Annotated in this window: 60 protein-coding genes; 39 read left to right on the top strand and 21 right to left on the bottom strand. The window is 62.7% G+C overall.

Annotated features, from left to right (window positions below; translation table 11 throughout):
• Positions 1–103: 103 nt before the first annotated feature.
• The 12 genes from GY725_12315 (at position 104) to GY725_12260 (ending at position 8810) form a co-directional block, all read left to right on the top strand.
• Positions 104–406 (top strand): hypothetical protein, encoded by a 303-nt coding sequence (locus tag GY725_12315; protein MCP4004970.1) that lies wholly within the window; start codon positions 104–106, stop codon positions 404–406.
• A gap of 46 nt (positions 407–452) precedes the next feature.
• On the top strand, positions 453–1235 hold the full coding sequence (locus GY725_12310) for a DUF4197 domain-containing protein (GenBank protein MCP4004969.1): 783 nt from the start codon (positions 453–455) through the stop codon (positions 1233–1235).
• 15 nt (positions 1236–1250) lie between these two features.
• On the top strand, positions 1251–1724 hold the full coding sequence (msrA, locus tag GY725_12305) for a peptide-methionine (S)-S-oxide reductase MsrA (GenBank protein MCP4004968.1): 474 nt from the start codon (positions 1251–1253) through the stop codon (positions 1722–1724).
• 7 nt (positions 1725–1731) lie between these two features.
• Entirely contained in the window at positions 1732–2244 is a 513-nt protein-coding gene (locus GY725_12300) for a hypothetical protein (protein MCP4004967.1), read from the top strand.
• Positions 2241–3101, top strand: a complete 861-nt coding sequence (locus GY725_12295; protein ID MCP4004966.1) for a CPBP family intramembrane metalloprotease — start codon at positions 2241–2243, stop codon at positions 3099–3101. The genes GY725_12300 and GY725_12295 overlap by 4 nt, the downstream gene beginning before the upstream one ends.
• Positions 3102–3167: 66 nt before the next feature.
• Positions 3168–3506: a hypothetical protein gene (locus GY725_12290; protein ID MCP4004965.1), complete on the top strand. Its 339-nt coding sequence runs from the start codon at positions 3168–3170 to the stop codon at positions 3504–3506.
• Complete coding sequence (locus tag GY725_12285; protein MCP4004964.1) at positions 3506–3988, top strand: GNAT family N-acetyltransferase; 483 nt, start codon at positions 3506–3508, stop codon at positions 3986–3988. The genes GY725_12290 and GY725_12285 overlap by 1 nt, the downstream gene beginning before the upstream one ends.
• Positions 3989–3996: 8 nt before the next feature.
• Positions 3997–4863 carry a methyltransferase domain-containing protein gene (locus tag GY725_12280; protein ID MCP4004963.1) on the top strand — a complete coding sequence of 289 codons (867 nt, stop codon included), beginning with the start codon at positions 3997–3999 and terminating at the stop codon, positions 4861–4863.
• Positions 4864–4976: 113 nt separating this feature from the next.
• A complete protein-coding gene (locus GY725_12275) occupies positions 4977–5597 on the top strand; it encodes a 2-hydroxychromene-2-carboxylate isomerase (protein ID MCP4004962.1) in 621 nt (206 codons plus the stop codon).
• Between the two features lie 78 nt (positions 5598–5675).
• Positions 5676–6869: an acyl-CoA dehydrogenase gene (locus GY725_12270; protein ID MCP4004961.1), complete on the top strand. Its 1194-nt coding sequence runs from the start codon at positions 5676–5678 to the stop codon at positions 6867–6869.
• A 4-nt stretch (positions 6870–6873) separates the two neighbouring features.
• Complete coding sequence (locus GY725_12265; protein ID MCP4004960.1) at positions 6874–7950, top strand: acyl-CoA/acyl-ACP dehydrogenase; 1077 nt, start codon at positions 6874–6876, stop codon at positions 7948–7950.
• Between the two features lie 50 nt (positions 7951–8000).
• On the top strand, positions 8001–8810 hold the full coding sequence (locus GY725_12260) for an enoyl-CoA hydratase (protein MCP4004959.1): 810 nt from the start codon (positions 8001–8003) through the stop codon (positions 8808–8810).
• Between the two features lie 27 nt (positions 8811–8837).
• On the opposite strand, the gene GY725_12255 is transcribed toward GY725_12260, so the two are convergent.
• Entirely contained in the window at positions 8838–9590 is a 753-nt protein-coding gene (locus GY725_12255) for a DUF1499 domain-containing protein (GenBank protein MCP4004958.1), read from the bottom strand.
• 87 nt (positions 9591–9677) lie between these two features.
• Here GY725_12255 and GY725_12250 point away from each other — a divergent pair, with 87 nt between their 5' ends.
• From GY725_12250 to GY725_12225, 6 genes are all read left to right on the top strand, one after another.
• Positions 9678–10472: a hypothetical protein gene (locus GY725_12250; protein ID MCP4004957.1), complete on the top strand. Its 795-nt coding sequence runs from the start codon at positions 9678–9680 to the stop codon at positions 10470–10472.
• Positions 10473–10554: 82 nt separating this feature from the next.
• Positions 10555–11502 (top strand): aldo/keto reductase, encoded by a 948-nt coding sequence (locus GY725_12245; GenBank protein MCP4004956.1) that lies wholly within the window; start codon positions 10555–10557, stop codon positions 11500–11502.
• Between the two features lie 285 nt (positions 11503–11787).
• A complete protein-coding gene (locus tag GY725_12240) occupies positions 11788–12216 on the top strand; it encodes an HIT family protein (GenBank protein ID MCP4004955.1) in 429 nt (142 codons plus the stop codon).
• The gene (locus GY725_12235) at positions 12216–12782 is read left to right on the top strand and encodes a GNAT family N-acetyltransferase (GenBank protein MCP4004954.1); all 567 of its coding nucleotides are present in this window, start codon (positions 12216–12218) and stop codon (positions 12780–12782) included. The genes GY725_12240 and GY725_12235 overlap by 1 nt, the downstream gene beginning before the upstream one ends.
• Positions 12783–12875: 93 nt before the next feature.
• Positions 12876–13460: a DJ-1/PfpI family protein gene (locus tag GY725_12230; GenBank protein ID MCP4004953.1), complete on the top strand. Its 585-nt coding sequence runs from the start codon at positions 12876–12878 to the stop codon at positions 13458–13460.
• A 109-nt stretch (positions 13461–13569) separates the two neighbouring features.
• Complete coding sequence (locus GY725_12225; protein ID MCP4004952.1) at positions 13570–14139, top strand: suppressor of fused domain protein; 570 nt, start codon at positions 13570–13572, stop codon at positions 14137–14139.
• 25 nt (positions 14140–14164) lie between these two features.
• Here GY725_12225 and GY725_12220 read toward each other — a convergent pair whose 3' ends face one another.
• Positions 14165–14890, bottom strand: coding sequence for a hypothetical protein (locus GY725_12220; protein ID MCP4004951.1), 726 nt, complete (start codon positions 14888–14890; stop codon positions 14165–14167).
• A gap of 226 nt (positions 14891–15116) precedes the next feature.
• Between GY725_12220 and GY725_12215 the strand changes: the two genes are divergently transcribed.
• The 5 genes from GY725_12215 to GY725_12195 are packed head-to-tail and all read left to right on the top strand — an operon-like array spanning position 15117 to position 20080.
• Complete coding sequence (locus GY725_12215) at positions 15117–16031, top strand: metallophosphoesterase (protein ID MCP4004950.1); 915 nt, start codon at positions 15117–15119, stop codon at positions 16029–16031.
• Between the two features lie 16 nt (positions 16032–16047).
• Positions 16048–16911 carry a class I SAM-dependent methyltransferase gene (locus GY725_12210; protein ID MCP4004949.1) on the top strand — a complete coding sequence of 288 codons (864 nt, stop codon included), beginning with the start codon at positions 16048–16050 and terminating at the stop codon, positions 16909–16911.
• Between the two features lie 50 nt (positions 16912–16961).
• The gene (locus GY725_12205) at positions 16962–19049 is read left to right on the top strand and encodes a S9 family peptidase (GenBank protein ID MCP4004948.1); all 2088 of its coding nucleotides are present in this window, start codon (positions 16962–16964) and stop codon (positions 19047–19049) included.
• Between the two features lie 28 nt (positions 19050–19077).
• Positions 19078–19782 (top strand): YceK/YidQ family lipoprotein, encoded by a 705-nt coding sequence (locus GY725_12200; protein MCP4004947.1) that lies wholly within the window; start codon positions 19078–19080, stop codon positions 19780–19782.
• Position 19783: 1 nt separating this feature from the next.
• Entirely contained in the window at positions 19784–20080 is a 297-nt protein-coding gene (locus GY725_12195; protein ID MCP4004946.1) for a hypothetical protein, read from the top strand.
• Here GY725_12195 and GY725_12190 read toward each other — a convergent pair whose 3' ends face one another.
• Positions 20081–21721: an acyl-CoA synthetase gene (locus GY725_12190; GenBank protein MCP4004945.1), complete on the bottom strand. Its 1641-nt coding sequence runs from the start codon at positions 21719–21721 to the stop codon at positions 20081–20083.
• A 96-nt stretch (positions 21722–21817) separates the two neighbouring features.
• Here GY725_12190 and GY725_12185 point away from each other — a divergent pair, with 96 nt between their 5' ends.
• Positions 21818–22969: an aldo/keto reductase gene (locus tag GY725_12185; GenBank protein MCP4004944.1), complete on the top strand. Its 1152-nt coding sequence runs from the start codon at positions 21818–21820 to the stop codon at positions 22967–22969.
• Here GY725_12185 and menE read toward each other — a convergent pair whose 3' ends face one another.
• Genes menE through GY725_12145 form a run of 8 tightly spaced genes read right to left on the bottom strand, consistent with a single transcriptional unit; the run spans position 22970 to position 31890 of the window.
• Positions 22970–24451: an o-succinylbenzoate--CoA ligase gene (gene menE / locus GY725_12180; protein ID MCP4004943.1), complete on the bottom strand. Its 1482-nt coding sequence runs from the start codon at positions 24449–24451 to the stop codon at positions 22970–22972.
• A complete protein-coding gene (locus GY725_12175) occupies positions 24448–25509 on the bottom strand; it encodes an o-succinylbenzoate synthase (protein ID MCP4004942.1) in 1062 nt (353 codons plus the stop codon). Before GY725_12175 ends, menE begins: the two co-directional genes overlap by 4 nt.
• Entirely contained in the window at positions 25506–26414 is a 909-nt protein-coding gene (locus GY725_12170) for a 1,4-dihydroxy-2-naphthoate polyprenyltransferase (GenBank protein ID MCP4004941.1), read from the bottom strand. The genes GY725_12175 and GY725_12170 overlap by 4 nt, the downstream gene beginning before the upstream one ends.
• A complete protein-coding gene (gene menH, locus GY725_12165) occupies positions 26411–27238 on the bottom strand; it encodes a 2-succinyl-6-hydroxy-2,4-cyclohexadiene-1-carboxylate synthase (GenBank protein ID MCP4004940.1) in 828 nt (275 codons plus the stop codon). Before menH ends, GY725_12170 begins: the two co-directional genes overlap by 4 nt.
• A gap of 11 nt (positions 27239–27249) precedes the next feature.
• On the bottom strand, positions 27250–29037 hold the full coding sequence (gene menD / locus GY725_12160; GenBank protein ID MCP4004939.1) for a 2-succinyl-5-enolpyruvyl-6-hydroxy-3-cyclohexene-1-carboxylic-acid synthase: 1788 nt from the start codon (positions 29035–29037) through the stop codon (positions 27250–27252).
• Complete coding sequence (locus GY725_12155; GenBank protein MCP4004938.1) at positions 29025–30425, bottom strand: isochorismate synthase; 1401 nt, start codon at positions 30423–30425, stop codon at positions 29025–29027. The genes menD and GY725_12155 overlap by 13 nt, the downstream gene beginning before the upstream one ends.
• Entirely contained in the window at positions 30425–31117 is a 693-nt protein-coding gene (locus tag GY725_12150; protein MCP4004937.1) for a ubiquinone/menaquinone biosynthesis methyltransferase, read from the bottom strand. Before GY725_12150 ends, GY725_12155 begins: the two co-directional genes overlap by 1 nt.
• A gap of 2 nt (positions 31118–31119) precedes the next feature.
• Positions 31120–31890: a MerR family transcriptional regulator gene (locus GY725_12145; GenBank protein ID MCP4004936.1), complete on the bottom strand. Its 771-nt coding sequence runs from the start codon at positions 31888–31890 to the stop codon at positions 31120–31122.
• 71 nt (positions 31891–31961) lie between these two features.
• Between GY725_12145 and GY725_12140 the strand changes: the two genes are divergently transcribed.
• A complete protein-coding gene (locus GY725_12140) occupies positions 31962–32999 on the top strand; it encodes an SIS domain-containing protein (protein MCP4004935.1) in 1038 nt (345 codons plus the stop codon).
• Positions 33000–33020: 21 nt separating this feature from the next.
• On the opposite strand, the gene GY725_12135 is transcribed toward GY725_12140, so the two are convergent.
• Positions 33021–33920 (bottom strand): SMP-30/gluconolactonase/LRE family protein, encoded by a 900-nt coding sequence (locus tag GY725_12135; protein ID MCP4004934.1) that lies wholly within the window; start codon positions 33918–33920, stop codon positions 33021–33023.
• A gap of 1 nt (position 33921) precedes the next feature.
• Complete coding sequence (locus tag GY725_12130) at positions 33922–35427, bottom strand: hypothetical protein (GenBank protein MCP4004933.1); 1506 nt, start codon at positions 35425–35427, stop codon at positions 33922–33924.
• A 779-nt stretch (positions 35428–36206) separates the two neighbouring features.
• Between GY725_12130 and GY725_12125 the strand changes: the two genes are divergently transcribed.
• The 6 genes from GY725_12125 to GY725_12100 all read left to right on the top strand — a co-directional run bounded on the left by GY725_12125 (position 36207) and on the right by GY725_12100 (position 41577).
• Positions 36207–36500 (top strand): hypothetical protein, encoded by a 294-nt coding sequence (locus GY725_12125; protein ID MCP4004932.1) that lies wholly within the window; start codon positions 36207–36209, stop codon positions 36498–36500.
• A gap of 217 nt (positions 36501–36717) precedes the next feature.
• On the top strand, positions 36718–37668 hold the full coding sequence (locus tag GY725_12120) for an alpha/beta hydrolase (protein MCP4004931.1): 951 nt from the start codon (positions 36718–36720) through the stop codon (positions 37666–37668).
• A 3-nt stretch (positions 37669–37671) separates the two neighbouring features.
• Positions 37672–38103 carry a hypothetical protein gene (locus GY725_12115; protein ID MCP4004930.1) on the top strand — a complete coding sequence of 144 codons (432 nt, stop codon included), beginning with the start codon at positions 37672–37674 and terminating at the stop codon, positions 38101–38103.
• Positions 38100–39812, top strand: a complete 1713-nt coding sequence (locus tag GY725_12110) for an ABC-ATPase domain-containing protein (protein MCP4004929.1) — start codon at positions 38100–38102, stop codon at positions 39810–39812. The genes GY725_12115 and GY725_12110 overlap by 4 nt, the downstream gene beginning before the upstream one ends.
• A gap of 10 nt (positions 39813–39822) precedes the next feature.
• Positions 39823–40683, top strand: coding sequence for a crotonase/enoyl-CoA hydratase family protein (locus tag GY725_12105; GenBank protein MCP4004928.1), 861 nt, complete (start codon positions 39823–39825; stop codon positions 40681–40683).
• Between the two features lie 51 nt (positions 40684–40734).
• Entirely contained in the window at positions 40735–41577 is an 843-nt protein-coding gene (locus tag GY725_12100) for a glycosyltransferase (GenBank protein ID MCP4004927.1), read from the top strand.
• Here the strand turns inward: GY725_12100 and fdhD are convergent.
• Together fdhD and GY725_12090 are read right to left on the bottom strand one after the other, a co-directional pair.
• Positions 41570–42394 carry a formate dehydrogenase accessory sulfurtransferase FdhD gene (gene fdhD / locus GY725_12095; protein ID MCP4004926.1) on the bottom strand — a complete coding sequence of 275 codons (825 nt, stop codon included), beginning with the start codon at positions 42392–42394 and terminating at the stop codon, positions 41570–41572. The two genes, GY725_12100 and fdhD, sit on opposite strands and share 8 nt — an antisense overlap.
• Complete coding sequence (locus GY725_12090) at positions 42391–42933, bottom strand: hypothetical protein (GenBank protein ID MCP4004925.1); 543 nt, start codon at positions 42931–42933, stop codon at positions 42391–42393. The genes fdhD and GY725_12090 overlap by 4 nt, the downstream gene beginning before the upstream one ends.
• 35 nt (positions 42934–42968) lie before the next feature.
• Between GY725_12090 and GY725_12085 the strand changes: the two genes are divergently transcribed.
• On the top strand, positions 42969–43400 hold the full coding sequence (locus tag GY725_12085; GenBank protein MCP4004924.1) for an SRPBCC family protein: 432 nt from the start codon (positions 42969–42971) through the stop codon (positions 43398–43400).
• Positions 43401–43622: 222 nt separating this feature from the next.
• Here GY725_12085 and GY725_12080 read toward each other — a convergent pair whose 3' ends face one another.
• The 3 genes from GY725_12080 to rfbA all read right to left on the bottom strand — a co-directional run bounded on the left by GY725_12080 (position 43623) and on the right by rfbA (position 47330).
• A complete protein-coding gene (locus tag GY725_12080) occupies positions 43623–45899 on the bottom strand; it encodes a hypothetical protein (protein MCP4004923.1) in 2277 nt (758 codons plus the stop codon).
• Between the two features lie 154 nt (positions 45900–46053).
• The gene (locus GY725_12075; GenBank protein ID MCP4004922.1) at positions 46054–46458 is read right to left on the bottom strand and encodes an acyl-CoA thioesterase; all 405 of its coding nucleotides are present in this window, start codon (positions 46456–46458) and stop codon (positions 46054–46056) included.
• Positions 46459–46463: 5 nt separating this feature from the next.
• Positions 46464–47330, bottom strand: coding sequence for a glucose-1-phosphate thymidylyltransferase RfbA (rfbA, locus tag GY725_12070; protein MCP4004921.1), 867 nt, complete (start codon positions 47328–47330; stop codon positions 46464–46466).
• Between the two features lie 46 nt (positions 47331–47376).
• On the opposite strand from rfbA, the gene GY725_12065 reads away from it, so the two are divergent.
• Positions 47377–48375 (top strand): methyltransferase domain-containing protein, encoded by a 999-nt coding sequence (locus GY725_12065; protein ID MCP4004920.1) that lies wholly within the window; start codon positions 47377–47379, stop codon positions 48373–48375.
• A gap of 24 nt (positions 48376–48399) precedes the next feature.
• Here GY725_12065 and GY725_12060 read toward each other — a convergent pair whose 3' ends face one another.
• Complete coding sequence (locus tag GY725_12060) at positions 48400–49596, bottom strand: CoA transferase (protein MCP4004919.1); 1197 nt, start codon at positions 49594–49596, stop codon at positions 48400–48402.
• A 120-nt stretch (positions 49597–49716) separates the two neighbouring features.
• Here GY725_12060 and rpmG point away from each other — a divergent pair, with 120 nt between their 5' ends.
• The 4 genes from rpmG to GY725_12040 all read left to right on the top strand — a co-directional run bounded on the left by rpmG (position 49717) and on the right by GY725_12040 (position 52620).
• On the top strand, positions 49717–49884 hold the full coding sequence (rpmG, locus tag GY725_12055; GenBank protein ID MCP4004918.1) for a 50S ribosomal protein L33: 168 nt from the start codon (positions 49717–49719) through the stop codon (positions 49882–49884).
• Between the two features lie 201 nt (positions 49885–50085).
• Positions 50086–50955 (top strand): protoheme IX farnesyltransferase, encoded by an 870-nt coding sequence (locus GY725_12050; GenBank protein MCP4004917.1) that lies wholly within the window; start codon positions 50086–50088, stop codon positions 50953–50955.
• A 37-nt stretch (positions 50956–50992) separates the two neighbouring features.
• On the top strand, positions 50993–51868 hold the full coding sequence (locus tag GY725_12045; protein MCP4004916.1) for an AEC family transporter: 876 nt from the start codon (positions 50993–50995) through the stop codon (positions 51866–51868).
• A 146-nt stretch (positions 51869–52014) separates the two neighbouring features.
• Positions 52015–52620, top strand: a complete 606-nt coding sequence (locus tag GY725_12040) for a hypothetical protein (protein ID MCP4004915.1) — start codon at positions 52015–52017, stop codon at positions 52618–52620.
• Positions 52621–52651: 31 nt separating this feature from the next.
• On the opposite strand, the gene argC is transcribed toward GY725_12040, so the two are convergent.
• Together argC and GY725_12030 are read right to left on the bottom strand one after the other, a co-directional pair.
• Complete coding sequence (gene argC, locus GY725_12035; protein MCP4004914.1) at positions 52652–53623, bottom strand: N-acetyl-gamma-glutamyl-phosphate reductase; 972 nt, start codon at positions 53621–53623, stop codon at positions 52652–52654.
• 99 nt (positions 53624–53722) lie between these two features.
• A complete protein-coding gene (locus tag GY725_12030) occupies positions 53723–55201 on the bottom strand; it encodes a VWA domain-containing protein (protein ID MCP4004913.1) in 1479 nt (492 codons plus the stop codon).
• 207 nt (positions 55202–55408) lie between these two features.
• Here GY725_12030 and GY725_12025 point away from each other — a divergent pair, with 207 nt between their 5' ends.
• Together GY725_12025 and GY725_12020 are read left to right on the top strand one after the other, a co-directional pair.
• Positions 55409–56149 (top strand): phosphoadenylyl-sulfate reductase, encoded by a 741-nt coding sequence (locus GY725_12025; protein ID MCP4004912.1) that lies wholly within the window; start codon positions 55409–55411, stop codon positions 56147–56149.
• Positions 56150–56437: 288 nt separating this feature from the next.
• Complete coding sequence (locus tag GY725_12020) at positions 56438–56803, top strand: hypothetical protein (GenBank protein MCP4004911.1); 366 nt, start codon at positions 56438–56440, stop codon at positions 56801–56803.
• Positions 56804–57043: the final 240 nt, after the last annotated feature.

Genomic DNA, 57043 nt, shown 5'->3' with positions numbered 1-57043 from the left:
TTCAGACCACAACTAAAAGGTAGTTAGAACCATGGAACCCGAAGATAACGTCCCGGCGGAAACGGCATCAGAAGAGGCGTCCAGCACAGGACTCGATCCGAACCTGGCGGGTCTCTTGACCTACCTGTTTGGATTTCTGACTGGCCTCCTGTTCCTGATTCTGGAGAAGAAGAATTCATACGTTCGCTTCCACGCCATGCAATCGACGCTGACCTTCCTGGGCCTCTTCGTGCTGAACATCGTGTCGGGTTTCATCCCGTTCCTGGGTGGGTTGATACGCCTGGTCGCGACCCTCGGCGGCGTGGTGATCTGGATCCTGCTCATGATCAAGGCGTTTCAAGGCGAGCGGTACGAACTGCCCATCGTCGGCGAGGTTGCAGCGGAGCGAACCCGGACCTCGGGCTGAGCCGGGCGGCGTTCTTTTTCGCCTCAGCGGAGGAGTCCGCGGGCGAGTGGTATGCTCCGGTTGGAAATGGCTTCTCGACGGGACGGTGATGGACGTCTATGGAAAGCTGCGGAGGAGCGTCACTCCGCTTTTTCTGGTCTTTGGCTTGGTCGCCTGTGCGGACCTCGATCCGAACCTGGTGGCGGACGTGCTGTCTGCCGCTATGGGAACAGATGCGGGCGGAGTGCTCGATGAGCGCACCGTCGTCGCCGGTCTCAAAGAAGCTCTGCAACTCGGAACCCGGCGGACGGTCGCATCGACCTCGGCTGAGGGAGGCTTCGCTCGCAACCGGGTGATCCATATCGAGACCCCGGAACAACTCCAACCCATGGCCCGGGCTCTGCGGGCTGTGGGATACGGACGAAAGGTCGACGAACTGGAAGGCGCCATGAACCGCGCCGCTGAACTCGCAGCCGGTGAGGCGACGGACGTGTTCTGGAACGCGATCGCGCAGATGTCGTTTGCCGACGCCTACGGCATCCTGAACGGCGAGCAGACGGCAGCCACCGACTACTTTCGCGATCGCACATCTGCGCAACTCACCGACCGTTTCCGCCCGATCGTCGACGCCAAGATGAAAGAGGTCGGGCTTTATAATGCCTACCAGAGTCTCTCGAATGCCTATGCGGCGTTGCCGATGAAATCCAGGCCCGTACTCGACCTGCAGCGCTACGTGACGGACAAGTCGATCAGCGGTCTGTTCTTCGTTCTGGCACAGGAAGAGGTGAGAATTCGCGAAGATCCCAGCGCACGGACGACGGAACTCTTGCGCAAGGTATTTGCTCGTTAGCTGAAGGAGGACAGAGTGTCCGAACACAATGAATCTGCAATCTTCGCAGCAGGATGCTTCTGGGGTGTCGAGGCGAGTTTCCGCAAGCTGGACAGCGTTTTCGCGACGGCTGTCGGCTACATCGGAGGAAATCTGTCCAGCCCGACCTACGAAGACGTGTGTAGTGGGCGCACGAACCACGCCGAAGCGGTCCGGGTCGAATTCGACTCGAGCAAGATCAGCTACGAAGAGTTGCTCGAGGTATTCTGGAACTGTCACGACCCGACGACCGAGAATCGCCAAGGCCCCGACGTCGGTACCCAGTATCGCTCGGGGATCTTCTTCCTGAATGCTGCCCAGAAATTGGCGGCAAAGCAGTCGAAGGCGAAACTCGAAGCCTCCGCTCGTTTCGCGCGTCCGATCGTTACCGAGATCACGCAAGCCGCGGAGTTCTGGCGCGCCGAGAACTACCACCAGCAGTACTTCGAGAAGAACGGCCTGGGCCACTAGAGTCTTGGTGATTACTCTCGCCCAGGCCCGCGACCGCGTGGAGGCCGAGATCCGCTCACGGCAATCCAATCTCTGGCCAGGGGATGATTTCCAGATCGCAGATGACGATACACTCGAGCGCGAGTGGGGCTGGGTGTTCTTTTATCAGTCGCGGCTTTGGATGGAGACAGGAGAGTCCCGCTACCGCTCGGCAGACAACGGCCCGATGATCGTCAACCGCTTCGATGGGACAATTCACTCGACCGGTACGGCCCACGAACCCGACTACTACATCACGCGCTATGAGACGGAATACGAGAGAGATCGTCTCGGCTGGTGCCTCGTGCTGATCGAACTATCGATCGGGGATCCCGAGCATCTTCAGGCATTGCGCGAGACCCTGGATCTCAATGCAGACGAAGTTCGAAGCCTGAACCGGCGTCTTCCCTCCGTCGTCATGACTGGACCCCGCGTCGAAATGGTCCACTTTGCCGAAGTGTTGACGACGGCTGGAATTCGAGTGGAGACCCGCAGAGCTTGACCACATCCGATACCCGCATCAAAGGCCTGGTCACACGAAATCCCATTCTCGTCTTTGTTGGCCTCACTTTCGGGATCAGCTGGCTCTCGGCATTTCTCTCCCATCCGCTCGCCGGTCTGCCCGATGTTCTTGCGAAGTTTTTCGGCTATCTCGCGAAGTTCGGTCCGAGCCTTGCCGCACTGATCGTCTTCGCGTTGCGCGGCGGGGCTGCGGCGGTAAAACGGTTCCTGGCTCAACTCCTGGACTGGCGAGTCAAGCCTTATTGGTTCCTTCTGGTGCTCTTTGGGCCGTTCGCGATCTGGGTGCTGGCAGCGTTTCTTCGTTTTTCGACGGGAGACCTGACTCCGGAGTTTGAACTTGCAGGTCTCGCATCATTCGCACCGCTTCTGCTCAAGCACGTTTTCCTGGGTGGCGGTCTCGGTGAGGAGTTGGGTTGGCGAGGACTCCTTCTGCCGGAATTGCAGGCAACCAGGAGTGCGCTCTCCGCCGCCCTGCTAGTCGGTCTGATCTGGGGTATCTGGCATTTCCCCGCTTTCCTCCTGCCTTCATCCGGGAAAGACGGTGCGAGTCTGAGTACGATCGGCCTGTTTACACTGCTGACCATCGCCCTCTCGGTCATCTTTACCTGGGTGTTCAACAGCACGCGAGGGAGTCTGCTGCTCGTTGTTCTACTGCACGGTGCGTTCAATGCCGGGGAGAACTCCCTGAAGATGGGGATTCCGATTCTCCAGGGCGACGCGATGGCGACCCTGCTCTACGGAGGAATGATCCTGACGCTCGCAGTTCTCTTGATCAGTATCGCCGGTTCGCGCAGGCTGACACGCGTTCTTGCGAACGCCCGTGAGCCGGCGGACTGAGGCAGGGAATCTGACTCTCGGCCGGACCTCTCGACTGCTCAATCACCCCGATATCGGAGTTTTGAAGTGAATCCGTTCATCATCAATACGTTCATAGCAGCGATCCTGATCGGTTCGGTCGCGTGGTTGTCGGGTCGTTCTCCGATCATCGCGGGATTCATGATCGCGATGCCTGTTTCAACCCTGATCGTGCTGCCGATGTCCTATTTGCAGCACGGCGACCAGGAGGCGACGGTCACGCTCGCCCGGAGCATCTTCATCGCGATTCCCGTGACGCTCATGTTCTTTGTTCCATTCCTGTTGACGACGCGTCTGGGCCTTTCGTTCTGGCAGGCGTATTTTCTGGGAGCAGCAATCCTTCCGGTCGGCTTTCTTGCGCACCGAATGCTGGCGCGGTTGATCTGATGTCGAAAGACGCGGTATCCGTGGTTCGCGCGGATCTGGCTCGGACCGATCACGAGCAGGCGATCGTCGAACTGATCGATGCGTACGCGAGCGAGTCGATTGGAGGCGGGCAACCGCTCTCAGAGTTCGCAAAGGCAGAACTGGTTCCGGGTCTGCGCGCGCATCCGACCACTCGGGTATTTCTGGCTTTCGAGGGCGAGCGGGCGATCGGTATCGCAGTCTGCTTCCTCGGTTTTTCGTCGTTCGCGGCGCGTCGTCTACTCAATATTCACGATCTGGCGGTGAAAGCGGATTGGCGCAAGCGAGGCGTCGGACGCGCGTTGATCGAGGCTGCGGCCGAGGCGGCCAGAGAACTGGATTGTTGTCGTCTCACGCTCGAAGTGCGAGGAGACAATGACCCCGCCCGACGGCTCTACGATGGCCTCGGATTCCGCAGCGATGCCGGGCAGACGGATACGTTCTTTCTCTCCAGACCGCTATGAGGTGAAATGTGTCCGATTTGCGGGAGGTGCGACGAGCCTACTCTCGAGAACTCAGCGATGCGGCGGGTCTGAAGTCGGCCGCGCTCGAGCGCGCATTCGCGACCGTTCCTCGCGAGGTATTCCTCGGGCCTCCGCCGTGGCTGATCTCCGACCCCATGTCCGACGACCGTGGTTATCGGGAGACCTCGGATCCTTCTGACCTCTACCGCCGCGTGCTGGTGGCGATCGATCCCGTGCGCGGGCTCAACAACGGTGAACCCGGAGCACTGGCGATGTGGCTCGATTCTCTCGATCTAACAGCTGGCGAGCGGGTTGTGCACGTGGGGGCCGGCGTCGGCTACTACACGGCCATCATCGCCGAGGTGGTCGGCGCCCAGGGCGAAGTCCTGGGTGTGGAAATCGATTCTGAACTCGCGGAACGGGCGCGACGGAACTTGAATTCCTACGCGACGGTCAAACTCGTGTGCGCGGATGGTTCGAGCTATGCCCCAGGGCCTTGCGACGCGGTCTTCCTGAGTGCCGGCGCGACTCACCCTTGTGAGATCTGGTTGAAGAGTCTTCGACTCGCCGGCCGCCTGTTGTTTCCCTTGACGGCTCGGATCAGCAGCCTGGGACACGGGGCGGGTTACTACCTGAAGATCACCCGTCGCAGAACCGGATTCACGGCTCGGTTTGTCTCTCCGGTGGGGATCTACCCGTGCACCGGGGCGCGAGACGATGCAGTCGAAGAGCGCCTTCGAATCGCGTACCAAAGAGGTGGGCAGGATTCGCTTCGCTCGCTGCGCCTCGAGCCACACGAGCCTTCGGCAAGTTGCTGGCTCCACGAGCAGGACTACTGCCTGTCGAGCGAAGAGCTTCCCTCGTCTGCCGATTGATTTCGGCGACGACCCCCCGTTTCGAATACACTTGCTCGGCTTGCCTCGCGGGTTCGTTGCCCGGTCTCGCAGGAATCCCCGACTTCCGACACTCCATGGGAACCGAAAGACAGATGGCCGTTCTTCCTCTCGAGTTCTGGTTCGAGTTTGCGAGCACCTATTCCTACCTGGCAGCTGCGCGAATTGAAGAACTCGCTCGCGCCGCCGCTGCGCCGACGGTCTGGCGGCCGTTTCTTCTGGGACCGATCTTTCGTGTCCAGGGCTGGGACGACTCGCCCTTCAATCTCTACCCGGTCAAGGGGCGCTATATGTGGCGGGACATGGAGCGCCTCTGTGAGCGCTATGACCTTGCGTTTCGCAAGCCCAGCCGCTTTCCGCGCAACGGTCTACTCGCCGCGCGCATCACGCGACTCGTTCAAGAAGAAGACTGGTGTGCGAGCTTCGTGCGCGCGGTCTACCGGGCGAACTTCGCGGAAGACAGGGAAATCGGAGAACCCGAGGTGATTGCCGAGATTCTCCGGCGTCTCGGAAGGGACGCGGACGATCTGATCGATCGCGCCATCGCCGATGAAAACAAGCGGGCGCTACGGGAACAGACGGAGAGGGCCGAAGCGCTGGGCATCTTTGGCGCACCGAGCTTCGTCGTTGGAGAAGAACTCTTCTGGGGTAGCGACCGCCTGGACGAAGCGCTCGCACTCTGTACGGTCGATTCGGAGAATTCGCCGGAGCGCTGATCCGGGGCCGCTTGAGATCGGGCCGCGACGCTGCCACGATGGCTGAGGGCGTACAGCCCGAGTCGGAGGATTTGCAGGATGGATCTGAGTTACAGCGAGGAATACGAGAAGTTTCGCAGCCAGGTGCGCACCTTCCTGGAGGCTCATTGGCCGCCGAAGGACAGTGAAACTTCGCGTGAGGATCAGACGGCTCGATTCCGCCAGCAGGCGATCGAGGCTGGCTATCTGGCTCGCTCGATTCCCAAGAAATACGGCGGCTCCGAGCAGGAAGCCGACGTACTCAAGGCTGCAGTCATCCGCGAAGAGTTTCGCAGGGTGCGCGCACCGGGCGAAGTCGCCGGAATCGGGCCGGGCATGCTGGTCCCCACGCTGCTCGATCGCGGTGAGGAATGGCAGAAGGAGAAATTCGTTGCGCCCACGATGCGCGGCGAGATCGTCTGGTGCCAGGGTTACAGCGAGCCGGGTTCTGGAAGCGACCTGGCGTCATTGCAGACGAAGGGTGAGCTGGTCGGTGACGAGTGGGTCATCAACGGACAGAAGATCTGGACCAGCGGTGCGCAGCACGCCGACTATATGTTCTGTCTCACCCGAACCGAACCCGAAGCGCAGAAGCACGCGGGGATCTCCTATCTGCTGATCGACATGCATCAGCCGGGAATCGACGTGCGGCCACTGAAACAGATGAACGGGTCAGCGGATTTCAACGAAGTCTTTTTGACCGACGTGCGCACACCCAAGGACTGGATCGTGGGCAAGCGCGGCGAAGGTTGGCTGGTATCGCGAACCACGCTCAAGCACGAGCGCAATATGATCGGCAACGCGGAGCAGTCCGCGCTGATGTTTGCGGGACTGGTCGATCTGGCGCGAAAGACACAGCGCAATGGGCGCAGTGCTCTGCAGGATCCGAGCGTTCGTCAGCATCTGGTAGAAATCGAAGGCCGGATCAAGGCACATCAGTACTCGGGACATCGCCAGCTCACCAAGGCGGCGAAGAACCAGGATCCGGGAATCATCCAGTTGATGAACAAGCTCAACAGCACGAACATCGGCCACGCCGTAGCGAAGCTGTCGATTGAATTGCTCGAAGACGACTCATTGCTCGAGCCGGGTAGTCGCCTGCCGGATAGTGAACTCGATCTCTCTGGATGGATGAATCAATACATGTGGTCCCTGGGTATCGCAGTTGCGGGCGGTACCGCGAACATCCAGAGAAATGTGATCGGCGAACGTGGACTCGGTCTGCCACGCGACGCCGCGGTGCAGAGGAGCTAGGCGCGTGGATTTTGACATCACAGAAGAACAGGAACTGCTTCAGGAAACGATCGCTCAGTTCGTCGCCAACGAGTGTCCCCCGACGCGTCTTCGCGAGATCTTCGACGGGGAGACAGGGTACGATCCAGCGCTTTGGACGGGATTGATCGAACTCGGTCTGGGTGGCATCACGGTGCCCGAGGAGTTCGGCGGAGCGGGGCTGGAACTGCTCGACCTCGCTCTTGCCTGCGAAACTCTCGGCGCAGGGGCCGTTCCCGGTCCTTTTCTGGGGCATTCCCTCGCGGGTCTAGCTCTCCAACTCGCCGGGAGCGATGAGCAGAAGAAGACCTGGTTGCCCCGTCTTGCAACGGGTGAGGTGATCGGAAGTGTCGCGTTTGCCGAAGGCGGTACCGCCTGGCAGCCGGAAGAGTGGCAGCTCGGAGGTGACGACAAACTCTCGGGGAGAAAACTCCACGTTCCCAACGCATCGCTGGCGGACGTGATCATCGTCGGTACGGTGGGCGGCGGGCTGGCGCTCATCGAGCGCGCGGCCGCCGGTGTGGAGATCAAGCAGATAGCTGGCGTAGATCGCACGCGGCGACTCGAAGAACTCAACCTTGACGGTGTAGAAGCGCAAATACTTCCCCAGGGGAGCGGCGTCGCGGGTCGTCTGCGCGACGCCGGATTGCTCCTCCTCTCGGCCGACGCGTTTGGCGGTGCCAATCGGCTGGTGGAGATGTCGGTCGAACACGCGAGGACGCGCGAGCAGTTCGGTGTGACGATCGGCCACTTCCAGGCACTCAAACACCAGCTCGCGAATATGGCCACCGAAGTGGAACCGTGTCGCGGTCTTTTCTGGTACGCAGCCCACGCCTTCGATCACGTCCAGGCTGAGTCGGAGCGCTCCGCAGCGCTGGCGAAGTCACACATCACCGATGTGTACATGCAGGTGGCTCGCGACAGCGTCGAAGCGCACGGCGGCATCGGTTTTACCTGGGAGTGTGACGTCCAGATCTATTTCAAGCGGGCCATGTTCGATCGCGCCTTTCTCGGAATGCCCGCAGTGCATCGAGAACGCGCCGCCGTACTGGCTGGCTGGTAGGGAACCCGCCGACTGCGAGCACAGCCGTAGCTCGGCCAAGAGGAGTCTAAATGTCCGATACAGTCCTGGTTTCTCGAGAGAACGGCCTGGCAACGCTCACGCTCAACCGCCCAGAGCGGATGAACTCACTGACGACCGAGCTGATGATCGCCCTGCGGGATCGGTTGCGCGAAGTCGCGACCGACCCCGAAATCCGTGCCGTACTGCTCACGGGTTCTGGAGACCGGGCATTTTCGGCCGGTGCAGACCTCGACCCGCCCAAAGATTCAACGAGTGGCGATGTGATGGGCGGTGCGGTGACGCTGGAGCAGTCGATCGACCAGTTGCAGAGCTTCCAGGAGTCCTCACACCTTCTGCACACCATGCCCAAACCCACGGTTGCCGCCATCAACGGAGCAGCTGCGGGCGCATCGCTTTCGATGACCATGGCCTGCGACTTTCGCCTGGCCGCCGAGCATGCGGTCTTTACGACGGCATTCGCACGCATCGGATTCTCGGGGGATTTCGGCGGTTCCTACTTCATGACCAAATTGCTCGGAACGGCCAAGGCGCGCGAGTTGTACATGCTAGGGGATCGTGTCGATGCCGAGGAAGCGCTGCGCATCGGACTCGTCACACGCGTGTTCAGCTCAGACACATTCCGCAAAGAGACGGCGGCTTTCGTGCAACGTCTGGTCGAGGGCCCACCGCTCTCGTACCGCTATATGAAGCGCAATCTCAATCTGGCACTCACCGCCAGCCTGCCCGACATCATGGATCTGGAAGCAGAGGCGATGATGCGCACCGCTCGAAGCGAGGACTTCGTCAAAGCCGTAGGTGCCTTCCTGAACAAGAAGAAGCCCAGTTTCGAGGGGCGTTGAGGGTAGGCAGTCCGGCAGAAGAACGCGCTACTGATTCGCCCTCTCGATCAACCCGTCGCGGAACCGACGGATACGTGCCGCGTTTGCACCCATATCGCCCAGGCCGACACGTGAGTTCGAGCGAATATCGACCAGCGATGACCTGTAGTCGATGTAGGTGATCCGGATCGCCATGTCGTCGACGAACTTGAAGACCTTCGAGACATCCTTTGCCTCCATCCGCCCCGCGCTCTTGCGCGCGTGCGTGATCTCCCAGCCGAGATCTTCGGCCACTTCCCGGGCGCGTTCGAATGCGATGATGCCTTCCCAGGGCACCTCGATCGGCTTCAGATCGGGATACGCTGCGCGCTGAAGCTCAGGTACGTCGGAGCCGCCGTCCGGGTACCGCAAGCCGTTGACTCGGCCTTCCCCGCCTCGGGCCCCAGCACCGAACTCCGGGGGTGTCTCGATGTCGGTCGTCACGTCGTGGATCGTCGGAGCTCCGGCACTGCCGCCGATCGAGCCGAGCAGCACGCCGAGCAACAAGACACCGAGCAGCGTGCTCGTCCACGCGAGGCCGCGACCCGTTCGTCCGGACGCGGCCCGTGTGTGCAAGAGTGCAGTGATGCCCAGCAGCAGAGCGAGCAGGCCGCCCGGCGCGACACCCACGGCGAAGAGCCAGAAGGCGGAGTAGGGCGAAAGCAGGCTGAGTTGGGCGCAAATCGGACCCGCCGCTGCTGCAAGAAGCGAAGTGCCGCCGATGAGAGCCGCGATTGTTGCGATGATGCTGCGCTTTTCCAAGCAGTTCTCCCCCAGTTCTGCCGGTGCGAAGACTACCACGCTGACGGAATTTCCCGCATCCCGGACGATTCGTGATAAATGTAGTCGATGCTTGGATCATTATTCGCCTGGATCGTGGCCGTCGCAGCCGGTACCGCGGCCGTGCTCTTTTTGCAGCGCTTTCGTTCCGAAGCCGAGCGTGTGGGTGCGCTCGAGGCGGAACTCGGAGTTGCGCGCGAAGAGATCGCGGCGGGGCGCAAGCGCGAACAGGAGCGCGGTGATGCGCAGAAGGGTCGCGCCCAGGAGATTGTCGAACTGCGCAAGCGGGTCGACAAGCTGAAGAAACGCGCCGGTCAGAGCCGAGCCGAGCAGGATGGTGCGGGTGAGCAGGTTGGGCGCATCCAGACCGAACTGCTCGAGGAGCGGGCTCGGCTGCGGACTCTGAACAAAGACCTCGAATCCGCCCGCGCTGAACTGGTTGCCGCGCGCGAGAAGTCTGCCGCGACCGACGCGGAATTGCAGGCCCTGAAGGCGGAACGAGCGTCGCGCCCTCTCGCAGACGACACTTCGATCGAGAAGCTCGATGCGCTGCGCGCCGAAGCCGAACGGGCGCAAGCCGCCGAGAAACGGGCAGAGAAGGCGGCCGCCAAGGCAAAGCGAGACGAGCTACGCCACAGGAAGCGCGCCGACAACCTCGACAAGGTGTACATGGTGCTTCGCGCCGAGCACGAACTCGTATGCGACGATTTGCGCACACAGACCGAAAAATTGGAGCGCTTGAGCGCGCTGAAGGTCGCCGTAATGGATCCGGTCCCGGAAGAGCCGACGCAGATTCCTACAGAAACCCCGATCGCGGGGATTCGACCGACCAGTAGCCCGGCGGACGCGCTAAAGACTTCCTGATCTCGATCAGAGGGGGTGGCTCGTGGAACAACGGCGACTGGGACGCACGGGACTTCGCGTTCCCGTGCTCTGTCTGGGAACCATGACGTTCGGTCTGCAGACCGAGGAGGCAGCATCCTTTGAGATGCTCGACCGCGCCTTCGAGGCGGGAGTCGACTTTCTCGATACCGCGGACGTCTATCCGCTCGGTGGCACCCTCGAAACTGTTGGCCGAACCGAAGAGATCATCGGCCGCTGGATGCGTGAACGCGGCAATCGTCAGCGCGTGCTGCTCGCGACCAAGTGCCGTGGCTCCATGGGGCCCGGTCCCAATGATCAGGGACTGTCCCGGCAGCACATCTTGGCGGCGGTCGAAGGGAGTCTGAAGCGGCTTCAGACCGATGTGATCGATCTGTACCAGACTCACTTCTTTGATCCCGATACGCCGATCGAAGAAACACTGCGCGCGCTCGACGATCTCGTGAGCCAGGGCAAGGTTCGTTATCTCGGATGCTCCAACTACCCCGCGTGGCGCCTGTCAGACGCGCTCGCCACGAGTGAACGCCTGGGATTGGCGCGCTACGACTCGATGCAATCGCGCTACAACCTTCTCTACCGCGAGATCGAGACTGAACTCATGCCCATGTGTCGCGATCAGGGGCTCGGCTTGCTGGCCTACAATCCTCTTGCCGGTGGCTTCCTGAGCGGCAAATACCGCAAGGGCGATGCGCCCGAGGACGGTACGCGTTTCACGCTCGGTACGGCCGCCAGGATGTACCAGTGGCGCTACTGGCAGGATGCGCAGTTCGATCTGGTGCACGAACTCGCCAAGACCGTCGAGCAACACGGGCTCGATCTGGTGACGACGGCCGTCGCCTGGGTGCTCGCTCAACCGGGGATCAGCTCGGCAATCATCGGTGCGAGCCGCGTCGAGCAACTCGATGCGTCGCTCGCCGCACCGGATCTCGAACTTCCCGATGAGGTACGCACAGCCTGCGACGCGCTGTTCTGGAAGCTTCCGCGTCGTCCCGTCGTGGAGGGGTACCGCTAGAATGGGCGGTAGACCGGTGAGCGGGACTGTGGGCTTCTCGGAGTTCTAACCCTACACAAAGTAGGTGGGTGACCACATAGCGACTCTGGGCTTCCTCGTTACTCGTCTCGGGATTCGAAAACCCCGGGATCGCGCATCGTGGCTTGCTCTCTCGTCGTCAGTGGCGGTCCCCGTAGCAATCATTGTAGGAAGAACTCCGAGCGTCCCACGGTCCGCTCACCTCGGCGGAGTCTACCACGATCTCCGCTAGAATCGATCGATTGTTTTGCTCTTCTGGAGAACTTTATGCACCGGCAAGACGGATGTATTTTCTGCCGTATCGTGAGCGGGGACGCACCTTCTCACCGTGTGTACGAAAACGACCTCGTGCTCGTATTCATGGACATCTTCCCGGTGACGGACGGACATACTCTTCTGATCACGAAAGAACATTTCGGCGATATCTTTGAAGCCAGCGAAGCTGCAATCGCAGCGGTCGCAAGCGTTTCCGTTCGCGTTGCGGCGGCGATCCGTCGGGAACTCGAACCCGATGGACTCGGTGTATTCCAACTCAACGGTGCGGCGGCCGGTCAGACGGTTTTCCACTATCACATGCATCTCATGCCGCGAAACGTGGGCGGAACACTGGCGTTGTCTACTCGCGTCGCCGGGGAGCCCGAGCGCCTGCAGGAGATCTCGCAGCGCCTCAGCGCGGTACTCGCGGGGGACGCATGATGCGCAGGGCGGCGGTTCCTCCGCGTACGGCCCTCGCAGTGGGAGAGCGGGTCTTTCTGCGCCATCCCATGGCGGGAGATCGCAGCGAGTTCACCGCAGCCGTGTGCCGCAGTCGCAAACAGCATCGTCCGTTCGTTTATGCGCCCAGTACCCGATCCGCGTTCGACGCCTATCTACAGCGACTGCGTCGAAGCTCACACGAAGGCTATCTGGTGTGCTCGCTGGAGACGCGTGCGATCGTCGGCATTATCAACATCAACGAGATCGTGCGAGGGGGTCTACAGAGCGGTTTTCTCGGCTATTACGCACTGGCGCCATTCGAAGGCAAGGGTCTGATGGCGGAAGGGCTCGAACTCGTGATCGAACGGGCATTTGAGAAACTCAAGCTTCATCGACTGGAAGCCAATATCCAGCCGGTGAACAAACGCTCGATCGCATTGGTTGAACGCAGCGGTTTTCAGCGCGAGGGCTTTTCATACCGCTATCTGAAGGTCGGGGGGCGCTGGCGAGACCATGAACGCTGGGCGATTCTGGCTGAAGGCAGGCGCCATTCCCGAGCGCGTTGAAGGTCTTGCGCGAGACCGGTCAACTGTGCCCGAAGTGCCAACGGGAACGGTCGAGCGCTGCGCGATCTGAACAGGAGAAAAGTCCGGATGGGCATTACGACGGGGATCATTCTCTACGAAGGAATGGAAGAACTGGATTTTGTAGGGCCGCTGGAAGTCTTCGGCATGGCGGGAAAGAACGAAGATGGAAACCGGGTGGTGAGTATCGCGGAGCACGATCCTGTCCGCGCCTGGAACGGCCTGACCGTCGTTCCCGACTACGATTTCGGCAACGCACCGCCTCTCGATGTAATGGTCGTACCCGGTGGTATGGGTAGTCGCGAACAGGCGAACAACGCCACACTGATCGACTACCTGCGCAAAGCAGCAGTGGACTGCCAGTGGGTGACCAGCGTCTGTACGGGTACGCTCTTATTGCACGAAGCGGGTGTGGCCAGAGGCAAGAACGTGACTACACACTGGAGCTTCATCGAAGCTCTGCGCGAGCGAGGGGATGTGACGGTCAAGGAAGACGTGCGCTACGTGCGCGATGGAAATCTCGTTACCGCCGCCGGCGTGTCGGCCGGTATCGATATGTCACTATGGGTCGTCGGCCAGATCTACGGTGCCGAGCACGCACGCCAGGTTCAACGCTTCATGGAGTACTACCCAGCTCCACCCTATCAGGCAGACGCCTAGCCGGCCGGGGAAGCACGACCGCGGATTGGGAGGCCCGGATCGGCCAACACATCGCACTTCGATCCATCCAGCGACGCATATCGGAGCGCGACTCTGGTAGGCTCCGCGCATGCCGAACCCGCTCTTGCAGACCGTGCTCGAACACGCCGAAACCTGCTGGCCAAAGCGCACAGTCGAGTCCCAGAAATGGGGTCAGGGTGGGATCGTGGAGAACATCGTCGACCTGGGTGTGGTGCGCGTCGCGCCACCCGAAGCGGAGATGCCATGGATCTACATCTCGGCGGGTGCGGCCACCGAGCCCATGGAAGATGGCTATGGAATTGAGTTCTTCATGCTGGCCGAGCACGAGGACTCGCTGGTGACGAAACTGGTTGCCATGGTCGCGCATCTGCACGCAGACCCGCGCTACCCGATTTCGCTGGGACAGGTGCTCGAGATCGGCCAACCCTGGCTCCCGGGAGCGAGCGCCGATCATCTACTGGTCTGTCTTGCCGATGCGCTGGGCCCGGAGTTCGAGTGGTGCTCCGATCCGGAGCGCACGATCCGTTTCGTCTGGTTGGTGCCGATTACCGCGAGTGAGGCGGTATTCGCCCGAGCGAACAACTACATCGCGCTACAGGAAAAGTTCGGTGCAAAGAAGATCGACCTGAGCAAGCGCGTGCGGGAATCGGTGGTCTAGGGTCCAGGCTTCTGGACCGGATATCTCACGAGCAGGCGACTCGGGATTCCGGTCGGTGCCGGATCTGGAAGGGCACGCTCTGGCCGTCGGGGCCGGTGCGATTGCGCAGTACGGTGGTCTCCGCTTCGAGACCTTCGAAGAGACCCTCGTCGAAGATCGCTCGCGCACGTCGGGTGTGCAGGCCGAGCGTCGAAGACGCGCCCGCCGCCAGAGTGGGCCCGAGCACGATGGCGGTTGTGCGTGACTCGCGCACTGCGCGCAGCAGACGCGACCAGATGGGGGTTCCGAGTCGATCGATCTCGGGCCGGGGGGCTCCCTCCAGATCGATCGTCACCAGGGCAAAGCCGGTCTTGAGCATGAGTTCAGCGGAACGCAGTGCGGCGCGAACCTGGGGCGGTCGCACCCAGAGCACGTTTTTCAAGTTCACACCGGAGCGCAGGAGAAAGCGCGGATCGAGGGAATTGGGCAAATCGATCCAGCCCACCAGTTCGCCGCGCGCAGTGGCGCCCGCGGCGACGCGATAGGCCAGGGAAGTTCGACCGGATGAAACCTCGCCCACGATCTCGATCAGTCGTCCCTGACCGAGTCGTTCAATGGGACGGAGGAGGTCGTCCGGGGGGAACGACTCCTCCGTCCCTGGGTTGGTTGTTTTCGAACGTTCCAAGATCGACGGTGCGGTTCCCCCTGCCAGGGGGAGGGGGGCACCGACGCGAACTCGACCCGCCAGTCCGGCTTCTCGAAGAACCTCCATGATCTGTTCGGTTCTTTCGGGGGGGCCGGGTGGCTGTTCTTCCCGCGCATGCGGGTTCGCGGGAAAAAGAGTGGGTGTATCAGGCCCGCTCTGTTGGATTTGCGCTTCCGCCCTCGATCTCATGGAAAGAGTTTCGCTTTTTATTCGTATTCTCGTCAAGAGTGGGCAAGGCCCCTCGGCAACGAAAACCGCGAATCGACCGGCTACCCGGTATCGTCTGCACATCGTGCGCCGCCACTGGATGCTCATCGCCACTCTCCTGCTCCTGGGGTCCCTCGTCTCGCTGGGAATCTGGGGCTTCTACCTCGAGCCGCGTTCCCTGCGCGTCCGCGAGTACGCCCTGGAGATCCCCGACTGGCCCCCTGCACTCGACGGTCTGCGCGTTGCACTGCTGGCGGATCTGCACGTCGGTTCACCGCATAACGGGATCGACCAGTTGAAACGGATCGTCGAGTGGACGAACGCAGCAGCGCCGGACCTGGTCCTGATCACGGGCGATATGGTCGTGGGCAGGATTCCCTTTTCGACCCCCGTGCCGATCGAGGACTGGACGGCCATTCTCGCGCAACTCTCGGCACCGCTGGGCACCTACATCGTTCTGGGGAATGAGGACTGGGCCTCCGGCGGTGGTCTGATTCGACGCGAACTCTTGAAGCACCCTTTGAACGTCTTGAACGACGAGTCGGCGCGCATCGAAGTGGATGGATTGGGCCTCTGGATCGTCGGTATCAGCGATCTGTGGCGCGCGCCGCACAATATCGAGCGCGCCTTTTCGCGCGTGAATGACGGTGCGCCCGTTCTGGCCATGACCCACAACCCCGATCTCTTTCCCGAGATTCCAGCGAGAGCCAGTCTCACGGTTGCGGGACACACCCACGGCGGTCAGGTGCGCTTTCCGCTGTTCGGGGCAGTGACGGTCACTTCGAGGTACGGGCAGCGCTACGTGAGGGGCCATATCGTCGAAGACGGCCGGCACCTCTTCGTGGCGACGGGAATCGGCCTGAGCGTGATGCCCGTGCGCATCGATGTGCCGCCCGAAATCCCGATCCTGAAGCTTCGCGGCCGTCGCTCGGGTTCCTGGGGGGATTACGATTCTCGAGATCTCGCCGAATCCGCCGACGGTGGGATAGACTCGCGCTGATGAGGAGGAAGTGATTATGAAAGCAGATGGTCCCAACGCCGAGCAGATCGAGTACTGGAACAAGCAAGCGGGTCTCAAGTGGGTCGAGCAACAGAAGGATCTCGACGCGTTGATCCTGCCTCTGGGGATGGAAGCCCTCGACCGCGCACGGGTCATCTCGGGTGAGTGCGTACTCGATGTCGGCTGCGGTACCGGACAGATGTCAGCACTGCTGGGTGAGCGCGTCGGAGATGCGGGTGAAGTCCTCGGTCTGGATATCTCCTCGCCCATGCTCGCACGTGCACGCGAGCGCTGCAGCGCTGCTGGGCTGACCAACGCGGACTTCCTGCAAGCGGACGGGCAGACGCATCGCTTCGACAATCCGCGCTTCGATCTTCTGTTCTCGCGTTTCGGTGTGATGTTCTTTGCCGAACCCGACGCGGCTTTTTCCAATCTTCGCAACGCGCTCGTACCTGGCGGGCGCGTCGCGTTTGTTTGCTGGCAGGGAATCGCGCGCAATGCCTGGATGCGTGAACCCATGATGGCCGGTTTCAAGCACCTTCCACCTCCAACGCCCCCGAAGCCGGGTGCACCCGGACCTTTTGCCTTTGCGGATCCGGATCGCGTTCGCAGCATCCTCGAGACTGCGGGATTTCGCGCGATCGAAATCGAATCCGTCGAGCGCGAGTTGACCGTCGGGACCGATCTCGATCAGGCGACGGATTTCCTGCTGAATATCGGCCCGCTCAGCGCAGCCATGCGCGAGTCCACACCCGAGGTGCGCGAGGCGGTTCGAAACGAGGTGAGTCGTGCTCTCGAGGGCTCCGCCAGAGCTGATGGCGTGCATCTCGATTCGGCCGCCTGGATCGTCAGCGCGCAGACAGAAGGGGCGGATTCCTGATCCGGTCGGCACTCTTTGCCTGTATCGCCGCGTTGGTTCTCGCGTGTGCGCTGCTTCCGAGCGCGGGCCCGCATTTCGACTACCCACTCACGCGCCGGTCTGAAACGGTCGACGACTATCATGGTACGCGGGTAGCCGATCCCTATCGCTGGCTCGAAGAACTCGATAGCGACGAGACCCGAGACTGGATCCGCGCTCAGAATGAACTGAGCTTTGCTCACCTGCGCAGTCTTCCGCAGCGCGATCCGATCGAAAAGCGCCTGACGCAGTTGTGGAACTTCGAACGTTTCGGCCTGCCGTTTCGCGAAGGTGAGCGCTACTTCTACTCGCACAACGACGGTTTGCAGAACCAGAGCGTGCTCTACGTCGCCGAAACACTCGGGGGTCGTGCGCGCGTGCTACTCAATCCGAACGAACTTTCGGACGACGGTACTATCGCGTTGGCCGGCTATGCGGTCAGTCCCGACGGTCGCCACCTGGCCTACGGTTTATCGGAATCAGGTTCGGACTGGAGTACCTGGCACGTGCGCGATGTCGAGACGGGCCGTGATCTTCCGGATCGTCTGGACTGGCTCAAGTTCACAGGTGCGAGTTTCGCCCGCGATTCTTCCGGCTTCTACTACTCGCGTTACGAGGCGCCGCCTGAGGGCGAGGCTCTCGCGGCGGAGAATCCCTCCCACGAGGTCTTCTTTCATCGCCTCGGTCAAGCGCAGTCCAGTGATGAGCGGGTCTATCGGCGCGACGATGCCCGTCGCTGGCTCCTCAGTCCCAGGGTGAGCGAAGACGATCGCTACCTGTTGATCTGGGCGCGCCCCGAAGGCGAGCGCGACAATGGACTGTTCTACCGGGATCGCACGTTACCCGATGGCGAGATGATCGAGCTTCTGAACGGATTTGATGCCCGTTACTCGTTCATCGACAACGACGGGCCTGTCTTCTGGGTGATGACGAATTTGAATGCGCCTCGGGGTCGGGTCGTGGCGATCGACACGCGCGCACCCGAACCAGAGAACTGGCGCGTCCTGATTCCAGAGAACGATCACACCCTGCGTGCGGTCAGACGTGTGGGAGATCGCCTGATCGCCAGTTACCTGGCCGATGCCCGCAGTCGCGTGTTCGTATACGACACGAAGGGAAACCTCGAACGTGAGCTGGAACTGCCCGGTCTCGGCACGGCTGGCGGGTTTCGAGGTGAATCCGGCGACTCCGAGACCTTCTTCGCGTTCACGAGTCAGACGCGCCCGCGGACGCTGTACAGGCACGATGTATCGACTGGAGAGACGACGCTCTTCAAAGCACCACAGGTCGACTTTGATCCCGAAGCCTTCGAGGCCAATCAGGTGTTCTTTCGCAGCAAGGACGGCACTCGCGTGCCGATGTTTCTCGTCCACAAGAAAGGCCTGGTACGAGACGGCCGCAACCCGACGCTGATGAACGGTTACGGCGGATTCAATATCTCCGTCACCCCCTATTTCTCGCTGACCCATATCGTCTGGATGGAGATGGGAGGTGTAGTGGCCCTGCCGAACTTGCGCGGTGGGGGAGAGTACGGCGAGCAATGGCATCGCGCCGGGATGAAGGCGAACAAGCAGAATGTTTTCGATGACTTCATCGCAGCTGCGGAGTATCTGATCGCGAACGGATACACGGATCCGTCGCGGCTCGCGATCTCGGGTCGCAGCAACGGCGGGCTTCTCGTGGGGGCCGTGATGCTGCAGCGACCGGACCTCTTCGCCGCAGCCCTGCCGGGAGTCGGGGTGATGGACATGCTGCGCTTTCACAAGTTCACGATCGGCTGGGCCTGGACTGCCGAATACGGGTCCTCCGATGACCCCGAAGAGTTCCCGTTTCTATACGCGTATTCGCCACTGCATCGGCTCAGGCCGGGCACGCGCTATCCGGCGACCTTGATCCACACGTCCGATCACGACGATCGAGTGGTCCCGGCACACAGCTACAAGTTCGCCGCCGCGCTCCAGGCCGCCCAGGTTCCGGGTACACCCGCGCTGATTCGCATCGCAGTCGAAGCGGGACACGGGGCCGGGAAACCCACGGCCAAGCGCATAGAAGAGGCCGCGGATCTCCAGGCGTTTCTGGCACACCGGCTCGGGATGGATGCATCCTTGCTCGGGCGCTGAAGGTCCGCCGATGGTAGGTTTCGCTGTCATGTTTCAACGCAAGGCAATCTTCTGGATTCTCGCTAGTCTGCTCGTGCTCAGCGGCTGCCAGACCTTCGAGACTTTCGGCGATCCGGCTTATGACGGACCGAGTATCTACAGCGGTACGCGTCGCAATCTGACCTTCGTCGGGAGCGGTGTCTTGAACCTGTCGATGTTCATGGTCAGCCTGGGAGTGATCGATTTCCCGTTCAGCTTTGTCGCCGATACGCTCCTGCTTCCGGTGACGATCCCCCGCTGGAATCAGGCCGGACAGAGCAAGTTCGCAAGGGAACGTGTCGACCAGGAGGTCGCGAGTCCGGTCCAGGTCGAACCGGGTGAAGCGCCTCAGGAGATCGCCGAGCGACTCTTCGCGATCTGTCAGAAGCGCGGCGAACAGTTGGATCCATCGCTCACGGACTGCTATTCGATCGCGGCACGCATCGAATTGAAACGCCAGGACGAAGAAGTACGGGCTTTCAGCGGTGCCGAGTACAAGCCTGAGATCCGCCACAGCATCAAGCGGGCGAGCTACCAGGGCGATTTCATGACGTATCGCGATGTGAGCTATGAAGTCAGCGGCGAAACGGTGCGCATTCGCGCGATGCGGGCCACCGCGTTTTCTCGGGAGCGCTTGCCTGTCTACTTCGTCGTGGGGCCGAGTGCGGATGGCCAGTGGCGCATCCTAGAAGAATCGAGCCCGGGCTGGCCCTGAGATGCTTCCGCTCGAGACGATTGCGGAACTGCTGAGCAGATCCGGCCACCCGATCCACGCGACGCAGATGCGTTCGCTGGCGGCGCGTGAAGAGATGCGAATCGACGGCTTCTGGGAGGACCTGGGCGCCTCCAGCGTCTGGGGTGCGAGCGATTCGATCGCCAGTCTTCAGCTTCCCGATTCCGAACAGGAGCAGCACTTTCGTCGCGCGCTCTTCCAGGTGGCCGAAGAGATGGAATTGCGCGGCGTCGGCAGCGCGGAATCCAAGGCCTATTTCGAACGCATGCGCGCCAGTTAGTCAGGAACTCTCTTCGAGCGCCACAGTTTTGGCCCAGCGGTAGTCCGCCTTGCCGCTCGGGCTGCGCTGGATTTCGTCCCGGAAGATGAAGCACTTGGGGAACTTGTAGCGAGCGATGTGTCGCGAGCATTCTTCGAGCAACTCTTCTTCACTCGCGCCCACACCGTCGCGAAGTCTCACGATCGCCACGACTTCATTGCCCCAACGCTCACTGGGTCGGCCGCAGACTACGGCGTCGTAGACCGCGCTGTGTGCCTTCAGCGCGTGCTCGACCTCTTCGGCGAATATCTTCTCACCGCCGGAGTTGATCGTCACTGAATCGCGGCCGTGCAGTTCCAGGATTCCGTCGGCGCGAATTCCGGCTCGGTCCCCCGGGACCGAGTAACGCACACCGTCGACGCTGGGAAAGGTGCGCTCAGTCTTCGCCTGGTCACCCAGGTATCCCAGTGGAACGCGTCCGGTCTGGGCGAACCAGCCGAGTTCGGAGTCGCCCGGCTTCAAGAGGCGGGTCAGGCCCTCGTCGAGAACGCACGCATCGGGGGCCAGTTTGAAAGAGCCGGTCGAGGCTCCGGATTGCCTCGTGCTGATGTTCGTGCCCTGCGAACCGGTTTCCGAAGAACCCACGCTGTCGACGATCATCAGATGGGGAATCAGCTCGAGCAATTCCTGTTTCAAGGAAGCGTTCAGTGCGGCCCCGCCCGTGACGATGGCCCGCAGGCTCGAGAGGTCGTAGCTCTTCTTGCGCAACTGGTCGATCAGGGGCCGACCGAATGCATCGCCCACGATCAGCATCGAAGTCACCTTTTCGCGCTCGATCGTAGAGAGCAGGTCGTCGGGATCGAGGCGAACCGTGTCTTCCTGGATCACGACGGTACCGCCGTTGTGGAAGGCGAAAAAGGACGACCAGTGCGCGGCACCGTGCATCATCGGCGGGGCGGGCAGGGAGCGTTGCGCCTTCTTTTGGGCGCGTTCGGTAAAGGTCTCGAGGTCGGTGATCACGGCGCCATCTGAGGTCCGGCCGCCGAGTGCGGCGACCAGGATCTCGCCCTGGCGCCACAACACGCCCTTGGGCATGCCGGTCGTTCCTCCCGTGTACAGGATGTACAGATCGTCGGGGGAGGTCTCGTTCTCGGGCTTCTCCGGCGAGGACGAAGCCAGGGCGGTGTCGTAGTCGATCGCACCTGGCAAGAGAGCTTCACCGGACTCGTCGGCCACCTGGATCAGCACCTGCAGATCCGGAAGATCGGAGCGGATCTTCGAGAGAGTCGGGGCGAAGCTGGCGTGGTACACGATGGCGCGCGATCCCGCGTCGCGCAGCAGGTAGATCAGTTCCTCCTCGACATAGCGGTAATTCACATTGAAGGGCACGGTGCGCGACTTGTAACTCGCGATCATGCTCTCGAGGTACTCATTGCAGTTGTACATGTAGAGGGCGACGTGATCCTGGCCCGATTGCCAGTTGGCCAGTTCACCGCGTCCCTTGCGCAGGCCGAGTCCCGTGCTGTTCAAATAGTTCGCCAGCCGGTTCGTGCGCTGATTCACGTCGGCGTAACTCAGGCGACGATCCTGCCAGACGATGCACTCGCGCTCGGGTACCGCATCTGCGATGACCTCGAAAACCTGTCCCAGACTGAACTCCATGCTCCCTCCTCGACCTGCGTCTCCACTTATCCTGCACGAACTTGCCCGGCGAGTCATCTCGTGCAGTCGCGGCGATCGCGGGTTAGTCTGGCTCCGATGCCGACCCAGCCATGGACACCCGGGAGAGCGACTCCCGCGGGTACACGTCGATTCGCGGAGCGCTTTCCGCATCTGCCCGGTCACTTCCGCACTCCGGATCGACTGAGCTTGTCTTCACTGGGTCTGGGGACGAAACCCGGGGAGCCAGGCGGGGTCGACGACATGCTGTACCGGACGGCTGTGCCGATGTTGCTCGACGGTGGCATCAATGTCTTCGATAGCGCGCCCGCCTATCGCATGCAGTCGAGTGAACGAACACTGGGCAGTGCGCTCGAACGCGTCTTCGCCCGGGGAGAGATACAGCGCGACGAGATCTTCGTGATCAGCAAGGGCGGCTACCTGACCGTCGACCCGGACAGCCCCGCCGCGGCCCGCGGTGGGCATCGCTATCTGATCGAAACCTACGTGGACACCGGGCTCATCGATCCCCGTGAGACCGTCAACGGGATTCACGCCATGAATCCCCGCTTCCTGTTGGACCAGGTCGAGCGCAGTCGCGCGAATCTGCGCCTCGAGACGATCGACCTGTACTGCATCGAGGAGCCGGAACTACACCTGCACGCCCGCGGTCCCAGCGAGTTTTCCCTGCTCCTGCGCGAGTGCTTCGAGGCACTCGAGGGTGCGGTGAGTTCGGGTGCGATTGCCAGCTACGGATTGGCTACATGGAACGGTCTGCTGCTCCCGCACGACGAGCGCGGACATCTCTCGATCGTCGATGTCTTCGACGCGGCCCTCGAGGTGGGTGGTCCCGACCACCACCTGCGGGGCATCATGGTGCCTTACAGCGTGGCCCTCGGAGAAGCCAAGGGAGGCGATACGCAATTCGTGCCTTTCGGAAACTCCACCGGTGTCTTCGATACGCTGAACGAGACGGGGACCGCCGTATTTGCGATCGCGCCGCTCGCGCGCGGGCGTGCGGTGCGGGGGCTGCCCGAGTTTTTGACCCAGAGCTTCCCCGAGTGCACGACCGATGCGCAGTGCTGTCTGCAGTTCGCTCGCAGCACGCCGACGGTCACGACCACATTGGTGGGGATGCGCGAACCCGGGCATATCGAAAGCAATCTGGAGCTATTGAAGCACCCGCCGGCCGAACCCGAGCTGATCGAACGTCTCTTTCGTCAGGCGCGCGACGATCGCCCGGCTACCTGATCAGATGCTCTGATCCTGGCGTCGTCGCAACTCCCTACGCCTCAGCTTGCCCGATGCAGTTCGCGGAAGTTCAGTCGCGACTTCGAAGCTACGCGGTACTTTGAACGCCGCAAGCCGTGCTCGCGCCCAGCGTTCCAGCTCGCTCGAGTCGAAACTCGCCCGGTCGCGTAGCACGACGACGGCGTGCACGCGCTGGCCCCAGTGCGGATCTGCACGCGCAATCACTCCCACCTCTCGCACCTGCGGGTGTTTGAGCAGAACGGATTCGACTTCCGCTGGATACACGTTTTCGCCGCCAGAAACGATCAGGTCGGTGCGGCGCTCGAGCACGCTCAGAAATCTGCTCCGATCGAGCATCCCCACGTCGCCGGTGTAGAGCCAGCCCTCGCGTAGAACCCTCGCGTTCGCATCGGGTCGATCGAGGTAGCCCGACATGACCTGCGGTCCGCGTACCCGGATTTCCCCCGCAGTGTCCGGCGGAAGTTCTTTGCCTTCGTCGTCGACGATCTGGATTTCGACGCCGGGCAAAGCTCGGCCTGCACTTTCGGAGGGGTCGCCCTCCGAGGGTGCGAGCGTTGCTACCTGTGAAGCGGCCTCCGTCAACCCGTAGGTAGGAGCGACCGGAATACCTCGTTCGCGACAAGTGGCGAGCAGAGGCGCCGGGATCGGTCCGCCGCCCAGTAAAACGACCCGAAGAGCTGGGGGCGTCTCGAACCCGGAATCGATCTCGAGCACGCGTTGCAGCATCGTGGGTACGAGAGAGACGATTCGGACTCGATCTTCAGCCAGAGCGCGCGCAACGGCTTCCGCTTCGAAGCGCTCGTGTAGCAGCATCGTCGTTCCGTAGATTGCACTGCGAAGTGCAATTGCCAGACCACCGACGTGATACAGCGGCATCGCGCAGAGCCAGCGATCGTCCTCACACACTCCGAGTCGTTCTGCCGAAGCCTTCGCACTTGCCAATTGATTGGCCAGGCTGAGTCGCACGCCTTTGCTTCGGCCCGTCGTTCCGGACGTGAACAGGATCGCCTGATCCATGGACGGGTCCGGCGCGTCGCAGAACGGACCCGGAGTCTCGATCGTCGAGTGCAGGCTCTGCGCGTCGATTGCGATCAGGCCGTCGACTTCCCGAGCCGCCAGGGAAGCGCTCTGTGCGTATTCGGCAGAAGAGATCAGCAGCGTTGATCCGGAGTCTTCGAGCAGCTCGCGCAACTCGCCGGCGAGGAGCCGCGTGTTGAGTGGAATGAGCGTCGCCTCCAGGCCCGGAAGGGCGTGCAGGAGTTCGACGAGCAACGGATCGTTTCCGAGCAACACGGCGACCCGATCACCACTGCGCACACCCAGCGTGCGCAGCTTGCAAGCCAGAGAGCGCGCGCGCTGGTCAAGTCGCGCGTACGTCCAGGTGAACTCGGGTGTGATCAGGGCCAGGTGTTCAGCACGGCCGGCCGGGCGCGCACCCGTCCAGCGAGTGAAGTCTGTCAATTCCCTGTCTCTAATCCCAGGCCCGGGAGCGAAGGGATGCGAAGCTCGCCGTTCCTCGTCGTGAGGAAGTCCGGGAACTGGATATTCAGGGTCGTACTGGAGTCGAGACCGCTCGCGAGCGTCGCGTCGCCGACGGCTGCGGCCAGGTGCAAGGCGGCTGCGGTGCCGACCGGTCCGTCGAGTGTCGTGGTGACGAAGCTGCGGACCTGCACGCGCATCGCGGCTCTGGCCAGACGCGCACTCGCGCGCAGACCGCCGAGAACCATCGGCTTCAATACCGCGATGTGTGCGCTCTGGCCGCCGAGCAGATCCGCGCGTCCCTCTTCACGCGCCAGGGACTCATCGGCTGCCAGGGGTACGGAGCTCGCAGCGTACAGACGTTTCGCATCCGTCCGTTCTGTGGCGGCCAGCGGTTGTTCGATCAGTTCGACCAGAGGGGCCAGGACTTCGAGTGCCTTGCGGGCTCGAGCGAAGCTCCAGCTACCATTGGCATCGACGCGCAAGCGCATCTTCGGGCCCAGGGTTTCACGGACGGCTCGGAGTCGCTTGACGTCGGCTTCCAGATTCGTTCCCAGCTTCAGCTTCAGGGTTCGATAGCCGCGTCGAGCCGCCTCACTGCAGGAGCGAACGGTGGCGGCGAGGTCCTGCGCGGAGACCAATGCGTTGACTGCGACCCGCTCGCGCGGAGTTCTTGCGAGTAGGGCCGCCAGCGGAAGGGATTTCTTGCGCGCCTCCAGATCGTGAAGCGCTACGTCGAGTGCGCATCGCGCAGCCGGTGCATGCGGCCAACGCTTCTCCAGTTCATCCAGTATCTCGTCGAAAGACGCGCGCTGTCCGCGAAGCGCGGTGCGCGCCTCCTCGAGCGAGCGCACGCACTTCTCGAGCGATTCCGTGCCCGCACTCGGCAGCGGAAGGGCCTCACCACATCCACTCGCCGCGTCAGCGTCGCGGATCCGCACCAGGAACCCGCAGCGTTCCTCGATGTTCTCCTTCGCAGTCCTCAGCGGAAGCCGGAGCGAATACCGAACGGGCTCAAACTCGATCTGTTCCAGCTTCAAAATGCGATTCCCAGTGCCCAGAGCAGGCCGAAGACGCTGTGCAGGCGCGCAGTGTGGGCAAGGAGCAGATTGAACTCGGGACCGGTCCGAGCGTCGCGTACGTGTCGGATCAGCTGAATCCCCAGCGGCAGACTCAGCCAGGCCGCGGCCGGTGGGATCGAACCCTGAACGGGAAGCACCAGCACGAGCGGCGCAGAAAACGCCATCCCGATCAAGAGTGCGTAGAGCACTCGTGTCCGGGCGGCCCCGAGTCGTACGGCCAGTGTGCGCTTGCCGACTGGCGAGTCGCTTTCGATATCGCGCAGATTGTTGACCAGCATGATGCAGGTAACCAGAAGACCGACCGGAACCGAGGCGCGCAGAGCCAGACCCGAGAGCGAACCGGTGTGCAGAAAACTCGTCCCTGTTACTGCGATCACACCGAAGAACACAAAGGCCGCGACTTCCCCGAGTCCGTGTGTCGACAGCGGAAAAGGTCCTCCCGAGTAGGCGACGGCTGCGACGACGGAAGCGAGGCCGATCCAGAAGATCGGCCAGCCACCGATCGAGACCAGATACGTCCCGCATGCGACGGCGAGTGCGAAGGAGATCGCGGCACCGACCGTCACCTGGCGATGACTCAGAAGGCCCGCCTGGGTTACACGCGTGGGGCCGATCCGTGCCTCGGTGTCGACACCCCGGGAAAAGTCGATCGCATCGTTGGCCAGGTTCGTGCCGATCTGAAGCAAGAGCGCTGCGAGCCCGCAGACGAAGGCGACGGCGCTGGAGAAGCCAGCTTCCGCCCACGCGACCGCACAACCGACGAGTACCGGAACGAGTGAAGCACCCAGCGTCCGCGGCCGGATGGCCAACCCCCAGACTTCGAGAGCAGACGGAGGTCCGCTGTCCGAGGTGCTCGCGCTCACAGGGACCTACGCGAAGCGTCGCTCGCGACGAACTCGCACACTTCGCTCAACCAGGCTTCGGGATGCTCCAGATGCGTCGTATGACCGCTTCGCGGCACGATCTTCTGGCGCGCGTCCGGAAGCGCGCTGCACATCTGCGCGCCGATCTCGCGGAACTTCGGATCTTCTTCGCCCGCCAGCAAGAGCACGGGCAGGTCGACCTGGTCGAGTTGGTCCCAGAAGGACGGCTGCTGGCCCGTGCCGAGCCCGCGAAGGCACGCCGCGAGCGCTCGGGGCGAGTTGTGCAGACGCTGTTCGCGCGCTTCGAGCAGGCGCCGGGCACCGATTCTCTTCTGCGAGGCGAATAGCGGCAGACCCATCCAGAAGTCGACGAAGTTGGACAGGGGCTCAGTCTCGATTCGGCGCGCGAGTTCTTCATCGGAGTGCACCCGTGCGGCGCGTTCTTCCGGATCGGCCAGTCCTGGGGATGCGCCTTCCAGGATCAACCCGGACATGCGTTCGGAAAAACGCGTCGCAGCACCCAGAGCGACGCGTCCGCCCATCGAGTAGCCGATCCATGTGGCCTGTTGCACGCCACAGGTATCGAGCAGTTCGACCAGGTCGTTCGCGTTTTCGCTGAGTTCGTAGCGTTTCGCTTCCTCGCAGGGCGAAGAGTCCCCGTGGCCGATCAGGTCGGGAACCAGGACGCGATGCGCACGCGCGAGAGTGTCGAGCAGTTCCGATCCCCACGTGCGGCCACAACCGGTGAATCCGTGCGCGAGCAGAAGGACTGGGCCCGCGCCGAGATCCGCGTAGCGCAGGGTATGTCCGTCTCGCAGTTTCAGCTCTGCCACGATCAAGTCCCCTGTATCAGCGCTTGCCGCACGCTCTCGGAGAGTTCACGGTGTAACGCGGCGTTGCGCTTCCGATCCGTCCGCACGATCAGGAAGTCCAATCCCGGATGCGCCAGCGCCGTCCCGAGAGCGGATTCGAGATCCTTGGCATCTCCAACCTCGGAGCAAGTGACACCGAAACCGGAAACGACTTCGGAGAGTCGCAGCCCGTGCGGTGTGCCGAAGTGGCGTTCGTAGGCTTGCGGCTTCGCGGCATCTGCAACCGGGAGCATTTCGAAGATTCCGCCGCCGTCGTTGTCGATCACCACGACCGTGAGGTTCGCATCGACTCGCCTGGCCAGCGCGAGAGCGCCCACGTCGTGAAGCAGTGCCAGATCACCGATCAGCAAGACACTTGGTGCGCGCGAACCGCAGGCGTGTCCCAGAGCGCACGATAGCGTGCCGTCGATGCCGTTTGCGCCGCGATTCGCCACAAAGCGCACCGCACTCCCGCTCGACGGCCAGAAAGCATCGACGTCGCGTACAGGCATGCTGCTGGCGCAGATCAATTGAGTCCCGGTGGGAAGTGTCCGTGCGAGGGCTCGAACGGTCTCCGGTTCGCTCAACTCATCGGTCTGTTTCAGAACGCGATCCAGGGTGGCCCGTGCTCGCTGTCCAGCATCGAACCAGATGCGCGTGAACTCTCCCTGTTTGCAGGTGCGCGGCTCGCAGCGCCGCAGGAGTTCGCGCGAAACGCGCAGCGGATCTCCCCTTACGAGCTGGGTTGCAAGTGCGGTCGGCTCCGGCCAGTCGTGCGGACAGATCGCGATCTGCAGGATTTCCGGGTGACGTTCGAGAAACAACCTCACGGCTTTGGATGTCGGCATATCTCCGAACCGGAGAACGACTCTCGGAGCGTTTTCATCGACAAAGCTCTCGCAGCGCAGTACGGCGTCGTGGGCATCGACCAGTCTTTCTCGGTCGTGCATTCCGCAGCGCAGCTGGGAAAGTGGTTCGGCGAGGAGCGGCCAGTCGAGAGCGCGCGATAGTTCTGCGATGGCCTCTCGGAGTTCGGAATTCTCGGGAAGTGGACCGGCCACCAGCCAGCCCGCTTGCTCCGAACGCAGCGTTTCCGCCAGCTCATCTAGATCGGCCGGTGTCGGAATGGGAGGCGCCGAAGCCGAAACCCGCACCAGTGGTGATTCCTCGCGGCCCCGCAGCGCCAATTCACTCAACCGCGCCAACGCCGCCGATTGCTCGGGGTTTTCGAGCGGCGCAAGTGGCTCGCGAAAAACGGCGTTGAGCTGTACCGGTCCGCGCGGCGAGCCGTTCGCCGCCGCGCAGGCGCGATCACATAGTGCGCGAACCGCGCGCAGGACGTGATCGTCGGCGATCGGTACCGGCAGTTCGGCGTAGAATCGCAGGTAGCCCGAGTACAGCCCCGTTTGATCGATGGTCTGGCCTGCACCGCACTCGCGCAGTTCGGGCGGTCGATCTGCAGTGAGCGCGATCAGCCCAATTCCGCTGTAGTGCGCCTCCACGATGGCCGGTAGATAGTTGGCGGCGGCCGTTCCAGAAGTGCAGACGAGTGCAACCGGCTCGTCGCTCGCGCGCGCCAGGCCCAGAGCAAAAAAGCCAGCTGAGCGCTCGTCGAGCACCGAGCAGTCTTCGATTTCAGCGTTTTCCGCGAAGGCAAGAGCCAGAGGTGCGGAGCGCGATCCCGGGGAGACCACACACCGGCGTACACCGGAGCGCGCCAACTCATCGACGATGGCGCAGGCGAAAGCCAGGCTGAAGTTCAGCTCTCGCACGCGCGTTCCAGCGCATCGCTGAGCGCTGAGAGCTTCAGCCGTGTTTCTGCCGCTTCGGTAGTCGGTTGCGAGTCTTCGACGATGCCCGCCCCCGCGTAGAGTCGCGCGGAGTTCTCCTGGAGTAGACCGCAGCGCAGAGCCACCCACATCTCGCCGCGGCCCTGCGCATCGAACCAGCCGATCGGGCCCGCATACCAACCGCGGTCAAAGTCCTCGATCTCTCGGATCACATCGAGTGCAGCCTCTCGCGGAGTGCCACCGACGGCCGGGGTCGGGTGAAGCTGAGCCGTTGCATCCAGGATGTGCACCTCTTCGTGAATCCGGCCGCGAAGCTCTGTGAGTAGATGCTGCGCGCGTCCGGCACCGATCAGTTCCGGTTCCTCCGGAACCTGCACGCGATCACAGAACTGCGCCAGCACAGTCTTGATCGCACGCACGACGTAGGCGTGTTCGTCGCGGTCCTTGGCTGAGGCCCGCAGATTGCCACCCGGGGCACAGGTGCCCGCAACCGCAGCTGCACTCATCTCCTCGCCGTGCAGGCACACGAGCTGCTCCGGCGTGGAGCCGACGAAGGTGCTGTCTCCGACACCCTGAGCGTAGGTCATGCAACCCGGGTGGGCGGCGCGTAGTTCGCGCAGGATCGAAGCGATGGGGCGCGGCCCGTGCAACGCGATCCGTTCGCGATCCGCAAGTACGACCTTGCGGGCGCGCCCGTCTTTGATCGCCTGCAGAACGCGAACGGTGTTTGCGGCGTAGCGCGAGTCAAGCCCGTCAGCGGCGGGCGCCGAGAGCGTGGGGAGCGTCGCGTCGGCGGTTTCCGTCTTCTCGAGCAACTGTGCCCAGCGTTTGACGAAGCGATGTGCGAGTACATCCGGGTCGTCGTCCGGTGATACGCGCACCGCCCAGCACAGACTCACGAGGCCGTCGCGTCTGGAGATCATCAGTTCGGGCAAGGTGAATCGGGCCAGGCCGAATGGACGCCAGGCGGAGTCGAGAGTTCGCACGGTCTTCGTGTCGAATGCGATCCCGCCGACCAGTTGCGGTTGAAGCACCGCATCCGGCTCGAACTCGATCTCCCCGAAAAGACGACGACACGCGTCGTCGAGGTTTTCTGCTTGCGACACGGTCTGCGCTTCGACTTCGGCGCAGCATCCGATCGCGAGCAGATCGAAGTCCCGCGCAGGGCAGCTTGCCAGGAAGCGCCGCTCGGTTCGACGTTCGGCCGCAGCGAAGATCTCGGTCAGGTTCGGTAGCTCGGGGAGCAGTTCACTTTGCACGAAGATCGCGGAGCGACCGAGCTCGCGTGCGCGGCGAATACCCCGGTTCAACGCCTCCATGTACCCGGACGACGAAGAGGTCGAGGAGTTCGTTAGCTCGAAGGTGGACATCAAGCTCTCTTCGCAAACAGGATCTGCGCTGAACCGAAGAGCTTGACGCGTTTCTCGACGCTCGGAAAACCCACATGTGCCAGAAGTGCGCGGATTTCCGGCTCAGACGGCAGATAGCTGGTGGAGGCCGGCAAATAGCGATACGCCTCTGCATCCGAGATCAGTGCGCCGATCATCGGGACCAGGCGTTTGAAATGCAGATTGTGTCCCCACCTCATGAGTGCCGAGCGCGGTTCGTCCACTTCGAGCACGACCAGGCGTCCACCCGGCACCAGCACACGCGCACATTCCGCGAGTGTTTCTTCCAGACGGTCGAAGTTCCGCAGGGCAAATCCGCAGGTCACAACATCGATGCACGCATCAGAAACGGGCAGGGCCGCGCCATCCGCTTGTACGTACAGACCGCTCTGGCAGCGCTCGCGAGCGGCCCGCAACATTCCCTGCGATAGATCCATCGCGAGCACGGAGGCGCCTCTGGAACGACATAGTTCGGCCAGATCGCCGGTGCCGCTGGCCAGGTCGAGCACGCGCGTTCCCGAGCGGACTCCCGCGCTCGAGACGGCTTCGCGTCGCCAGCGCTGATCCTGTCCCAGCGTCATCAAGCGGTTCACCAGGTCGTAGCGCGGGGCAATGCGGTCGAACATGCGGCGCACGAACTCGCGCTTTTCACCCGGTGCAGGTAGAGCGTTCACGTTCAACTGCCCCAGGAGACGCGAAGGCGACGGCCTTCGGTGGCTTCGAGTGCGGCCTTCAGGGCTTCGCTGTCTCCGCTTCCGTCGAGTCGCGCGCGGGCACGTTGGATCAGCGTTCGCTGGAAGTGCAGCGCGACCAGGGTCGTCACGGAGGGAAGCAATTGACGAAAGGCCTCGGTCACCTGCTCGCGAGGCCCGGTTTCGTCTTCGTCACCGGGGTGTCGGATGTAGCGGTCAAAGAGGTCGATTGCCCGGTCGGTTATCTCGGCAACGTGATCGGCGTGTTCGAGCGCGAGCGGCATGAGCTCGTGCAGGGGAAAGCCGTGATCGAGTAGCAGTCTGGCGGACTCGACGGTGCGCAGATCCGAGTCGGTGTACAGAGACTCGTCTTCACTGGGGGCGGGTTCCAGCAGCCCGGCGCGATCCAGGACTTCGAGCAACATCTCGGGCACTCCGGAACTCGCCGCGAGCTGGCTGCGCGTGTAGCTGCGATCGCCTTCCGCTTCCGCCAGCGCACCCTGGAGAGCTTCGCGCAGTCCCGCGTCGGCCGTTTCGGCTTCGGGGCGATCGATCACCCGACGCACGGCTTCCAGGGTGAACCCCTGTTTGTTGAGCTGGCGGATCCGACGCAGGCGCTCCAGGTGATCCTCGCCGTAGATGGCGATTCGCCCGCGTCGCTCGGGCGCGGGCAGCAAGCCGCGCGCCTGGTAGAAGCGCACTGTGTCCACGCTGACACCGGCCGCGCGCGCGATTTCGTCGACTCGATACTCCATCTTATGATTGTCAGAGTATCTACTCTCAAGGTTAGCCGCCAGCGGGATCGGCATTTCCTACCCTGAAGGCCATGGGTGAGCACAGAGCTGAGTCAGAGAGCGTTCTGGCGGACGAGATCCGGGCGCAGTCCGCGGTCCTGAAGCGCTTTCGCGCCGTTTCGGGAGCGCAGGTTCAACGCCTGGGTCGGGAACTGGCGGACCTCCGGCCAGTGGGGGTCCTGATCGCGGCCCGCGGCAGCTCAGACCACGCCGCCGTCTACGCCAAATACCTGTTTGGTGCCCGGCTCGGTCTGCCGGTGGTTCTGGCCACGCCTTCGCTGTTCACGCTGTACGAACGGCCGCCTCGAGTGACCGGCTGGTTGGCGATTGCAATCTCACAATCGGGGGCGTCGCCCGACGTGATCTCGGTGCTCGCCGAGGCCGCACGCCAGGGTTGTTCCACGGTCGCGATCACGGATTGCCCGGAATCGGGTCTGGGCCGGGTTGCCCAACACGTGGTGCCGCTTCAGCTGGAGGGTGAACGCAGTGTGGCCGCAACCGGCAGTTTTACCACCACGCTCTTTGCCCTCGCGCATCTGATCGCGGGTTTCGCCGGCGACGCCGAGGATGACGTTCTTGCCCGAGTTCCCGAGGCTGTGGATCAAGTCCTCGAGCAATCGCCCCAGGTGCGCGAGCAGGCGGAACTGCTTGGCGCCTCGGACGTGTGCGCTGTGATCGGGCGCGGCTATGGCTTTCCGGTGGCGCTCGAGTGGTCTTTGAAGCTGAAGGAGGTCGCGGGTGTGTTCGCCGAGCCGTTCTCTTCGGCGGACTACCGACACGGTCCGATCGCGCTGGCGGGAAGCGGTCTGCCGGTCTTCGTCATCGACGCTCGGGGACCGACCCGCAGCGACCTCGCCGAATTGCGCGCTGAGGTCAAGCGCCGTGGCGCGCGCCTGTGCCGCGTTTCCGACGCCCCCGAAGCGGAACTCCGCTTCCCGGAGGGACCTGAGTACCTGGCGCCGATTCCCGCGACCGTGATCGGGCAGCTACTCGCCTGGCACGCCGCGCGTCTGCGAGGGCTCGATCCCGACGCCCCCGAGGGACTTAAAAAAATCACTCGCACGCTCTGAAGGCGAAGGCGCAGTGAGGTTTCAGAATTCGAGCTTCAGCCCCGGTGTTTCCCAACGCGTTGACACCAGCTTTCCCGTGCCCGAAAGCGTGATGTACGCCGTGCGCATATCCTCTCCGCCGAAGCAGATGTTCGTCGTCAGTGGATCGGGCATCGCCACGTGTCGCACCGACGTGCCGTCGGGCGAGATGATCGAGATGCCGCCGTTGACGAGCGTCGCTACGCAAACGTTTCCCTGTGCATCGACGGCCAGCGAGTCGAACATCTGCATGCCGCCCAGGCCCGCCAGTAGATAGCCCTGGTTGGGAGATAGTTGTGGCTTGATCTCTCCTGGGCCTGCGACTTCCCAGTAATAGACTCGGGCTGTCGGCGTCTCTGCCACATAGACCCGATCCCCCTCGGGAGACAGGCCGATGCCATTGGGCGCTTCGAGCGGGAAGACGACTTCGCGAATCGACTTTCCGTCGGGTGTGGCGTAGAAAAAGCCGGTCCGATCGCGTTCTCTGTCGCGGATCTTGCCGTGATCGGTGAACCAGAAACCCCCGTGTCGGTCGAAAACGATGTCGTTGGGACCGCGCAGCGGAATACCATCGCACTCGCTGTACAGTGTTTCGACCGCGCCCGTGTCGATGTTGACGCGCTGAATGCTGCCGCCGGAGTAATCATCGGGTTGCTGTCCCGGAAGTGTCAGACCCGCGACGTCGTGCCAGACGAAACCGCCGTTATTGCACACATAGACGTGACCGTCAGGTCCGATCGCGGCGCCGTTGGGGCCGCCTCCGGTCTCTGCGATGATCTCCTGTGTACCGTCGGGTCGCACCCGGGTCAGGGTTCCCCGCCGGATTTCGACCAGGATCACGCTCCCGTCGGGCATGGCGATCGGGCCTTCGGGGAAACCGAGTCCGCTCGTGATCTCCTTCAACTCAGCCATTGAGCGTCAGCATGCGGTGCGCGCCTATCATGCGCTCCTGGATTGGGACGCCGTGCGGGCAGGAACCGGCGCAGTTTGCGCTGCAGCCGATGCACCGGTCGGCCTGCTTGTCGAGTCTGGCGTAGTGCTCGATCGCATCCTTTTCGGTGCCGTAGTTCTCGAAGTACATGCGGTGTCGCAGTACGTTGTTGATCGCCAGGTTTTCGGGACAGGAGTCGAGACACTCGCCGCATTGCGCATAGCAGTGTTTGCCTGCGATCTGATCATCGTATCGTTCCAGAAGTGCGGTGTCGGCTTTCGTCAGCGCCTTGCCCGATGCGTACAGGTACTCGTCCAGGTGCTGGTGCTCGAAGAAGGAAATTACCAGGCAGGCGACGGAGGGATTCGAGAGCACCCACTTGAAGGCCGCCTGCGAGAATGCGTCCGCATCTTCCTGGAAGCCCGCCAGCCCGTGGTGTAGCGCGCCTTTGAGCGTCTTCATGGCCACGATGCCGATGTCCTTGGCCTTCGCGCGATCGATGATTCCTGCCTGCTCAGGCCATGCGCCGTGATGATAGGCGAACATCATCACGTCGAAGCGATTCGACTCGAGTGCAGCATTGGCGACTTCTTCCAGATTGGGCGTGTGCGACGTGACGCCCATGAAGCGCGCCTTGCCCTGCTGTTTGAGCCGCGAGAATGCCTCGTGCGCGTTCTCGTCGAGCAGGCGCTCGACCGTATCGCAGGAGTGGATGTGCACCAGATCGACGTAGTCGGTCTGCAGACGCACGAGACTGGCTTCGACTGCTTCCATGTATTCGCGGACCGAAGAGCCCTGTCTGATATGACCCGTCGGTCTGCAGAACTTGGTGGCGAGGAACATCTTGTCGCGACGTCCCTTGATGGCGTGTCCGAGCGCCTTCTCTGAGCTGGAACCCGAATAGTCTGGCGCCGTGTCGAAGTAGTTCACGCCGCGCTCGATGGCTTCGCGCGCGATCGCCTCGCCATCGTTTTCCTCGGTGATCTTTCCAGAGCCAAGAGCGATGTCCGATACCTCGAAGCCCGTTCGTCCGAGACGCCGGTACGATTGCACGCGCGAACCCTTCCACTCAGCGCGCGGATTCGGATCGGTCTTGATGGTTTCGGGACCGAGAGCGGGACCCGTAACCAGGGCCCAACCGCTCACGCGGCCGATCGTTGCCGCGCCCACTCCTGCGATTCCTCCGACCGTGGCCGCTGCTCCCGTGATGAAACGGCGGCGGCCCAGGCCTGTGGGAGCGGGTGCACCTTCTGCAACTTCGGGAGTTCGGCCGCGCGCCCAGACGATCGTGACGGTGATCGAAACCAACAGTCCCAATCCCGTCAGTAGGGGCAGAAAAATCGGCAGGGAGCTGGGGTCGATCCCTTCGACTCCTTCGGCCAACCAGCCTCCCAGGCCCGCGTAGGCGAGGGCGATCGTCAGAGCCCAGAGCCCCAGAACCCATATTCCCCCAAAACCGGACCTGTTCGAGTCGGACAATGCTGGTCTCCTGTGTCGGTTCCTGTCGATCTCAAACTCTCATAGCACCGCGGGGGCCGCAAGGTTACCCATCCGCCCGGAGAGCCTGGAAACCGGATCCTGAAAATTCGACAAGACATGCGCGTGCAGATGAGGCATGCTCTCGATACGGGGTTTGGTGGGAGACTGCTGACCCGCTTCTCGAGAAGGTAGACGCGGATCGCCGGGTCACCGTCGTCGGGAAGCCCGACGACGCGCATGGTTTCCGGAGCTTCAATTCGGATTCGTGCGGGGGCCAGTTTCGACTGGAATTCGACCCATGAGTTCGATCGGGAATTGGAATCGGGAAACGCGTGCAGGGGCGCGATCAGAGTCTGAGCGGAGGAGTCCCTGGGCTTTCGTCATAGGAAGAGCCTCAGGGTTCGGTTCGTCGGAAAAGTCTACGACTCGAGTCTCCGGAAGAGTCTACGACTCCAGTGCAAGGAGCAAAGCGGGTGAGCGATCGAGAGAAGGTCTCGTTCGGGGAAGGCGACAAGAGTCGCCCGGAAAACCGAAACGGAAATTCCGCCAGCTCGAATGGCGGGAGCAAGAGCGGCGGTCGCAGACGTTCCCGCCGCTCCAGATCCCGAAATAACGGAAGCCGGGCCGACGGGGCCAGAGACGGCTCTACTACCGACGCGAAACCGTCGGGTTCAAGTCGGGGATCGCAGAACTCGCAACGTCGAGCCCGTCAACAGACGGCACGTTATCGCCGCCAGGTCGAGGATCGCCTCTTCGGGAAGAAGGCGGATCGCGGTCGCTTGCGTCTCGAAGAACGCCTCCGCGAATCCCGCGGAACGCCGAATTTCTTCCGCACGTTCCGCGAGTACCTGAAGAGCTACGGCATGCCCGAGGATCTGGGGCTCTTGCTCATGCTGCTGGACCTGGAAACTGAGCGCGACGTGCTCAAGGTAACCGAGGCCATCGACGGCAAACTCGATTCCGTATCGGTGGAGCAGAAATCGCTACTGCGCAGTCGGCTGCGGAACCTGGAGATGGCGACTTCCTTCGACGCCGTTGCGGACGCCGCGACCAGCATGCTCGAGCGGCTCTGAAACGTGTCGTTTCTGGAAGGGCTGAGTTTCGACGAAACCCGTCGTTCGACTCGATCCGTGCTCGCAATTGAAAATCCGGCTCTCATCTTTGCCCTCCATTTATCCACTCATCTGGACCTGTACTGAGATCTGGATCCGTACCGAAACTCGTGTCTGTTGGACCCGCGTCCGTCTGGCTCGTGTCTGAAAAGTGAAGCCGAAAAAAATGCGAAAGTCAATGAATGGGGTGAAGCGGCTACGGCTTCGCAGCCATCAGATCGAGATCGCTGCGCTGGACTACGGAAACGAGACAGCTCCTCCCATGCTCCTGGTGCACGGAATGCGCGATCTCTCCTGGAGCCTGGATTCGATTGCGCGCGCGTTCGCCGATCGTTTCCGCGTCGTGACCATCGATCTTCGTGGCCACGGCGACAGCGATCACGTGGGTTACTACGCGCTCCCGCACTTCGTGCTCGATCTGCGTCAGGCGATCGTGCAACTGGAACTCGAGAAGCCGGTCCTTGTCGGACACAGTTTCGGCGGTGAACTCGTCGTGCAGTTCGCCGGTCTATTTCCGGAAGTTCCGCGCGCCTGTGTGTTGATCGAAGGATTGGGCCCACCGCCCTGGGAAGGCGAGGGAAGTCGCGAGGCAGGTCTGTTCTGGGCCCGCCGCATGATCGAGATGCTCGATCGGATCAGCCCGAGTGGCCGTCGGGTCGCGGATCTCGACGAAGCCGTCCAGCGCATCCTGAAGAATCATCCGGGTCTGGCCCAGGACCCGGAACGCGCCCGTTTTCTGGCTGAGCAGGGGACGCGTGCGCACGAATCGGGCGGCCTGCGCTGGAAATGGGATCCCTTCCTGATGACCTCCTGGGGAAGTTTCAATTTCCAGCAGATCGAGCAGATGTGGGCCCGTATGGACTGCCCGGTGCTCGCCATCAACGGAGGCCGTTCCGGCGAGTTCTGGCGCCGCGATACCGGCACCGCCCGACGCGGTGGCGACAACGAAGCCTATCTTCTGCCCGATGAACTGGAGCGTCGACTCGGGTTTTTTCCCGATGTAGAATTCGTCGAAACGCCAGATGCGGGGCACATGATCCACTTCGACCAACCCGAAGCTCTGAACGAAGCGATCGATCGTTTCGTGCGAGCGCGGAACCTGACCACTCCGCTCGACGAACAGGACTGACGCGTGCCCGACGGGCTGCGCGATTTCTTCGAAGGTCGTCCCTGGTGGATGAACGTCATGCTCGTGTTCTGTGCGTGGATGAGCTTCGTCTACCTGCCGTGGGACATCTTCATCAAGCCCGTTGCGGAAGACCAGGAGGTCTGGTTCGGGTTCCTGCTGACGGGCTGGGCGGCGAAGCTGACGGCACCGCTGCACTGGGCGATCTACGCGGCCGGCTTTGTCGGCTTCCACAAGATGCGTTCCTGGATGCATCCCTGGGCGGCGCTCTACGTAATACAGATCGCTCTCGGCATGCTCATCTGGTGTGTTCTCGATGAGCGCGGACCGGGTTTGATCGGCGGTGTTGTGTCGGCGCTTCCTTTTGCCGGAATCGCCTACGCGCTGTGGCAGGCGAAGCATCGCTTCGGCGAGACGGGAGCCGGGACGGTGACATGAGTTCGGCGGCGGATCTGCAAGCCGCGCTCGGGCGCATCGACCGAAAACCCTACGGCTTCTACAAGGACCTGCGCGGGCGTTCCTATTCCCTGGACGGATTCGACCTCTGCATCGATCACGTTCAGGGAGATCCGTTCGCCGCGCCCAGTCGTGTGCGTGTCGACGTCTCTCCCGCGCGCGCCGACCTGCCGGAGTTCGCCCTGGAAAACTCCGACGCGCGTCGAGCCTGTGCCGACTTTCTGTTGAGAGCTTTTCGAGAGTCGCTTCGCGCGCAATCCGTGTCGGCCGGCAGCGGCAAGAGCGGACGGCTCGAGATTTCAGCACCCGCTCAGGAAGTGCTCGAGCGCACGGCCGTGTGCGTTTCGCGGGAAGGTGCCGTTCGCGTGCGCTTGACGGCCGGGCTTCCGGCGTCGGGGCGCAGGATCCTGGCTCGCGAAGCGCAGGCGATGCTGGTGCGCAAATTGCCGGATGCGGTCGCCGCGGTCTTCGAGCATCTCGACGATCGCGGCCTGCGCGCACACGTCGAGGTGGTGGAAGACCAGGTGGCCCTTCGCGCCCAACTCGCTCCAAACGGGTTGCTCGCGTTCGTGGCGCAGGATTCCGTTCTGCCCCGATGCAGCGGTGCAGATCCGCGCCCCCTGAGCGACGGCCTGGTTTTTCAGGTGCCCGATGCACTCGCGCGCGAACTCGAAGCGCCGCATGCGGGGCGAGTGCGCGGACTCGGGATCCCCAGAGGTGTCACGTTGATCGTCGGCGGCGGTTATCACGGAAAGTCGACGCTACTGCAGGCGCTGGCGCTCGGCGTCTACGATCAGATTCTCGGCGACGGTCGCGAAGCTTGCGTGACCGATGCCGCAGCGCAGACGATTCGTGCCGAAGACGGCAGGTCGACGCGTGGCGTCGATCTGCGCGCTTTTATCTGCGACCTGCCGCTCGGACGGCGCACCGATCGCTTCGACACCGACGACGCGTCGGGCAGTACATCGCAAGCGGCGGCCATCGTCGAAGCGCTCGAAGCCGGCGCGAGTGCGCTGCTGATCGACGAGGACACGGCTGCAACCAATTTCATGATCCGCGACGCGCGCATGCGGGCGCTGGTACCGGCGGCGCAGGAGCCGATCACGCCCTACCTGGATCGCGTGCGCCAGCTCTGGGAAGAGCGGGGTGTTTCGTCGCTCATGGTCGTCGGCGGTGCCGGGGATTATCTGGACGTCGCCGATTGCGTGATCCAGATGGACGCATACCAGCCGCGCGAGGTCACGTCGCAGGCGCGAAAAGTGGTGCAGTTCCTGCCCCTGGGTGACGCGGCGCCCCGTCCTCCCGGCCCATGGCCGACGGCGTCCGCCCGCATTCCAGATCCCAAGAGTTTTGACGCCAGTCGCGGTCGCCGCTCCGAGCGCGTGCGCAGCGTGAAGACTCGGGCGATCGAATTCGGTCGAGAAGAGATTGATGTCGCGCTCTTGTACCAGCTGGTCGATCCCGCCCAGGCGCGCATGGTCGGGGATGTGCTGCTGGCTCTTTCGCGCGGATTGTGCGATGGAAAGGGCAGTCTGGCCCAGCTGCTCGACGAGATTGACCGCACCATCGAGTACGAGGGGCTGGAAGGAATCACCGAGCAGAGCTTCGGCGATCGCGCACGCGCACGCCGCTTCGAAATCGCGAGTGCGCTGAACCGGCTGCGAAGTCTTCAGCTCGTCGCAGCACAATGAGGAGATCGAGATGGACTATCAACAGATTCGCTACGAAGTCGCGGACCATGTACTGACCCTGACGCTGGACCGCCCCGAAAAACTCAACGCGTTCACGGGTCGCATGCTGTTCGAACTCCTCGATGCCTTCGATTGCGCGGATGCCGACGACGAGGTTCGCGCGATCATCGTGACCGGCGCCGGTCGCGCGTTCTGCGCCGGTGCGGATCTCTCCGGAGGTTCCGGAACCTTCGACCACGGTGATCGCGGTCCCGACGTGGGCGTAGACGGACTGCGCGACGGAGGTGGGCGCCTGACGTTGCGCATCTACGAGTCCAAGAAACCCGTGATCGCCGCGATCAACGGACCCGCGGTGGGCGTGGGCGCAACCATGACGCTTCCCATGGATATCCGTATCGCCTCTGAGGACGCCCGGCTCGGATTCGTATTCGCGCGTCGGGGGATCGTTCCCGAAGCCTGCTCTAGCTGGTTTCTGCCGCGTGTCGTCGGAATCAGCCAGGCGCTGGAATGGGTGTACTCCGGGCGAGTGTTCCCGGCGAGCGAAGCCCTCGCGGGTGGGCTCGTGCGCAGCCTGCACGCACCGACAGATCTACTGGCGGCCGCGAATGAGATCGCGCACGAGATCGCCGAGAACACATCAGCAATTTCGATCACACTCTCGAGGCAGATGATGTGGCGGATGCTGGGACAGGATCACCCGATGGAAGCCCATAAGGTCGACTCGCGGGCGATCCGCGCCTGCGGAGAGGGCGCTGACGCGCACGAAGGCGTCGCGTCGTTCCTGGAAAAGCGCAAACCGGCGTTCGCGCTGCGGCCGAGCGCGGACCTGCCCGATTTCTACCCGTGGTGGTCCGAGCGAAAATTTGAATAGCGGGGAATCCTTCGACGGGGCGGACCGTGTTGGACTTGCTAGGATCCGGCCATGGGACTTCGCGCCAGCGTACTGCTGTCGACATACAACCAGCCGGAACTGCTCGACATCGCGTTGCACGGCTTCGCCCGCCAGACGACCCGCGACTTCGAACTGGTCATTGCCGACGACGGATCCAGACCCGAAACCAAGGCCTTGATCGACCGCCACGCTGCGGATTTCCCCGTACCCATCGTGCACGTCTGGCAGCCGGACGTCGGTTTTACGAAGTCGCGTTCCGTCAATCGCGCGGTCCTGCATAGCAAGGCGTCCGCCCTGGTGTTCTCGGATGGCGACTGCATCCCGGCGCCGGAATTCGTCGAGCAGCACCTGGAAGTGAGTCGGCCCGGCTGTTTTGCAGTCGGCGGTCACGTGCGCTTGAGCGAAGACGAAACCAAGGCGCTCACGCCCGATATGGTGCACTCCGGTGAGATCGAACGCCGGGTCAGCGCAATGGAGAAAGCGCATCTCTGGTCGGTGCATCTGCGCAGCCTGGTGTATATCGCCGCGCGCAAGCGACACAAGCCGAAGATGTACGGACTGAATTTCTCGGTCGATCGCGACAGCTTCTACAAGATCAACGGCTTCGATGAGACCTACAAGGACAGTGGAAAGGAGGACTCCGATATTCGCAATCGCCTCCTGCTCGCGGGAATCCGGCCCATCAGTCTGTGGCACAAGTCGCTGGTCACCCACCAGTACCATCCGGTGCACATGACCCGCGGCGGCTGGAAGGGCGTGAAGGCCTACTACAACCGAGATTCGCTACAGGCCGAAGCGCCGACGGGCCTGCGACAACTCGCAGCCGAGATCGAGGCCAAGGGAGCGGACGAGGGGCGCAGCGAACTCAGCTGAGTCTCTGGCCGCCCGTGTAGATATTCATCTCGTCGTCGCGCAGGAATCCGACCAGAGTCATGCCCGAATCTCTGGCCAGGTCCAGGGCCAGACTCGAGGGCCCCGAAACGCTGGCCAGGATCGGCAAGCGGGCCATCAGTGTCTTCTGCACGATCTCGAAACCACAGCGACCACTGACCAACATCAAGTGTCCGGCCAGATCCCCGAAGCCTTCGCTCAGCGCCCAGCCGATCAGCTTGTCGACGGCATTGTGCCGACCGACATCTTCACGTGCGCACAGAGCGTGCCCCGCGGGGTCGAAAAGTGCCGCGGCGTGAAGCGATCCGGTTTCGCGAAACAAGGGTTGTAGCTCGCGAAGTCCGGATGCGAGTCGTGTCAGCAGTTCTGGCGCGATATGGGTCGTGTCGTCTGCAACGCTCGGTGTGTGCAAGCGCACGGCCTCGATGCTGGCCTTGCCGCACACTCCGCAACTCGAGTTCGCAAAGAAGGCGCGCTGCGCCGGCGGGTGCACCTGTTGCGCGTCGGGATCCACGTGTGCCTCGACCACGTTCCCGTTCTCATCACAGTGCGCGATCGAGATGATTTCATCGGCGTCCCCGACGATGTTCTCGCTGAACAGAAAGCCCAGCGCCAACTCGATGTCGTGTCCCGGCGTCCGCATCGTCACCGCGATCGGTTCTCCACTGAGCCGGATCTCGAGCGGTTCTTCGATCACGATCCTGCCCGTTTCCCGCCGGTGCTTCGCGTCGCGTGCTGAAGTATTCAACTTTGCGTACTCGTCGGAGCGACTTCCCGGCGGGCGCTGGGTTGAACTCATGGTGCCGGGTCCGGCCCCAGCGCGTTCACGCGCGCCTCGTGCCGCCAGTGTTCCAGGCGTTCGCTGAGTGTGCTCGCACCCGCGAGTTGGCTTCCGAAAAGGAGTGGGGCGCTGAGCGTGTCGAGGATCGCCAGGCGCAGGGCGCCAAAGCCGCTGAGCGCCGTGTCGAGTCGGCCAAAGCCGGGTTCGGTGTCCAGATAGTGCTCGGGCGGTTCGGGCAGGCGCTCCACGTCCTCGCCGCGCAGACCTTCGAGGAGGCCGGTCGAGAGGCCCGAAAGCCCCAGGCCGATGCGCTGGATTCCCGAGCTGAGCGCGCCGCCGAGAATCGGTGCGGTCGCTCGGTTGTCGTCTACCAGGCTGAGCACGTCTCCGCTGGTCGCGATCAAGGAGGCTCCGATCAGGCCCAGGCCACCGCCGGCATCTCCCACCATCACCACGGGGGCTCCGATCAGCGTGCGCAGTGCGCCCGGGAGGTCGGGACCGGCCCAGGCCGCGGGCGGGACTGTCCAGAGAACCAGGAATAGCAGCACACGAGTCACACGAACTCCGATACCGCACGCTAAGATGTCTGTCGATGGAAGAGTTTGAACTGAGCGCAAGAATCCAGGCTCCGCCCGAGAAGGTTTGGGCGGTTTACACAGACCATGTCGGCTATGAAAAATGGGCCGGCGTCAAAGAGGTGGTGCTGCGCCAGCAGGGCGAACCGGCCCCGAACGGACTCGGCGCGATCCGCGTGATCCGGGCCAACGGAATCGCGATCGAGGAAGAGGTCACCGCCTTCGAACCGCCCAAGCGCTTCGGGTACCGCATGGTCAGCGGTGTTCCGGTGAAGGACTACGTGGCAGAAGTGCTCTTCGAGGAGGCGGACGGCGGCACACAGATCAGCTGGCGTGTGCGTTTCGCGGCCCGGATTCCGGGGACGGGCTGGTTGATGAAGCGTGTCATCAAGAGTTCGCTCTCCCAGATGCTCGAACGCCTAACGCGGGTGGATTTTACTACGGTCTGATTTTCTGCGGATACCCCGCAAAAATTGCTTCAGTCGCATACGCAACTGCCGATCAATCTCTCGTAGTCGCGGAACGCTTTCCCGCACACGAGATTTCAGGGGAGGGCGGGAGCGCAGGCGGTTGGAACTTTGGGGGGGGATCCGCCGCTAGTGCTTCCGCCCCTTCCTATTTAATCAGCTCGCCACGCAGCAGGCTCCTCGATCTCGACCCGTCGGCCGCGCTCAGAACCAGCGGCTCACGCTTGTCAGATGATCGAGATCTTTCGCGAGAACTTCGAGTTCCGCCGGGCGATTCGGGATGTAGCCCGCCTTCGTCTTCTCTGCTGCACCCTGATTCACGATCAGATGCAGGGCGTTCTTGAAGTTGATGTTGCTCAGCAGCTCCGGCGCCTGCACACGGTCTTGTAGGAGCAGTTGTCGGCCGATCGTCTGGCAGCGCCGCAGAAGATCGGCTTCCGAGATCGGCGTATCTGGATCGCTACAGGTGCGCAGCGTTTCGGTCACGACCTGATAACTCTCCAGGAAGTCGAGCAGGATGCGCGGACCGGCCGCGCCAAACGGTGGTTTGCCGGCTTCGCGATCGCGCTGGATCAGCTCGAGTTCGAATGCGACTTCCTGTCGGAAGACATCGCGTTCACTGAAGAAGAACTCGAATTTCAGCAGGGCGCGCAATCGCAGGGCCCAGGACTCGATGTCGTCGCCGTGTTTGGCGGCTTCTTCCGAGAGCGATGCGAGCGCCCTCAACAAGAAGAAATGGATGACGGTATTGCGATAGTACGAAGCCGCGTTGTGACCGCTCTCGGCCACGAAGTAGACGGGCTCGTTGCCGTCCAGGTAGCATTCGATGACCGATTTTCCGTCCAGAGCCTTCACGGCTGCTTCTACGGTGGCTTCGGCGCCGCTATTCACCTCGTCCGTCACTGCAATTCCGCGCGCTTCCGCGTAGTCCAGAACGCGCTGCGTTCGCTCGATGAACTGACTGCGCGTCAGAGCTCGCCGGCCCGCGCCCAGAAGCACAGAGCAGGCGATGCTGACCGCGGTCATCTGCATGGTGGCGTTGATCTGATTGGAGATCTGGAATGCGAGCTTCTCGACGACCAGTGCGTCGTCGCCGGAGCGTTCGAGGTGTTCGCGCAACGAGATGGGTTCCGCGAAGCGAACGTAGACGCGTCCCAGTTTGTTCCAGCGGGCCGCGTGGATCATCTTCACGAGAAACCAGAAGCTCTCCGCTTCTTTCGCGTCGCCGAGTTGCTGGCGAACGTACTCCCCGACTTCCAGGATTTCGTCGTAGTTGATGGCCGTGGGCACGATGCGCACTTCATCGACGTCGTTCTTGCGCACGCCGTCCACGATGTAATTCAGCATTCCGTAGCGGGGCGGCAGGAGTTTTCCCGAACGAGTGCGCCCGCCTTCGATGAAGAACTCCTGGTGGAAACGCCGTTGCACCAGATAGTGGATGAAACCGCGCAGGCACTCCTTGTAGATGGGGTCGTCCTGGAAGGAGCGGCGGATGAAGTAGGCGCCCGTCCCCGGCAGGATGTAGCTCATCGGGAAGAAGCTCATGTTGATGCCCGCGGCCGTGTGGGGCGGCGGGAATCCGGAAGAAAACAACAAGTTGTACAGCGTCAGGTGGTCGAAGTTGCTCTTGTGCGACGGAATGAAGAGCAGGGCTGATTCACGTCCGTATTTGTGCAGCTTTTCGAGTTGTTCGGGATCGACGCAGATCTCGCTGTCGTAGGCCATGCCCAGCACCCAGCCGGTAAAGCGTCGGAAGATCTCCATGAAATAGCGGTTGTGGCGGGTGTCGAGTTCGCGCAGTCCGCGCTCGGCCAGCTTGAGGGACTCTTCTCGCGTCATGCCCGCGGAAGCACCTGCGGCTGCCACGCGATCCTGGAACTCCACCTGGCCCATGATCTGCTCGACGAGCAGGCGCGGCACCTTGTAGTGATCGCCAAAGACCTGTCGCTGGGTGACGGACAGCGCCTTGACGGCCTGTTGTCGCACGTAGGCGGAGAGCAGCAGGGTGTCACCGGGCTGCTGGACTTCGCCTTCGAGCGCGGTACGTGTCCCGGGCGAGCCGATGATCACGCGCACGCGGCCCTTCCTTCGAACGTGGATCCAGCGCGACCACTCTGGCGGATCGTACGGATTGCCCAGTGGAAGATTCCACAGCGACGCGGAGTGATTCGCCGGACCCCAGAGTGTTTCGATCGGGATCAGGTCGACCTCGCGGTTTTCGCGCGCGGCCCAGGCGAGCAGTCGCGCCAGGCGATCGGGTCCCGTGCGTGGGGGCGAAAGCGGTACGAGCACCGGATCTCCGGCCAGAAACGAATCCTTCAGACCCTTGCTCGCAGTGGTGACTCGATTGCTGGGAATCCACTTCGGAAAGGCCTCGCCGGCCGCGGCCAGGCTCGCCCGGATCACGCGCGCGTCCATCCGGGATTCGAGTGGCGCAAGATAGATGCGCGGGCGCGTCTCCGAGGGTAGTTCGGAACCCACCGGCCGCTCCAGGGGAACGGCAAAGGCACCGGAGGACGGGCCGATGGGACGAATCGGAAGAGTATCCTCCATGGTTCCACTCTAACCCGCGGCGGCTCGTTCGCGAAATGGCTCCGAGATCGGCCCCATGACGCATAACGTCATTTTGGGCGAGCTACTCGGGAGCGAATGCGGCCAGGACGTCTTTGTGAATCCGCTTGGGCCGCAGCGTCTCCGAATCGACAAACGCCCAGGTCGTCTTCGATTCGACCAGTAGCTCGCCGTCACTGGCGCGCGTGAAGCGCGCGTTTCGCTGACTTCGAGCGCCCTTCATCGATTCGACCCAGGTTTCTTCGATCAGTTCTTCATCGGGGAGCGCGGACTGATGGTAGTCGATCTCGTGCCGGCGGATGATCCAGATCGCACCGTACTCGCGCAGTTTGCGCATCGAGAAACCCAGGGAAGATGCGTGCGCATGCGCGAGTTCGGCGATGAACCCCACCCACACCGCATTGTTCACATGCCCGAGCATGTCGATGTCTTCCGGCTTCACCACGCGCCGACGCTGGAATCTCGCCATCCTCTCTAGAGCGGTTCCGCGAGCACGCGGCTGACGTAGTCCCGGTACTCCGAGGCGGGCATCTCGTCGAGCAGGGCTTCGAGATCTCGCGTGTTGATGAAGCCCTGGCGCAGCGCGATTTCTTCGAGACAGGCGATTTTCAAGCCCTGCCGGTGCTCGATGGTCTCGATGAAGTTCGCCGCCTGCAGCAGGCTCTCGTGCGTTCCGGTGTCGAGCCAGGCGATGCCGCGACCCAGGCGAATCGCGCGAAGCTCGCCGCGTTCGAGGTAGGCCCTGTTCAGATCCGTGATCTCCAGCTCACCCCGAGCAGAGGGTTGTAACGTCTTCGTCAGTTCCACCACCTTGCGGTCGTAGAGGTACAGGCCGGGGATGGCCAGATTGGAACGCGGCTGTTCCGGCTTTTCTTCGAGGCTCAGGACCTTGCCCGCCGCATCGAATTCGACCACGCCGTAGCGGCGCGGGTCTCCCACCGGATAACCGAAGATCAATGCGCCGCTGGTGAACTCACCGACGGCCTCGTCGAGGTGCATGCGGCCGTAGAAGACGTTATCGCCCAGGATCAAGGCCACCGGATCCTCCGCGATGAAGCTTTCGCCGATCATGAAGGCCTGCGCGATCCCCTTGGGTTGGGCCTGTTCCGCGTAGCTCAGCGAAATTCCCCAGCGCGAGCCATCCCCCAGGAAAGCTTCGAAGCGAGGCAGGTCGTGCGGAGTGGAGATCAGCAGAATCTCGCGGATGCCCGCAAGCATCAGCGTGGACAGTGGATAGCAGATCATCGGCTTGTCGTAGATCGGCTGGAGCTGCTTGCTCGCCACCTGACTGATCGGGTAGAGCCGCGAGCCGGAGCCACCCGCCAAAATGATGCCCTTCAATTCACCACCTCCCCTAGTGGAGGCCCGGATAGTAGTCTCTGGGGCCGTGCCAAGCGACAAGCGGATCTACGATGCCTATATCGCAAGTCGTCAGAGTGCAGCTCTGGCCGCAGCGGTGCGTCTGGGGGTGTTCGAGGCGCTCGCGCAGCAGGGCTGCGACGTCGAGCGGTTGGCGCAGCGCCTCGAGCTATCGCCTCGCCCGACGCGCCTGCTTCTCAGAACACTGCAGACCATGGGACTCGTTCAGTCTACACAGGAGGGGTTCGCACTCGCCGAAGATGCGGCGGCGTTTCTGGTGCGCGGCAAGCCCGGGTGGGTGGGTGGATTGATCGACCTGGAGGTCGACAACCCCATGACCCCCGCGCTCTTGCTCGAGGCCCTGAAGCGAGACGGACCTTCGGTGTACGGATCGAGCGATCCCTGGCAGGCTCACGCGCAAGATCCGCAACGCGCCAGCGCCTTCACCGCCGCCATGCACAGCATCTCGGAGGGGCCCGCCGCTGCACTGGCCGAGCTGCTCGATCTCCCGGGTGCGTCGCGCGTGCTCGACGTCGGCGGCGGTTCCGGTGCGCTCTCGATCGCACTCGCGCGCCGGACTCCCGGTCTGGAGTGCACGATCTGGGATCTGCCTTCGGTCTGTGAGCTGGCCAGAGGCTACCTGGACGCGTCCGGGTTGGCGGATCAGGTGTCGATGCGCGCCGGAGACATTTTTCAGGATCCCTTCCCCGAAGATCACGACGCGATCCTGTTCTCGCAGATCCTGCACGACTGGTCGCCCGAGACCGGGGACGAACTCCTGAGTCGCGCGTGGGCCGCGCTCCCGGCCGGGGGGCGCGTGATCATCCACGAAAAGCTCATCGCCGAAGACGGTTCGGGACCGCTGGCCAATGCGCTGGTCGATCTCGACATGCTGGTGTGGACCGAAGGTCAGCAGTGGACGCAATCGGGTCTGCACAAAGCCCTGGAAGCGGCGGGCTTCGATTCGGCGCGTTGCCGCGCGACGACCGGTTACTGGAGCGTCGTCGACGCGCTCAAGCCGAGCTGAGCGCGCGGCGGCCGGACTTCCGGGTCAGGGCAGGAGCTTCGCGATTTCCTGCGCGGTCAAGCCGGACTCGCGCAAGACGTCTTCGCTGTCGGCGCCGAGTTCGGGAGCGGGTCGGTTCGAACTCAGGCGATGGGCCGACATGCTCAGCGGCGCACCGACCGTGGAGAAGCGACCGACGCGCGGATGGTCCACCGTTTCCAGATAACCCATCGCCTTGACCTGCGGATCGTCCAGGATCTCGTGCATCTCGCGGACGGGAGACCAGATCACACGATGCTGTGTCAGTATGACTTCCCATTCGCTCAAGGTGCGCGAGCGGAATACCTCGTCGAGGATTTCGACCAGGGCCTGCGAGTTGCGGAACCGCGGAACCGGCCCGTCAAAGCGTTCGTCGGCCAGAAGATCCGGACGCTCGAGGGCTTCGCACAGGATCGGCCAGTAGCGATCCGATTCGATCATCACGACCACGATCCAGCGCTCGTCTGCCGTCGGGTAGAAGTTCCAGAGTGGATTGGCCGGCTTGGCGCGATCGTGCAAGGGCGGCGAGTGGCCCGCGACCAGAACCTGGGACAGGTCATTGCCCTGCACGTACATCCCGATCTGCAACAGGGACACGTCGATCTCCTGCCCCTCACCCGTCTTGTCGCGCGTGCGAAGGGCCGCCAGTATTCCGCAGACCAGGCTCAAGCCCGCAGCGTGATCGCCGACTCCGGGACGCTGAAAAGTCGGCGCGGCGTCGGGATGTCGAATCAGGTCCATCATGCCGGTGCGCGCCCAGTACGCTGCGTAGTCGAAGGCGGGTTTGTCGGCTTCCTCGCCGCCACGTCCGTAGCCATTGAGCGCGGCGTAGATCAGGGCGGGTCGCTCGGGCCGCAGAGTGGCGGCGTCGAGCCCGAAGCGCTCACAGCGCCCGGGCAGCATATTCGTCAGCACTATGTCGCAGCGATCGATCACGCGCCGCAGGGCTTCGAGGGCTTCGGGGCGAGTCAGGTCGAGAACCAGCGACTTCTTGCCGCGATTGCTCATCTCGTACTGGGGCGAGGCGTCGAACTCGACCTTGAAACCGGCCATCCTGGGCCGGCTGTTCCTGTAGGTTTCCCCCTGCGGGACCTCTACCTTGATGACCTCCGCGCCCAGGTCGGCGAGCAGGGCTCCGGCCGAGGGGACGGCCACGAAGGTGGCGATTTCTACGACCCGGATTCCGTCTAGCGGCAACGACATTAGCGCCAAAATCCCAGGAACCCCTCTTCCCGTCAAGCCTGGATCCCGAGAGGAGAGCCGCTGAACTCGCGACAGATCGGTGCCGATATGGCAAGCTCCCGATCCTTCCAGGAGATCGATATGGCCAAGGGCGCACGCGAAAAGATCAAGCTCGAGAGCACGGCGGGAACCGGCTTCTTCTACACCACGATGAAGAACCGGCAGACCACCCCCGACAAGCTCGAACTCAAGAAGTACGACCCCAAGGTCCGCAAGCACGTGATCTTCAAGGAAACCAAGCTCAAGTAGAGCTCCGGGCGGACCCGGGGAAACAGAACTCCCCAGCGACCCCGAATTCGAGAGCGTCCGCAGCGAGGCAAGGCCCGCAAAGCGATGCAGATGCTCGATCTACAAAGGGATCCGCTTGACCGGTCCGAGGCCGATCGGTAGGCTCGATCGCTCGAGGGTCGAAATGCGTCCGGCAGAATTCCGGTCTGGAGGAGCCGCTTCATGAGTACGGTTGCGAGCTATTTCGGGCTGACCAAACCACGGCTCCTACCCCTCGTTCTGTTCTCGGGCTTGCCTGCGCTGATCATGGCCGGAGGCGCCTGGCCCAGCCCGAATGTGATGATCGTGGTCCTGCTCGGAACGGCCCTTGCCGCCGGGGCCGCGAATGCGCTGAACAGCTACCTGGAACGAGATCGCGATTCGCAAATGGAGCGCACCCGATCGCGTCCTCTGCCTTCGGGCCAGATCGAGCCGGTCCATGCGCTGATCTTCGGTCTGACGCTTTCGCTACTGGCCGTGGCAACGCTCTGGATTTCGGCCGGGCCCGTTCCCGCCGGAATCGCGCTCGCCGCGATCGCCTTCTACGTCTTCATCTACACCCTGTGGCTCAAACCGCGCACGCCGTTTGCCGTCGTCGTGGGGGGGGTGTCGGGAGCGATCTGCCCGCTGATTGCCGATGCGGCGATTGGCGGGAGTGTTGGAGCCGCCGGCTGGCTCCTGTTCGCCATCATCTTCATGTGGCAGCCGCCCCACTTCTACGCAATTGCCTTGTATCGCCAGAGCGACTACCGACAGGCCGGTTTTCCGATGCTGCCCGATCGCATCGGTGCCGAGGCGACGCGCAGACGGATCTTGATGTGGATTGCCGCATTGATTCCCCTGAGCTTGCTTCCGCTTGCCCACGGGATGTTGGGACCGATCTACGGAGTCAGTGCGCTCGTGCTCGGCTGCGTTTTCTTCGGCCAGGCCGTCGTTTTGCACCGGCGCCGCGACACCGCGAGTGCCCGTCGACTGTTCAGCGTTTCACTGCTGTACCTCATGGGCCTGTTTGGCATGATGCTCATCGACCTGGCCTGGACGGCGATCGCTTGAGCGATTCCCTCCGGCTTTCCAGCTGGGGCGCCATCCCTTGATCTTCGAACTCTTCGGCATCGTCGCACCCACCTTCATCTGCGCGGCCGTCGGATTTACCTGGGTTCGCCTCGGCGTGAACTACGATCGCAAGATGATCACCGACCTGATCATGAACGTGGGCGCACCGTGTCTGGTGTTCTCGAAGATGGTCGGACTCGCGGGCGGCACGGACGAATTCGTACTCCTCGCTGGAATCTCGATGCTCGCCATGGCGCTCAGCGGGGCGGGGGGCTGGTTGCTGTTGCGCGCGATGCGCCTGCCTTCGCGCACCTATCTGTCGCCTTTGATCTTCGGCAATACTGGCAATATGGGCATGCCTCTGTGCCTGTTCGCGCTGGGCGAAGAGGGTCTGGCGCTCGGTCTGGCGTTTTTTGCGACGCATTCGATCACTCACTTCACCGTCGGGGTCGCCATCTGGTCCGGTAGGTTTTCGTGGCGGGAACCGCTGACCAACCCGCTCGCGTTGGCCGGGGCGATCGCGATCGCGGTGTTGTGGTCGGGTGTCAGCGTTCCCGGCTTCATCACCGACACCACGGGCCTTCTGGGTGACTTCACGATTCCACTCATGCTCATCACTCTGGGCGTGTCGATCGGAGAGATGCACGTTTCGAATTTCTCGCGCACGCTCGTGCTCGCGAGTGCGCGCCTGCTCATGGGCGGGGCGGTCGGCGTACTCCTGGCCGGGTTCTTCGAACTGGAAGGAATCTCGCGCAGCGTCGTGATCATTCAATGCGCGATGCCGGCGGCGGTCTTCAACTACTTGATGGCGCAGCGTTACGACCGCGCACCGGAAGAGGTTGCGAGTCTGGTCGTCCTGTCCACGTTGCTCGCGTTTGCCGCGTTGCCCGCGTGGCTGGCGTTTGCACTCTGAGCCTCTGAGGTGGTTCATTCCGGTCTTCTTGAGCGTCCGCCGATGTGGCGCGAGAGTCCGGTCAGTAATGGACGGCGGGCACCTCCTTGCGCCGCTGACGCCGCAGCCAGCGGCCGTCACACAAACCCGACGCTAGTTTCGTATTCATGATTCTCACGCTCATCCGTACGCGTCTCCGTCTGGCGGTTTCGGCGCTGACTGTGTTCTCGCTCGCCTGCCTTCCCGGTAAGCCGCCGGAGATTCCGGCCTACTACACCGACGAGCAGGTCGAGGAGAACATCGTCGTGTACCTGGGGATTCTCTTCGGAGAGCACCCGCCAACGATCAACGATTACTACGCGGCCGAAGGTCCAGCGCCCGGCTACGAGCGCGACCTCGAGATCGCTCGCTGCGCGCGCGAACTCGGCACGACGCTCGAATCACAGCGCATTCACTCGGCCCCTTCCTGTCTGGATTGGATTTCGCTGCGCCGACGCAACGCCGCTATGGAGCCATCGCTCTTCTATCAGGCTGTGCGCGAGATTGCGCCGGTCCAACCGGAGAACCTGAGCATCGAGGTGATTGCACACCCGCGCGAGGTGGACGGATACTTCCGCATCCTGGTGCACGATACGACATCGCGTCGCTGGTTCGAGATGTACCACGCACCTCGACCAGAGATGACGCGCATCTCGCGTCTCGGCATCCAGCGCATCGATTCGGAACTGGTCGTCGATCTGCTCGGCGAACGTCTGGAAGACGATCGCCACTGACAGGCCCTGGTTCTGACCACAACTCATCTGTTCAGGCGGGAAGGCCTTCGTCCTCGGCCACGCCGAGCATCAGGTTGAGATTCTGAATGGCGGCACCGGCTGCGCCCTTGCCGAGATTGTCGAGCGTGGCCACCAGCAGGACGTGTCCCGCCGGGTGCGGGATGACGCGCAGTTCGATGCGATTGGTATCGTTGCACGCCCGCGGATCGAGCGCGCGTTCGTCACTCGCGAATGGTTCCTGCACGGGGATCACCTTGACGAAGATCTCGCCGCGATAGCGCGCGTCGAGGCACTCCCAGAGCTGTTTCCCGCTGACGCTCGCGTCGCCGCTCCCGGGCTTCAATTGCGTGGTGTGCAGGGGAATCTGCACGCGCATGCCGCAGCGAAAGGGTCCGACTGCGGGTACGAACACAGGAGAGTGATCCAGTCTGGCGTGCTTCTGGATCTCGGGCATGTGCTTGTGCAATCTGTCGAGTGAGTACGGCGCTTCGTAGGGAAGCGTCAACAACCCGTGTTCCGGATCCTCCCACTGCTCGATCTTCTGGCGTCCGCCACCCGAGTAACCGGACAAGGCGTGAATCGCGATGGGGGAAGAACTGTCCAGCAGGTCTGCGTCGACTAGCGGCCGCAGGGTGATCGCCGATGCAAGGGCATAACAACCCGAATTCGAAACCCGCTTCGAGGAACGGATCGCTTCTCGTTGATCGGGAAGGAGTTCGGGGATTCCGTACACCCAACCGTCGGCCACCCGATGGGCCGTGCTCGTGTCGATCACGCGCGTATCCGGGTTGTCGATCCACGACACGGCCTCGCGGGCTGCATCATCGGGCAGGCACAGGACGACCAGGTCCGCGGCGTTGAGGAATTTGCGTCGCGCCTCGGGACTCTTGCGCTGCGCGGTTTCGATCTCGATCAGTTCGAGGTCGTCGCGATCCCGAAGCCAGTCCCGAATGCGCAGACCCGTGGTGCCCGCGTGCCCGTCTATGAAGACCTTGAAAGACATTCAGGGCATTCTGCCACGTCGGACGGGCTCTGCCAGAGATTCCCGAAAGAACGCCGCGATCGCCGCTGTCGGGCGGTGATCCAGCGTCGAGAACCCGATTCAGCGGCGCGGAGCGGCCGGTATTTCGATCTCGAGTTTGCGTTGGCGCTCGATCTGCTTCGCCTTGCCTTGCGAGCGGGCATCCTCGACCAGTGTGTCGCGAGCGCTCTTCAAGCTCTCGTTCTCGTCTCGCAACTCGGCCAGGTAGTGTTTCAGATAGCCCGGCTCCGAGTACACGCGAAAGCGAAACAGACCGGACAGGCCGCGCTCGCTCTCCACGCGGATTTCCACGTCATTGGCTCCCTGCTGTAGCTGAAGCTCCCCGGTGAAGTGACTGCGATCTTCGCCCAGCAGGTCCTGGGTCTGGTTGCCCGTCGTCACATTGCGCGCGAACAGGCCTTTGATGCTGCGCGACACCAGGGCGGGCAGGGCGACCTCGATGGCTGCCGGCGAGGGCACGCGCACCATGCGGCCACGCGTGCGCCGCGCGAGTTGTTGCCACACGCGCGCGCTGCGATCCGCCTCGAAGACCAGCGGATGCACGCGCAGCTTGCGCCGGTTCTTGCGCCCGAAGCTGGCCATCTGGACGATATCGGACATGCCATCACCGCGACCGAACACGTGGCTCGACGGACAGGGCGACACATTGCGTCGCGCCTCACACGCGGAGGTGTCCCGATTCTTGGAGGCCCGAGACATGCGGCACTCGGTAAAGCGCCCGGAATGCGGCAGATCGCCGTCCGTCAGCAGGACGATTTCGCGGTCCATTCCCGAGGGCGTGTCTTCGAGCCAGTCGCGTGCGCTCCAGAGCGCACACACGGCGTCGGTGCGTCCGTCTCCTCTGGGAAACTCGCGGCGGAAACGCGCCAGTGCATTTCGCAGCGCTTCCGGATCTCGGCCCGGCTTGATGATCGGCCAGGTCGATTCGCCAAATGCGATCACGCCGATCTCGAGTGTGTCGCCGTCGAGCATTTCGATCAGGTGATCGAGTGCGCGCCGCTCCGCTTCGAGTACGGGAATCTGCACAGTGCGGCCGTTCGGTCCCTGGAAGGCTGTGCGCGAGTTGGCGCTGGCCGATGCATCGACCAGTACGATCACGCGCCGCGGTCCATTGGACTCAGGCAATTCCAGGCGTCCACTGATGGGCAATCGTTCGCGATCGATCACGGGCACCAGCACGCGCCCACCCACCCGCGCGGTCACCAGCGGATAACTCAGCCACATTCCCAGGTTCGCGTGCACCGGACCGTAGATGCGGTCCGTGCTCCACTCTTCGCGCACTCGCCGCTCAAAATCCTCACGCACCCGGTTGGGCCAGGCGCGCGGCCCGGCATCGGTCAGGACCTGCACGTCGGAGGGCACGCCGCCGGAGATCGGATCCAGCGCATCGACCCGATATGCGTCGTACAGATCGACGGGCTCGGAGCGATTTCGATGTTTGCGACCGCGGGCTTCAGCCCAGTCGGGGACAACTCCGGACAAGAAGGCCAGAAGCACCAGAACCAGCACTGCCGCGAGGGATTGGGGGATTTTCCTCACACCCTGAGAACGGAGCAGGAAGCTGGAAACCTGAGCGGATAAATCTACATCATAGGAGTCGAGAATAGAGCGGGGTTTTGACGATAATTCCCGAGTCTAATACTATGCTAATATCCCGAAGAACCGAAGAATTCATACGGTTTGGTACCGTAGAATTACAGGAAGGAAGCGTTGATGCCGCAGCTCACGCTCGTGGACACTCCTAGAATGGCGCCGAGTATTCTCGACGAGGTGCAGTCGGGCACCATGGCCGACTGGTCTGCCGAGAAGGTTCTGGAATGGGGTTTCGAACGCTTCGCCCCGCGCATCGCGCTTTCGGCCAGCTTCGGTTCACCCGAGGGCCTGGTGATTCTCGATCTGATGCACAAGATCGACCCCAAGCTTACGCGCGTATTCACGATCGACACGGGCCGACTTCATCAGGAGACCTACAACCTGATGGACCGCGTGCGCGATCGTTACGACATGGAAGTCGAGGTGTACTTCCCCAATCCGGAGAGTGTGCAGTCGATGGTGCGCAAGGACGGCTTGAACCTGTTCTACGAGACCGCCGACAAGCGCAAGCAGTGCTGTGCGGTGCGCAAGGTTGAACCGCTCGAACGCGCGATGGCGGACCTGGACGCCTGGATCGCGGGACTGCGCTCGGGCCAGTCCGTCACGCGTGAAAACGTCGCGAACATCGAAGTCGATGAGGTGCACGACGGTCGCATCAAGTTCAACCCGCTGGCCGCCTGGACTCGCTCCGATGTGCTCGACTACGTGAACCGAAACAGTGTTCCGATCAACGCGCTACACGCAGAGGGTTACCCGAGCGTGGGCTGCGCGCCCTGCAGTCGAGCCATCCGCGAAGGTGAAGACGAGCGCGCCGGACGTTGGTGGTGGGAGTCCGAAGAAAACCGCGAATGCGGCATCCACGTCGGGTACGAAGACTCGGGTTCGGGTATCTAGCGCGGCTTCCCGCTCTTCCGATCCGGAGAATCGACCGGAGAACGGACCGAAGTCCACCGTTGGCACCGAGCGATTCAGTCACCGACCCTCGCCAGAGATCAGGCAGGACGCCGGCCCGTCAGCCTGCCAAGATAAATATTTATGCGACTCGCACGGTCGGAATAAGGCGCCGAATAAGACGAAACGGGTTGTAAGCCGCTGTTCTTTGGGAGAAAATGATTTTGACGGTCGGACGTTATCCGACTCAGCCGCGCATGGAGCGCGGTTGTCGAATAGTAGTTAGCCGGCGTGCAGATGATTCGTGCGGTGCTCCTGGCGACGGTCGTAGCAGTGAGCTGCTCATCCGAGAATCTCGCGGACTGGAACGAACCCGGAGTCCTCTCTCCGGAAGGCTGGGCGAAGGCTCGAGTTCTTGAGTTCGAACTCGACCACGATCCTCCCCACTCGCAGGTGTACGTCACATTCGACCGTGGCAAATGCGGTGGCGGCTCCTATTCGGCAAGCGGAGTGGGCCTGGATCTTACGCTGCAGTGGCTCGACGCCGAAACGTTGGAGGTTTCGCATCCAGCGCACGTTCAGTTCGATTCGATCCCATCGGGTGCTCAACTCCAATGTCTCAATCGAAAGGTGCGGGTCGTCCTTGCGCCGCGTTGAAGCTCCCCCTTAAGTAGGGCCTCCCCGTTCATTGAGGTGTAGCTCATCGCGAACAGCCGTATAACACCTATCAGGCCCCCGGTTGTCAATAGGCGCAGACGTCCGTTGACGCCGGCCAAGTGTTGCTCCGGTCGTTTGTTTCAGGCGCTTCGCTTCTCCTCGGTTCTGTCTTGCGTTTCTCTCACGGTTGCAGACCACGTCTGCACCAAACACCTATCGGGGATCTTGATCGGAACGCTG

The sequence above is a fragment of the bacterium genome (genome assembly GCA_024226335.1).
GTDB lineage: Bacteria > Myxococcota_A > UBA9160 > SZUA-336 > SZUA-336 > JAAELY01.
This window is presented reverse-complemented; position numbering and strand designations above follow the sequence as displayed.

What these genes read in the sequence shown, in the direction of transcription:
- GY725_12285 (MCP4004964.1), top strand. Translation starts at nt 3,506, where the DNA reads ATGTCGAAAGACGCGGTATCCGTGGTTCGCGCGGATCTGGCTCGGACC.
- GY725_12275 (MCP4004962.1), top strand. Translation starts at nt 4,977, where the DNA reads ATGGCCGTTCTTCCTCTCGAGTTCTGGTTCGAGTTTGCGAGCACCTAT.
- GY725_12270 (MCP4004961.1), top strand. Translation starts at nt 5,676, where the DNA reads ATGGATCTGAGTTACAGCGAGGAATACGAGAAGTTTCGCAGCCAGGTG.
- GY725_12260 (MCP4004959.1), top strand. Translation starts at nt 8,001, where the DNA reads ATGTCCGATACAGTCCTGGTTTCTCGAGAGAACGGCCTGGCAACGCTC.
- GY725_12250 (MCP4004957.1), top strand. Translation starts at nt 9,678, where the DNA reads ATGCTTGGATCATTATTCGCCTGGATCGTGGCCGTCGCAGCCGGTACC.
- GY725_12245 (MCP4004956.1), top strand. Translation starts at nt 10,555, where the DNA reads ATGACGTTCGGTCTGCAGACCGAGGAGGCAGCATCCTTTGAGATGCTC.
- GY725_12240 (MCP4004955.1), top strand. Translation starts at nt 11,788, where the DNA reads ATGCACCGGCAAGACGGATGTATTTTCTGCCGTATCGTGAGCGGGGAC.
- GY725_12235 (MCP4004954.1), top strand. Translation starts at nt 12,216, where the DNA reads ATGCGCAGGGCGGCGGTTCCTCCGCGTACGGCCCTCGCAGTGGGAGAG.
- GY725_12225 (MCP4004952.1), top strand. Translation starts at nt 13,570, where the DNA reads ATGCCGAACCCGCTCTTGCAGACCGTGCTCGAACACGCCGAAACCTGC.
- GY725_12220 (MCP4004951.1), bottom strand. Translation starts at nt 14,890, where the DNA reads ATGGAGGTTCTTCGAGAAGCCGGACTGGCGGGTCGAGTTCGCGTCGGT.
- GY725_12210 (MCP4004949.1), top strand. Translation starts at nt 16,048, where the DNA reads ATGAAAGCAGATGGTCCCAACGCCGAGCAGATCGAGTACTGGAACAAG.
- GY725_12200 (MCP4004947.1), top strand. Translation starts at nt 19,078, where the DNA reads ATGTTTCAACGCAAGGCAATCTTCTGGATTCTCGCTAGTCTGCTCGTG.
- GY725_12195 (MCP4004946.1), top strand. Translation starts at nt 19,784, where the DNA reads ATGCTTCCGCTCGAGACGATTGCGGAACTGCTGAGCAGATCCGGCCAC.
- GY725_12190 (MCP4004945.1), bottom strand. Translation starts at nt 21,721, where the DNA reads ATGGAGTTCAGTCTGGGACAGGTTTTCGAGGTCATCGCAGATGCGGTA.
- GY725_12185 (MCP4004944.1), top strand. Translation starts at nt 21,818, where the DNA reads ATGCCGACCCAGCCATGGACACCCGGGAGAGCGACTCCCGCGGGTACA.
- GY725_12155 (MCP4004938.1), bottom strand. Translation starts at nt 30,425, where the DNA reads ATGTCCACCTTCGAGCTAACGAACTCCTCGACCTCTTCGTCGTCCGGG.
- GY725_12145 (MCP4004936.1), bottom strand. Translation starts at nt 31,890, where the DNA reads ATGGAGTATCGAGTCGACGAAATCGCGCGCGCGGCCGGTGTCAGCGTG.
- GY725_12140 (MCP4004935.1), top strand. Translation starts at nt 31,962, where the DNA reads ATGGGTGAGCACAGAGCTGAGTCAGAGAGCGTTCTGGCGGACGAGATC.
- GY725_12120 (MCP4004931.1), top strand. Translation starts at nt 36,718, where the DNA reads ATGAATGGGGTGAAGCGGCTACGGCTTCGCAGCCATCAGATCGAGATC.
- GY725_12110 (MCP4004929.1), top strand. Translation starts at nt 38,100, where the DNA reads ATGAGTTCGGCGGCGGATCTGCAAGCCGCGCTCGGGCGCATCGACCGA.
- GY725_12105 (MCP4004928.1), top strand. Translation starts at nt 39,823, where the DNA reads ATGGACTATCAACAGATTCGCTACGAAGTCGCGGACCATGTACTGACC.
- GY725_12100 (MCP4004927.1), top strand. Translation starts at nt 40,735, where the DNA reads ATGGGACTTCGCGCCAGCGTACTGCTGTCGACATACAACCAGCCGGAA.
- fdhD (MCP4004926.1), bottom strand. Translation starts at nt 42,394, where the DNA reads ATGAGTTCAACCCAGCGCCCGCCGGGAAGTCGCTCCGACGAGTACGCA.
- GY725_12085 (MCP4004924.1), top strand. Translation starts at nt 42,969, where the DNA reads ATGGAAGAGTTTGAACTGAGCGCAAGAATCCAGGCTCCGCCCGAGAAG.
- GY725_12075 (MCP4004922.1), bottom strand. Translation starts at nt 46,458, where the DNA reads ATGGCGAGATTCCAGCGTCGGCGCGTGGTGAAGCCGGAAGACATCGAC.
- GY725_12060 (MCP4004919.1), bottom strand. Translation starts at nt 49,596, where the DNA reads ATGTCGTTGCCGCTAGACGGAATCCGGGTCGTAGAAATCGCCACCTTC.
- rpmG (MCP4004918.1), top strand. Translation starts at nt 49,717, where the DNA reads ATGGCCAAGGGCGCACGCGAAAAGATCAAGCTCGAGAGCACGGCGGGA.
- GY725_12050 (MCP4004917.1), top strand. Translation starts at nt 50,086, where the DNA reads ATGAGTACGGTTGCGAGCTATTTCGGGCTGACCAAACCACGGCTCCTA.
- GY725_12040 (MCP4004915.1), top strand. Translation starts at nt 52,015, where the DNA reads ATGATTCTCACGCTCATCCGTACGCGTCTCCGTCTGGCGGTTTCGGCG.
- argC (MCP4004914.1), bottom strand. Translation starts at nt 53,623, where the DNA reads ATGTCTTTCAAGGTCTTCATAGACGGGCACGCGGGCACCACGGGTCTG.
- GY725_12025 (MCP4004912.1), top strand. Translation starts at nt 55,409, where the DNA reads ATGGCGCCGAGTATTCTCGACGAGGTGCAGTCGGGCACCATGGCCGAC.